At 52.7% G+C, this 54976-nt stretch carries 47 protein-coding genes, 1 tRNA gene, 1 pseudogene and 1 CRISPR repeat array (1 of these 50 running past the window's edge); of the genes and pseudogenes, 20 read left to right on the plus strand and 29 right to left on the minus strand.

The window, feature by feature from the left end; genetic code table 11:
* Window positions 1-882 carry the 3' portion of a copper resistance protein B gene (locus FKW19_RS04580; RefSeq protein ID WP_089179353.1) on the plus strand. Its footprint begins 114 nt before the window's first position, so the window shows 882 of its 996 coding nt (coding positions 115-996); its start codon lies off the left edge, out of view; it ends in the stop codon at window positions 880-882.
* An 83-nt stretch (window positions 883-965) separates the two neighbouring features.
* On the opposite strand, the gene ilvC is transcribed toward FKW19_RS04580, so the two are convergent.
* The 4 genes from ilvC to miaA form a co-directional block, all read right to left on the minus strand.
* Entirely contained in the window at window positions 966-1985 is a 1020-nt protein-coding gene (gene ilvC / locus FKW19_RS04585) for a ketol-acid reductoisomerase (protein WP_035351970.1), read from the minus strand.
* Window positions 1986-2044: 59 nt separating this feature from the next.
* The gene (gene ilvN, locus FKW19_RS04590) at window positions 2045-2563 is read right to left on the minus strand and encodes an acetolactate synthase small subunit (protein ID WP_003628530.1); all 519 of its coding nucleotides are present in this window, start codon (window positions 2561-2563) and stop codon (window positions 2045-2047) included.
* A gap of 66 nt (window positions 2564-2629) precedes the next feature.
* Complete coding sequence (gene ilvB / locus FKW19_RS04595; RefSeq protein WP_006117449.1) at window positions 2630-4480, minus strand: biosynthetic-type acetolactate synthase large subunit; 1851 nt, start codon at window positions 4478-4480, stop codon at window positions 2630-2632.
* A 14-nt stretch (window positions 4481-4494) separates the two neighbouring features.
* Entirely contained in the window at window positions 4495-5487 is a 993-nt protein-coding gene (miaA, locus tag FKW19_RS04600) for a tRNA (adenosine(37)-N6)-dimethylallyltransferase MiaA (protein ID WP_304466177.1), read from the minus strand.
* A 51-nt stretch (window positions 5488-5538) separates the two neighbouring features.
* On the opposite strand from miaA, the gene serB reads away from it, so the two are divergent.
* Window positions 5539-6429, plus strand: a complete 891-nt coding sequence (gene serB, locus FKW19_RS04605) for a phosphoserine phosphatase SerB (protein ID WP_089179354.1) — start codon at window positions 5539-5541, stop codon at window positions 6427-6429.
* Window positions 6430-6691: 262 nt separating this feature from the next.
* Here the strand turns inward: serB and FKW19_RS04615 are convergent, their stop codons facing one another.
* Entirely contained in the window at window positions 6692-7723 is a 1032-nt protein-coding gene (locus FKW19_RS04615) for a mitochondrial fission ELM1 family protein (protein WP_089179355.1), read from the minus strand.
* Window positions 7724-7852: 129 nt separating this feature from the next.
* Between FKW19_RS04615 and FKW19_RS04620 the strand changes: the two genes are divergently transcribed.
* Window positions 7853-9055, plus strand: coding sequence for a DEAD/DEAH box helicase (locus FKW19_RS04620; RefSeq protein WP_089179356.1), 1203 nt, complete (start codon window positions 7853-7855; stop codon window positions 9053-9055).
* Here the strand turns inward: FKW19_RS04620 and FKW19_RS04625 are convergent.
* Both FKW19_RS04625 and FKW19_RS04630 read right to left on the minus strand, forming a co-directional pair.
* On the minus strand, window positions 9006-10115 hold the full coding sequence (locus FKW19_RS04625; RefSeq protein ID WP_116100266.1) for a glycosyltransferase: 1110 nt from the start codon (window positions 10113-10115) through the stop codon (window positions 9006-9008). The two genes, FKW19_RS04620 and FKW19_RS04625, sit on opposite strands and share 50 nt — an antisense overlap.
* 15 nt (window positions 10116-10130) lie before the next feature.
* Window positions 10131-11339: a glycosyltransferase family 4 protein gene (locus FKW19_RS04630; protein ID WP_089179358.1), complete on the minus strand. Its 1209-nt coding sequence runs from the start codon at window positions 11337-11339 to the stop codon at window positions 10131-10133.
* A 164-nt stretch (window positions 11340-11503) separates the two neighbouring features.
* Here FKW19_RS04630 and FKW19_RS04635 point away from each other — a divergent pair, with 164 nt between their 5' ends.
* Window positions 11504-12562, plus strand: coding sequence for a succinylglutamate desuccinylase/aspartoacylase family protein (locus FKW19_RS04635; RefSeq protein ID WP_238331320.1), 1059 nt, complete (start codon window positions 11504-11506; stop codon window positions 12560-12562).
* A gap of 39 nt (window positions 12563-12601) precedes the next feature.
* Here the strand turns inward: FKW19_RS04635 and glyA are convergent, their stop codons facing one another.
* Window positions 12602-13894 carry a serine hydroxymethyltransferase gene (glyA, locus tag FKW19_RS04640; RefSeq protein WP_006117459.1) on the minus strand — a complete coding sequence of 431 codons (1293 nt, stop codon included), beginning with the start codon at window positions 13892-13894 and terminating at the stop codon, window positions 12602-12604.
* Between the two features lie 180 nt (window positions 13895-14074).
* Between glyA and FKW19_RS04645 the strand changes: the two genes are divergently transcribed.
* The 3 genes from FKW19_RS04645 to FKW19_RS04655 all read left to right on the plus strand — a co-directional run bounded on the left by FKW19_RS04645 (window position 14075) and on the right by FKW19_RS04655 (window position 17525).
* Entirely contained in the window at window positions 14075-15556 is a 1482-nt protein-coding gene (locus tag FKW19_RS04645) for an amino acid permease (protein WP_006117460.1), read from the plus strand.
* 116 nt (window positions 15557-15672) lie between these two features.
* Entirely contained in the window at window positions 15673-16677 is a 1005-nt protein-coding gene (hemB, locus tag FKW19_RS04650) for a porphobilinogen synthase (RefSeq protein WP_006117461.1), read from the plus strand.
* Window positions 16678-16751: 74 nt separating this feature from the next.
* Window positions 16752-17525, plus strand: coding sequence for an arginyltransferase (locus FKW19_RS04655; protein WP_063354952.1), 774 nt, complete (start codon window positions 16752-16754; stop codon window positions 17523-17525).
* A 10-nt stretch (window positions 17526-17535) separates the two neighbouring features.
* Here the strand turns inward: FKW19_RS04655 and parC are convergent, their stop codons facing one another.
* From parC to dnaE, 9 genes are all read right to left on the minus strand, one after another.
* On the minus strand, window positions 17536-19743 hold the full coding sequence (gene parC / locus FKW19_RS04660) for a DNA topoisomerase IV subunit A (RefSeq protein WP_089179359.1): 2208 nt from the start codon (window positions 19741-19743) through the stop codon (window positions 17536-17538).
* A 78-nt stretch (window positions 19744-19821) separates the two neighbouring features.
* A complete protein-coding gene (gene recO / locus FKW19_RS04665) occupies window positions 19822-20610 on the minus strand; it encodes a DNA repair protein RecO (RefSeq protein ID WP_193561089.1) in 789 nt (262 codons plus the stop codon).
* Window positions 20611-20628: 18 nt separating this feature from the next.
* Window positions 20629-21534, minus strand: coding sequence for a translation elongation factor Ts (tsf, locus tag FKW19_RS04670; protein ID WP_035351905.1), 906 nt, complete (start codon window positions 21532-21534; stop codon window positions 20629-20631).
* A 134-nt stretch (window positions 21535-21668) separates the two neighbouring features.
* Window positions 21669-22466 carry a 30S ribosomal protein S2 gene (gene rpsB / locus FKW19_RS04675; RefSeq protein ID WP_089179361.1) on the minus strand — a complete coding sequence of 266 codons (798 nt, stop codon included), beginning with the start codon at window positions 22464-22466 and terminating at the stop codon, window positions 21669-21671.
* Window positions 22467-22631: 165 nt separating this feature from the next.
* On the minus strand, window positions 22632-23759 hold the full coding sequence (locus tag FKW19_RS04680) for an aromatic ring-hydroxylating dioxygenase subunit alpha (RefSeq protein WP_063354443.1): 1128 nt from the start codon (window positions 23757-23759) through the stop codon (window positions 22632-22634).
* 311 nt (window positions 23760-24070) lie between these two features.
* Window positions 24071-24466, minus strand: a complete 396-nt coding sequence (locus FKW19_RS04690) for a hypothetical protein (RefSeq protein WP_063354444.1) — start codon at window positions 24464-24466, stop codon at window positions 24071-24073.
* Between the two features lie 69 nt (window positions 24467-24535).
* Complete coding sequence (locus tag FKW19_RS04695) at window positions 24536-25336, minus strand: aminotransferase class IV (protein ID WP_089179362.1); 801 nt, start codon at window positions 25334-25336, stop codon at window positions 24536-24538.
* Window positions 25333-26718, minus strand: a complete 1386-nt coding sequence (locus FKW19_RS04700; protein ID WP_089179363.1) for an anthranilate synthase component I family protein — start codon at window positions 26716-26718, stop codon at window positions 25333-25335. The genes FKW19_RS04695 and FKW19_RS04700 overlap by 4 nt, the downstream gene beginning before the upstream one ends.
* A gap of 2 nt (window positions 26719-26720) precedes the next feature.
* Complete coding sequence (gene dnaE / locus FKW19_RS04705; protein WP_006117471.1) at window positions 26721-30140, minus strand: DNA polymerase III subunit alpha; 3420 nt, start codon at window positions 30138-30140, stop codon at window positions 26721-26723.
* A 115-nt stretch (window positions 30141-30255) separates the two neighbouring features.
* Window positions 30256-30954: direct repeats of the CRISPR family, unit length 28 nt; unit sequence GGTTCATCCCCGCGTGTGCGGGGAACAC.
* A gap of 172 nt (window positions 30955-31126) precedes the next feature.
* Between dnaE and panC the strand changes: the two genes are divergently transcribed.
* Both panC and FKW19_RS04715 read left to right on the plus strand, forming a co-directional pair.
* Window positions 31127-31966, plus strand: coding sequence for a pantoate--beta-alanine ligase (gene panC / locus FKW19_RS04710; RefSeq protein WP_089179364.1), 840 nt, complete (start codon window positions 31127-31129; stop codon window positions 31964-31966).
* Window positions 31967-32015: 49 nt separating this feature from the next.
* Window positions 32016-32372 (plus strand): RidA family protein, encoded by a 357-nt coding sequence (locus tag FKW19_RS04715; RefSeq protein WP_006117473.1) that lies wholly within the window; start codon window positions 32016-32018, stop codon window positions 32370-32372.
* A 111-nt stretch (window positions 32373-32483) separates the two neighbouring features.
* Here FKW19_RS04715 and FKW19_RS04720 read toward each other — a convergent pair.
* Window positions 32484-32559 (minus strand) — tRNA-Asn (locus FKW19_RS04720).
* Window positions 32560-32680: 121 nt separating this feature from the next.
* Between FKW19_RS04720 and FKW19_RS04725 the strand changes: the two genes are divergently transcribed.
* On the plus strand, window positions 32681-33715 hold the full coding sequence (locus FKW19_RS04725; RefSeq protein WP_063354449.1) for an ABC transporter substrate-binding protein: 1035 nt from the start codon (window positions 32681-32683) through the stop codon (window positions 33713-33715).
* 50 nt (window positions 33716-33765) lie between these two features.
* Here the strand turns inward: FKW19_RS04725 and FKW19_RS04730 are convergent, their stop codons facing one another.
* From FKW19_RS04730 to gluQRS, 3 genes are all read right to left on the minus strand, one after another.
* Window positions 33766-34971 carry a pyridoxal phosphate-dependent aminotransferase gene (locus tag FKW19_RS04730; protein ID WP_089179365.1) on the minus strand — a complete coding sequence of 402 codons (1206 nt, stop codon included), beginning with the start codon at window positions 34969-34971 and terminating at the stop codon, window positions 33766-33768.
* 3 nt (window positions 34972-34974) lie between these two features.
* Window positions 34975-36177 (minus strand): pyridoxal phosphate-dependent aminotransferase, encoded by a 1203-nt coding sequence (locus FKW19_RS04735; protein ID WP_089179366.1) that lies wholly within the window; start codon window positions 36175-36177, stop codon window positions 34975-34977.
* Window positions 36178-36341: 164 nt separating this feature from the next.
* Window positions 36342-37253, minus strand: a complete 912-nt coding sequence (gene gluQRS, locus FKW19_RS04740; RefSeq protein ID WP_089179367.1) for a tRNA glutamyl-Q(34) synthetase GluQRS — start codon at window positions 37251-37253, stop codon at window positions 36342-36344.
* A 192-nt stretch (window positions 37254-37445) separates the two neighbouring features.
* On the opposite strand from gluQRS, the gene FKW19_RS04745 reads away from it, so the two are divergent.
* On the plus strand, window positions 37446-38009 hold the full coding sequence (locus tag FKW19_RS04745) for an HNH endonuclease (protein ID WP_006117478.1): 564 nt from the start codon (window positions 37446-37448) through the stop codon (window positions 38007-38009).
* A gap of 15 nt (window positions 38010-38024) precedes the next feature.
* Here the strand turns inward: FKW19_RS04745 and FKW19_RS04750 are convergent, their stop codons facing one another.
* Together FKW19_RS04750 and FKW19_RS04755 are read right to left on the minus strand one after the other, a co-directional pair.
* The gene (locus tag FKW19_RS04750) at window positions 38025-38324 is read right to left on the minus strand and encodes a hypothetical protein (RefSeq protein WP_089179368.1); all 300 of its coding nucleotides are present in this window, start codon (window positions 38322-38324) and stop codon (window positions 38025-38027) included.
* 173 nt (window positions 38325-38497) lie between these two features.
* Complete coding sequence (locus tag FKW19_RS04755; protein WP_006117480.1) at window positions 38498-38710, minus strand: heavy-metal-associated domain-containing protein; 213 nt, start codon at window positions 38708-38710, stop codon at window positions 38498-38500.
* A gap of 121 nt (window positions 38711-38831) precedes the next feature.
* On the opposite strand from FKW19_RS04755, the gene FKW19_RS04760 reads away from it, so the two are divergent.
* Window positions 38832-39494 carry a hypothetical protein gene (locus FKW19_RS04760; protein WP_089179369.1) on the plus strand — a complete coding sequence of 221 codons (663 nt, stop codon included), beginning with the start codon at window positions 38832-38834 and terminating at the stop codon, window positions 39492-39494.
* Between the two features lie 23 nt (window positions 39495-39517).
* Here the strand turns inward: FKW19_RS04760 and hpnR are convergent, their stop codons facing one another.
* Both hpnR and ndk read right to left on the minus strand, forming a co-directional pair.
* Window positions 39518-41077 carry a hopanoid C-3 methylase HpnR gene (hpnR, locus tag FKW19_RS04765; protein WP_035351893.1) on the minus strand — a complete coding sequence of 520 codons (1560 nt, stop codon included), beginning with the start codon at window positions 41075-41077 and terminating at the stop codon, window positions 39518-39520.
* A gap of 262 nt (window positions 41078-41339) precedes the next feature.
* Window positions 41340-41762, minus strand: a complete 423-nt coding sequence (ndk, locus tag FKW19_RS04770) for a nucleoside-diphosphate kinase (RefSeq protein WP_026019373.1) — start codon at window positions 41760-41762, stop codon at window positions 41340-41342.
* Window positions 41763-41897: 135 nt separating this feature from the next.
* Between ndk and FKW19_RS04775 the strand changes: the two genes are divergently transcribed.
* From FKW19_RS04775 to FKW19_RS04795, 5 genes are all read left to right on the plus strand, one after another.
* Window positions 41898-43787, plus strand: a complete 1890-nt coding sequence (locus FKW19_RS04775) for an ABC-F family ATP-binding cassette domain-containing protein (RefSeq protein ID WP_089179370.1) — start codon at window positions 41898-41900, stop codon at window positions 43785-43787.
* 184 nt (window positions 43788-43971) lie between these two features.
* Window positions 43972-45096: an AI-2E family transporter gene (locus FKW19_RS04780; protein ID WP_089179371.1), complete on the plus strand. Its 1125-nt coding sequence runs from the start codon at window positions 43972-43974 to the stop codon at window positions 45094-45096.
* A gap of 75 nt (window positions 45097-45171) precedes the next feature.
* Window positions 45172-45849, plus strand: coding sequence for a response regulator transcription factor (locus FKW19_RS04785; RefSeq protein WP_089179372.1), 678 nt, complete (start codon window positions 45172-45174; stop codon window positions 45847-45849).
* Window positions 45850-45943: 94 nt separating this feature from the next.
* Window positions 45944-46825, plus strand: a complete 882-nt coding sequence (locus FKW19_RS04790; protein WP_089179373.1) for a HAMP domain-containing sensor histidine kinase — start codon at window positions 45944-45946, stop codon at window positions 46823-46825.
* A 210-nt stretch (window positions 46826-47035) separates the two neighbouring features.
* On the plus strand, window positions 47036-47749 hold the full coding sequence (locus FKW19_RS04795) for an SIMPL domain-containing protein (protein WP_035351887.1): 714 nt from the start codon (window positions 47036-47038) through the stop codon (window positions 47747-47749).
* Window positions 47750-47818: 69 nt separating this feature from the next.
* Here FKW19_RS04795 and infC read toward each other — a convergent pair whose 3' ends face one another.
* The 4 genes from infC to FKW19_RS04815 all read right to left on the minus strand — a co-directional run bounded on the left by infC (window position 47819) and on the right by FKW19_RS04815 (window position 52304).
* Complete coding sequence (infC, locus tag FKW19_RS04800; protein WP_035351884.1) at window positions 47819-48355, minus strand: translation initiation factor IF-3; 537 nt, start codon at window positions 48353-48355, stop codon at window positions 47819-47821.
* A gap of 155 nt (window positions 48356-48510) precedes the next feature.
* Window positions 48511-50442 (minus strand): threonine--tRNA ligase, encoded by a 1932-nt coding sequence (gene thrS / locus FKW19_RS04805; RefSeq protein WP_063354455.1) that lies wholly within the window; start codon window positions 50440-50442, stop codon window positions 48511-48513.
* Window positions 50443-50487: 45 nt separating this feature from the next.
* Window positions 50488-51444 (minus strand): glycosyltransferase family 9 protein, encoded by a 957-nt coding sequence (locus FKW19_RS04810; RefSeq protein ID WP_089179374.1) that lies wholly within the window; start codon window positions 51442-51444, stop codon window positions 50488-50490.
* On the minus strand, window positions 51441-52304 hold the full coding sequence (locus tag FKW19_RS04815) for a hypothetical protein (RefSeq protein WP_089179375.1): 864 nt from the start codon (window positions 52302-52304) through the stop codon (window positions 51441-51443). Before FKW19_RS04815 ends, FKW19_RS04810 begins: the two co-directional genes overlap by 4 nt.
* Before the next feature lie 88 nt (window positions 52305-52392).
* Here FKW19_RS04815 and FKW19_RS04820 point away from each other — a divergent pair, with 88 nt between their 5' ends.
* From FKW19_RS04820 to FKW19_RS04830, 3 genes and pseudogenes are all read left to right on the plus strand, one after another.
* Window positions 52393-53622 carry a glycosyltransferase family 4 protein gene (locus tag FKW19_RS04820; RefSeq protein WP_089179376.1) on the plus strand — a complete coding sequence of 410 codons (1230 nt, stop codon included), beginning with the start codon at window positions 52393-52395 and terminating at the stop codon, window positions 53620-53622.
* A gap of 49 nt (window positions 53623-53671) precedes the next feature.
* A complete protein-coding gene (locus FKW19_RS04825; protein ID WP_089179377.1) occupies window positions 53672-54487 on the plus strand; it encodes an NAD kinase in 816 nt (271 codons plus the stop codon).
* 83 nt (window positions 54488-54570) lie between these two features.
* Window positions 54571-54976, plus strand: a pseudogene (locus FKW19_RS04830) (hypothetical protein); the annotation flags it as partial.

The following is a 54976-nucleotide window of genomic DNA, read 5'->3' on the forward strand; positions in this document are numbered from 1 at the left end:
GCAGGTATGGAAGGCATGGATGATATGGATATGGGCGACATGGACATGCCAGCCCAAAAACCTGCGCATCCGCAAAGCTCGACACCCGCGCATCATTCTACGCAAAGCGTAGCACCCAACAAAAACGACAAACCGGGCACTTCCGCCTATCCGCCCGTTACACCCAGCGCACAATGGCCAGCCACACCGCCACTTGTGCCCAAAGTGCATTACGTGCAGCATATCCACCCGGTTATGGACCACAACACGTATTTCCATGCGCTTCTGGAACAGTTCGAGGGCCGATATACTCCGGGCAACAGCCTGTTCCGCTATTCTGGCCAGGCGTGGTTTGGCACAGATTACAACAAGTTCTGGGTAAAGTCCGAAGGCTTACTAGATGGCCACCATCGTTTTTCAGACGGCGATCATGAATTCTTTTACGACCGCGCCATTTCCACTTATTTTGATGTGCAGGCAGGTATCCGGTTAGATGTAGATAGCGGCCCTACCCGCGCATGGGGTGCCGTAGGTGTACAAGGGCTGGCACTTTACTTTTTTGATGTATCTGCCACGGCATATTTCAACAACACAGGAGTGGCAGGCAAACTGGAAGGTTCTTATGACTTCCTGATAACCAACCGCCTGATCTTACAGCCACAAGCCGAGCTGAACTTTTATTCTCATGCAGACCCAGAGCGTGGTGTCAGCCGGGGTTTTTCTGACATAGATGCAGGTTTACGCCTACGCTACGAGTTCAAACGCCAGATTGCGCCATATATTGCCGTTACCTATGCCGGGCATTATGGCAACACCGCCAGCGTAGCCAGAAACAACACCCGCATGGCGGAAAATGGGCCAGAGGATTTACGTTTTACCTTTGGCATCCGCTCATGGTTTTAACAGCAAGATAGCCCCAAAACAGAAAAAGCCCTGCCACCTCATGTGTGGCAGGGCTTTTTGCTAAGGCTAACGCCAGAACTGAATTAGTTCTTGGTTTTGTCAACCAGACGGGATTTTGCAATCCACGGCATCATGCCACGCAGTTTTTCACCAACGGCTTCAATCTGGTGCGCATCGTTACGAGCACGTGTAGCTTTGAAGAACACGTTGCCAGACTGGTTTTCCAGCACAAAGTTACGCACGAACGTACCGTTCTGGATGTCTGTCAGAATACCCTTCATGGCTTTTTTGGTTTCTGGCGTAATCACACGCGGGCCAGACACGTATTCACCATACTCAGCAGTGTTGGAGATGGAGTAGTTCATGTTGGCAATGCCGCCTTCATAGATCAGGTCCACGATCAGCTTCATTTCGTGCAGGCATTCAAAGTATGCCATTTCCGGTGCGTAACCACCTTCAACCAGCGTTTCAAAGCCAGCGCGGATCAGTTCAACCAGACCGCCGCACAGAACTGCCTGTTCACCAAACAGATCGGTTTCAACTTCTTCCTTGAAGGAAGTTTCGATCGTACCTGCCCGGCCACCACCGATAGCGGAAGCATAGGACAGAGCAATGTCCAGAGCCTTGCCAGACTTATCCTGCGCAATAGCAACCAGGCAGGGCACACCGCCGCCACGCTGATATTCGGAACGCACGGTGTGGCCAGGGCCTTTTGGTGCGATCAGGAACACGTCCAGATCCGGGCGTGCTTCGATCAGACGGAAGTGGATGGACAGACCATGAGCAAATGCCAAAGCGGCACCCTGCTTCAGGTTCTTTTCCAGAGATTCTTTGTACAGAGCACCCTGGCCTTCATCCGGCGTCAGCACCATAACAACATCTGCCCATGCAGCAGCTTTGTCTGGGGTCATCACGGTGAAGCCAGCAGCCTTGGCTTTTTCAACTGCTGAGGAGCTTTCACGCAAGCCGATCACGACGTCTTTTACGCCGCTGTCCTTCAGGTTGTTTGCGTGGGCATGGCCCTGGCTACCATAACCAATAATGGCAACCTTTTTGGATTTAATCAGATTCACATCGGCGTCACGGTCGTAATACACGCGCATTGCCATGATTTTTGCTCCTTTTAGCAAGCCGGAATAGCTTTTCCGGCTTTTCTCATACTTCAGATGCTCTGAATTGTCTGCGGTCCGCGGCAAATGGAGGCCACGCCTGTGCGTGAAACCTCAGCCAGCCCAAGCGGACGCATCAGCTCGATAAAACTGTCCAGCTTTTCTGTAGAGCCAGTCAGTTCAAACACAAAAGAACTTGCCGTGGTGTCCACTGCCCGTGCACGAAATGCCTGTGCAATCCGCAGGGCTTCCGTACGCGGCTCGCCAGAGGAAACCACTTTCACCAGCGCCATTTCCCGCGCCACATATGGGCCTTCTGCCGTAAGATCCACAACACGGGATACGGGCACCACACGCGCAATTTGGGCACGTATCTGGCGGATAGCGGAGGGGGTGCCAGTTGTCACCACATTCACGCGGGATGTGGTCTGATTTTCATCAACCGGGGCAACTGTCAGGCTCTGGATGTTGTATCCGCGGCCAGAAAACAGCTCCACAATACGAGCCAGCGCACCACTTTCGTTGTCCACCAGAAGAGAGATAACGGCAGAACCTGAAATTTCCTGCTGCATTGTCAGTGTATCCTGAAATCAGACTGGAAGAAGAAAGAAACTCTTGAGGGCAACCCCCAACTGGTCTCAGACCAGCATCTGCCCTTCCTTGGTGATCTTGGCTCCGCTTTCTTCCTGCTCTGGCCCCAAAATCATTTCATTATGGGCAGCGCCAGAAGGAATCATGGGGAAGCAGTTTTCACCTTCCGCCACGCAGATATCCACAATCACCGGCCCATCATGCGCAAGCGCCTGCCGGATGGTATCATCTAACTGACTAAGCTGCGTGACACGCAGGCCCGTGCCATGAAAGCTTTCTGCCAGCTTTACAAAATCTGGCAGCGCATCGCTGTAGCTTTCAGAATAGCGAGAGCCATGCAGCAACTCCTGCCACTGGCGCACCATGCCCATGTAATGGTTGTTGATGATGAAGATTTTTACCGGCAGACGATACTGCGCAATAGTGCCCAGTTCCTGAATATTCATCAGGGTAGAAGCCTCACCAGCAATATCCATTACCAATGCATCCGGGTGCGCAATCTGCGCGCCAACGGCTGCGGGCAAGCCATAACCCATAGTGCCAAGGCCACCAGATGTTAGCCAACGGTTGGGATGATCGAACTGGAAGAACTGCGCAGCCCACATCTGATGCTGCCCAACTTCGGTTGAAACATAGGTATCGCGCCCGGTTTCGCGCGCCAGTTCATAAATGCGGCGGATCGCCTGCTGGGGCTTGATAACCGCATCCGGAGCCTGATCCTGCGTAAAGCGCAAGCAATCCAGCGCACGCCATGCATCAATCCGGTTCCACCATTCAGCCAGTTCTTTCTGATGCGTGAAGGCGGGTTCTTTTTCCCATTCCTCAAGCATCATGGCGATGGTTTCACCCACATCGCCAATAATGGCTTCATCTACGTGGATAATCTTGTTGATCTGTGCCGGATCAATATCCGCATGGATTTTAAAGGATGTGGGAGAAAACGCATCCACACGCCCGGTCACGCGGTCATCAAACCGGCTGCCCAGCGCAATCAGCACATCGCAATCATGCGTCGCCAGATTGGCTTCGTAAGTACCGTGCATTCCCAACATACCCAGAAACTGGGAATCGGTGCCCGGATAAGCCCCAAGGCCCATCAGCGTAGAGGTGATGGGAAAGCCCGTCATCTTAACTAGTTTACGCAGGGCTTCACTCGCTTGCGGGCCAGAATTGATAATGCCGCCACCCGTATAAAACAGAGGGCGCTTGGCATTTTTCATGGCCTTTACGGCGCGGGCCACAGCATCTTTATCCGGCTTGGCCTGCGTTCTTTCCGTACGTGGTGCAATTTCCTTTGCATCCATGTATGGCGCATCACCCACAGTAATGTTTTTGGGCAGATCAATCAGCACCGGGCCAGGGCGGCCAGAACGTGCAATGGCAAAAGCCTCATGCACCGTTGGCGCCAGATCTTCGGGCTTGCGCACCAGATAATTGTATTTGGTAACAGGCCGCGTAATACCTGTGGTATCTGCTTCCTGAAAAGCATCATTCCCGATCAGGCTTGTGGGCACCTGGCCAGACAGGCACACCAGCGGGATAGAATCCATCATGGCATCCAGCAAGCCGGTAACGGCATTTGTAGCACCCGGACCACTGGTAACCAGCACAACACCCACCTTACCGGTAGAGCGTGCATAGGCTTCTGCCGCATGAACAGCCGCTTGCTCGTGCCTTACCAGCACGTGGCGAATCTGGTTTTGCTTAAACAGGGCATCATAAATAGGCAGAACCGCCCCGCCCGGGTACCCGAAAATAACTTCCACACCCTGCTCAGCCAGCGCGCGCATAAGGACTTCCGCACCAGAAAGGGCTGGTGTGTTCCGTGCGTCTGATGGTGCCGAAGCAGTTTTGAGTGTCATGTTATCCTCTCTTCCCGGAAATGGGACAGGCGGCATCTTTAGGCCTCGAATCAGGTAGCGTCAATCCCACGGAGAACGAAAGATACAATTTCTTCGTATTTTCTTTCCGAAAATTGCGCAAAATCAGAAAAAGATGCATCAACTGTGCATTCCAAGCCCTTTTTTGCCAAACTGTGGTGCGCAAACCACGTTGCTTGCCGCTTTGTGTAACGCCCTGTAGCCTGCACAGCCCGTTGCGTGGCTTCTTGCTCGGTTATTTCTCCACGCAGCATGGCAGAAAGTTCTGGCACGCCGTGCGCACGCATGGCTGGCAGGCTGGTATCCAACTTTCGGGCCAGTAATGTCCGCACCTCTGCCACAGCACCATTGCGCAGCATGTTCTCAAACCTTGCAGCAATGCGCGCCCGCAGTTCCGCACGCTCCGGATTGAGGCGAACAGCTACAAACCGGCAAGCAGCAGGCGGCAAGCCCGGCTGTTTGTGCCACCATGTCAGCCCGTGCCCAGTGCCACGCCACACCTCCCATGCGCGCGAAACACGCTGGGAATCTACAGGCCGCAGGCGGCAGGCTGTTTCAGGGTCCACTTCCATCAGGCGGGCATGCAAGGCTGGAGCACCATACTGCGCCACACTTTGGCGGGCCTCCTGCCGGGCCTCATCCCCTGTATCTGGGATAATGGCCAAGCCATGTGTCAGGGCATGCAAGTACATCCCTGTACCACCACATAAAATGGGCAAACGGTTTTGCGCCCATGCCTGCTGCATGCAGGCCAAAGCTTGCTCTCGCCACCATGCCACACTGCCTTTTTCTTCCGCTGGCAGCACACCGTAAAGCCGGTGCGGCACAAGCTGCTCATCTTCTGCACTGGGGCGGGCCGTTAAAACATCGAGATCCTTATAAACCTGCATAGAATCGGCATTAATAATCTCGCCGTTCAATCTGCGGGCCAATGCCAACGCCAGAGCGGATTTGCCAGAGCATGTGGGCCCGGCCACAATAAGTGCTGCGGGCAGATTGGCGGAAGGCTCCGCAAGTCTGCCCATATGGTGTTCTGCTTGCCTCATGCCTGCATTCCTGCCACACACCCCTTTGCCATGACGAGCCTTGTTCTGACCCTTGTTGCCCAGCGTGAGGCAACACCCCTTGATACCGCCACCATTGCACTGGTGCGCGACATTCTGGCCACCACTGCAGAAGCCACTGTGCTTTCAGCAGGGGAAGCGGTTGATATTCCCTGCACGGAAAGTGCAGCCAGCAAGCTGCCAGCCGTGCGGGAAGCGCTGAATACCCTGCCCATAGATTCGGTGCTGACCCATACAGCCACGCGCCGCAAAAAGCTGCTGGTTTCCGATATGGACAGCACCATAGTGGCCAATGAAACATTGGATGACGTGGCAGCACATGCCGGTATTGGTGAAAAAATAGCTGCCATTACTGCACGCTCCATGAATGGTGAGCTGGATTTTGCAGCCTCCCTGCGTGAGCGCGTGGCCCTGCTAAAGGGACTCCCCGCCTCCTTGCTGGAAAAAGCGTGGAAGGACGTCAAACTCAACTCCGGCGCGCGTGAACTGGTGCAAACCATGCACGCACACAGCGCTTACACTGCACTGGTTTCTGGCGGCTTTACCTTTTTTACCTCCAAGGTTGCCGCCCTGTGCGGGTTTGATGAAAACCACGCCAACACGTTGCTTTTTGATGCAGAAGATTGCCTGACAGGCGCAACCGGCCAACCTGTTCTGGGGCCAGATACAAAACTGAGCCTATTGGAAAAGCTAACAGCCACCCATCATCTGCCCGCAGAAGCCACGCTGGCTATTGGCGATGGTGCAAATGATCTGCCCATGTTGCGCAAGGCCGGGCTTGGTATGGCATTTTACGCCAAACCGGTTGTGCGCAAGGAGATTACAGCCCAGATCAATCATACATCCCTACGCACGGTTCTGTTTGCGCAAGGGTATCCTGCTTCTGCATTTATCAAGGACTAATCAGTTCACTACATTTGGCATGACGGCATAAGGAAAAGATTATGCAGTTTGATCCGCGTGATATTTCAACTTATCCCATCGTCCGTGCAATCTGCGTGATTGTTGGGTGTGGGCTGATGGTTTACTGCTTTTGTTTTTTACCTGAACTTGCCGCCAGACACGCCAGAGCACGTTATGCGCCATGTGGCCGCACTTATTGTGGGCACACTTATTCTACTTGGGTCTATCTGGATCTAGAACACAGCACACAATAACGGCTTGATTAAAAACCAAGCCGTTTATGCAGTTCCCTAATAATATAAGGTGTATCATCCAGCGGTAACGCCAACCACGGGGCAGGAAGGCGCGTTTCTGTTTCTTCCAGCACATGCACCCGCCCGGCAAGTTCCAGCTCTTCTATAAAATCGGTAATCCGGCGAGAACGGCCCGGCAAAGGGTAGATTGTTACTGGCGCACACCCAGCAACAGCCTCTGATATCATTGATACACTATCAATTGTGACAATCAGGTTATCTGCACAGGCAATCAGGCCCTCATAGGGATTTTCCCCTTCCCCATTCCAAACATGTCCACCCGCGCCTTCTACAATGGTTTTCAGCACCTTCATGGCTGCCGGGCTTGTGCGCCGAGAAGGAGTAACAACCAAACTGCCCCCCTCCGCCTTAAGGGTTTCGACCAGAACCTGCCCAAGACGATGGGCTTCTGCCTCTCCAAAATGGAAGCGACCATTTGAGCCCCCAACCAAGGCTGCAATAAGAGGGCGTGGCAATTCTGCAAACTGTGGCTGCCATTTTGCACGCGCCTGTTCCAGCGCTTCTGGCGTAAGGCCGTGCAGCGCTGTGCGCCCCAGCAAAACATTGGGGCCTGCAATATCATCGTGCCGACAGGCAATAACCAGATCAAACCGTGACAGATTTTTGCGCGGATTTTGAATTTGCACCACAGGCCGGTGTGAGCCACGCAAACCAGCGCCAACTTCTCCACCCTTACCGCCAACACTCACCACAACAGAGGATTGCGCAAACGCAGGATTTTCTTCCAGTTCCGCCCCATCGCTGCCGCGCAAAAAAGGCTTACCAATCCAGCGCGGCCCACGCAGCATAACACGGGCCAGCTTACTGGGGCATATCGGATGGAAAGTGCCATTCCACCCTGCACGTGCCACAAGCCCCAAAGCCTGCGACCGCATGCCAGCAAAATCTTCCCCCACCACAAAGGCAGCAACGCCCGCCTGCGTTCCGCAAGACGACATATTTGAACCCTCTGGGGTTCCGGCGTAATCTGCACGCGCCATGATGCGTTATTCCTCTGTTGCGCAAGGGAGAGTGCTGAAAAGCGCTCCCGTGTCTTTCTCTCCTTGCCGCTGGAACGGAAAGCGTGCAAGGCGTGTTTGCGCATTCCAGATAAGGAGAAAGGCAACACAATGTCCGGCAGTTTCCATGATCTGGGCCTAGATCCAGCATTATGCGCACATGCGCAGCAGGCGGGCATGGCTGCCCCTACTCCAGTGCAACAGGCTGCTATTCCTGCCATTCTGGATGGCAAAGATGTATTGGTGCGTGCCCCCACGGGCACGGGCAAAACGGCTGCCTATGCTTTGCCGCTTAGCCAGAAGCTGCTGAAATCTCGCAAGCCACGCTTTGTACTGGTGCTTGTGCCCACGCGTGAACTGGTTTTGCAGGTAGAAAAAGTTTTTCGCACCTGTTTGGGAGAAAGCAAAAAAGGCCAGAAGCAAACTGCGGTGACCCTTGTGCCGCTGTTTGGCGGATCTGACCGGGCTGAGCAGGAGCATTTTCTTGCGCAAGCAACTGGCCGACGCATTCTGATTGCAACACCGGGCCGCTTGCTGGATTTTGTTTCCAACCGGATTTGCGATCTTTCAGAATGCGGATATCTGGTTCTGGATGAAGGCGACCGCCTGTTCTCTCCCGAATTTCAGGAAGATACAGAAACCCTGCTCTCCTATCTGCCATCCATGCGGCAAACGTTGGTGCTTTCCGCTACCCAACCCGAAAGTCTTAAAAGCACGCTTTTGAATCTGCTGCACAAGCCGGTTGAAATCAGCATTGAACAAGCCCCCCAAAAGCGCGGGCCCATTCGTCAGGCCGCATTGTTTTTAGATCCCTCTCAGAAGCCGGGCTTTATAAAAGAATTTTTTAGCCGTGCGCCTAAAATGCGCAGTATTATTTTTGTACGCACAAAGGCAGAAGCAGATCAGCTCGCCGCTATTCTTAAAAAAGCACGCCTTGCTGCGGCTCCTTTACATGGGGACATTGCGCAGGATAAACGCACCAGCACAGTTGCCAGCTTTGAATCCGGACGGCTCTTTATTCTTGTTGCCACAGATGTTGCGGCACGTGGGCTGGATGTGCCTTCTGTAAAACAGGTCATCAATTACGATGTGCCAGATCAGCCAGAAACCTATCTGCACCGTATTGGCCGCACAGGGCGCGGCGGAGAAAAAGGGTCTGCTCTTACGTTATGCACAATGGATGATCGCAAAAGCCTACGGCAGATTGAGGTTGGCGCACAGGTGAAATTACGGATTATCAGCGCCGACCAAGCCCTGCCTGTGGCTAAGCCTCCTCAACCTGTTTCACGCCGTTCAAAATCTGTTCGGCCATAATCTGCCATGCCTGCTCTGCCTTTTGCTTACCTTGTGCGTTTGGGGTAGCGGCAGGCTTATCTTTTATAAATTCCGTAAGCGTTACCGCAATGCTCTGGGCTTCTGGCTTGCAGAACAGCACATTAGGTTGTCCTGCAAACTGTTCTACCAGACCACTAACATCTGTTGAAATCACCCAACGTCCGGCGGCAAGGGCTGCGGCACCTACACCACTTTGCGTTGCCTCTCTATAAGGCAACACCAGCGCATCTGCCCATGCCAGAAGCTGGCTGACTTTTGTTTCCGGCACCCATCTATTTTCAATCTGCACATTAGGTAAAGATGCCAACTGCTCCAGCTCCGCACTATGTGGCCCTTTGCCTGCAACACGGCAGATATAATGGGCTTGTGCATCCATGGCTGTAAGAGCTTGAGCCAGCAGATCCAAACCTTTGTAAGACAGTAATCTGCCAAAAAAGAGCAGCCGAACAGGCCCTTTATGCGCAAAAGGCGCACTTTGCTGCCCCTGCGGCGCAACAAACGCAAACGGTGGATGAAAAGCCACCAGCGCACGCCGCCCACGCATATACCATTGCCGTTCAAGCTGGGCAGCCACATGCCGACTTAATGTAACCGGAACATCAGCAAACAAAATAAGCAGACGCTGCAAAAACATCTGCCCAACAAAACCATCTCCGGGATGTGCTGCCGCATCATGCACCAGCACTACAACGGGCACGCCAGCTTTACGCAAAGCTGCAACCATAATCAGATCAAGCGGCCCCGGCATGGCACATATAGCAATATCAGGCTGAACAGTGCGTAACATACGGCCCAATGCGTGCAGCATATATGGAGCTTGCAACAAACGCATAAAAAAGCTGGAAAGGCTTTTATATGTACGCACTGGTACATCGTTATGCAAATCAGGCTCAGCCTGCAGCACTTCCGCCCCGCAGGAAAGAGAAAGAACAGCAGACGTGTTGGGTAACGTGTTCAGGGCTTTGGCAAGTTCCGCAGCAATGCGCGGGCCCGCCCCTTTGCGCCCCCACTGCCAGATAAATACCCGTATGCCACTCAAAACACTTTTCCTAATCTACTTCTGCAACGCAGCTACGGCGTTCAGTAAAGGGGTGGGGCCAAAAGCCCGCAATGCTGCCTTACCAGCGGCCTGCCCAAGCTGGCGGCGCTTATTGGCATCATTTGCAAGAGTTTGTAATGCTTCCACTGCACACCCAATATCTGCCTCTGCCCACACAGCTTGAGGCACCTGATACACGCCCCGCGTATCTGTAGCTGTTACAAGTTTGTAAGAAATTGGCCAACCACAGTCTGATGTCAGAAATTCTGCTGTGGCAGACCAATCTGTGGCTATAACAGGACGTTCCAACAGCATGGCTTCTGCGGGCACCAGCCCAAATCCTTCGCTCCGGTGCAGGGAAAGCACAATATCAACTTGCTGTGTCATGGCGTACACATCTGGCATTGGCAGCATACGGTTTTCAAAACGGATATTCTGTGCGCCACCCGTAGCGTCCTTCAGGCGTTGCATATCTGCTGCATAATGATCTGCACCAGATATTTTCATGACCAACAGGCGGTCTTTTCTGTCTCCAAATGCCTGTCGAAATGCCGCTATAGCAGCCAAAGGGTTCTTACGTTCAAAGCTGGACGCAAGACTAAAAGAAACCAGTACCACCACAGCATCCTCGGGCCACCCAAAAGCCTGACGGTCTAGTTTAGAAGGCTGCGGAGGCACACACGCCAATGGGTAAGGCACAACCTTGACCCGGCCGGGCATAAGAGGTTCCAGCGCCCGTGCGCTAAAGTGGGAAGGAGTCCAGATTTCATGCACACAAGGTACACCTGCATGCCATTCTGGGGAGGCAACCGGCAGTTCCCACACCCAATAACCCACAATGCGCCGCCCTAGCACATGTTTGCGGCCCAGACGCAAAAGAGCTGTGGGCGTTTGTGGCGCATTTACATGCAGCACCAAAGCCGCTTTTGGATCTGCAAAAACAGAATCCAGCCCTGCCTTCCCCTGCGATTGTAGAAGACCTGCTTCTACACCTTCTGCCTTTACCCCTTGAGAAAGCAGACCACGCAGAAGTAATCTGGCCCCTTCACCTAAGCCAGAACCCCGGCCAAGCTCTCCTCCAATAATCACGTTTGCATCAGCAATAGGCGTGGGGCTAACCGCTTTAGGGGCAAGCAAAGCAGTAGCCTTGGCCAATAAACGCCGCCTTTGGGCTACAGGAAACAGACGCCACAAGTGATGGAGAGGATGAAGAGAAGATGTCACTCGTACTGTCCGTCACCTGAAAATAAGAAGAAAGTTGAGACAAAGCAGGGATTGCAGCCCCGCACAACCCACCGCATACTTTTGCACATGCGGTGCTGTTCCTTTTTTCATTCCCCCATACACGCCGAAATACCTTCTCCCCCTAGATATCTGGAGAGCGGGGTATGAGTTGTGCATCCAAGCGGCATGTGCGACCCGATAGCGCATTTCGTTTTCGGGCTGTTTCTGCCTTACTGCCGCCTTCTCCCCCCGCTTTGCCTGCTGTGTGTATTGAATATCCACCGCCAGACATCAGCCCGTGGATTGCGGGAAACTGCGGTATTCAAGGTGTGCATCATTTTGAAAGCCGCCGCCCCGGCCCCCATGTGGCTGTTACAGCCCTGATGCATGGCAACGAATACGCTGGGGCCTATGCCCTGCAACAGCTTCTTAGGCTGCCATTACGCCCGTTACATGGGCGATTAAGCCTGATTTTTCTTAATCTGGCTGCTTATAAAACCTTTAACCCCGCACGCCCCACCTTATCCCGCTTTGTAGAAGAAGACATGAACCGGTTATGGCAGCCGGAGTTAATTGCCTCGGCGCACACATCTGTCGAAATGCAACGCGTACGCGAAGTGCTGCCTGTGCTGGAAACGGTAGATATTCTTTTAGATATCCACACCATGCTCTGGCCAGCACAACCCCTTTTCCTGTGCAGCATGGCGGAAAACAGCCGAGACCTTGCCTGTTGCGTATCTGGCGCGCAACCCAACCCACCTGCTGTTGTTCAGGATGGTGGACATGAGGATGGATTAAGGCTGATTGATTACACCCACTTTAATACGCCACATTCATATACGCGTGCTTGCCTATTGGAAGCGGGGCAACACTGGCAAAAAGATGCCGCACAGCAAGCGTTGCTCAGCACCCGCCTGTTTCTGGCACAAACCGGCACTCTCCCTTCCGCTCCTACATTCGCACCACCTTCAGAACCTGTATGGCAAGCTGTGGTGACAGACTGCGTACGGGCGCTGACATCTCGCTTTGTTTTTGTGCAGCCGTTTGTAAGTGGCAGCGTTATCCGTAAGGCGGGCACTGTTATTGCTTTTGATGGGCAAGATGAAATTCGTACGCCCTATAATAACTGTATCTTGGTTATGCCCAATTTACGCCCACGCCGGGGGCATACAGCCGTAAGGCTTGCCAAGCGCCTTAATAACAAAACGGACATGCAAGCCTAAGCCTACATGCCCGTTCTGATACCCTAAAAGGCGAAGTTATTATGCGCGGCTATAGATAGGAAATTTAGCGCACAGAGCCTTAACGCGTTCATGCACAGCGTTTTCAACTTCGCTGTTACCCTCACCGCCAGAAGCAGCCAGAGCTGTCAGAACCTCGTCAATCATTTCACCAATCTGGCGGAACTCTTCCTCACGGAAGCCGCGAGCCGTTGCTGCCGGGCTGCCCAAACGCACACCGGAAGTGATGGCGGGCTTTTCCGGATCAAACGGAATGGCGTTTTTGTTGGCTGTAATACCAGCGCGTTCCAGAGCCTGTTCCGCAGCTTTACCAGTTACCTTTTTGGGGCGCAGATCAACCAGAAGCAGGTGTGAATCCGTGCCACCTGTTACGATATCAAACCCACGTTCCACCAGAACTTCGGCCAGAACGGCTGCGTTTTTCTGCACCGCTTTCTGGTATTCCTTAAATTCCGGACGGAGGGCTTCACCAAACGCCACGGCCTTACCGGCAATAACGTGCATCAGCGGGCCGCCCTGCAAACCGGGGAACACAGCAGAGTTGATCTTTTTAGCCAATGCTTCGTCATTGGTCAGGATCAGACCGCCACGTGGGCCACGCAGGGTTTTATGAGTGGTGGAGGTTACAATATGCGCGTATTCCAACGGGTTCGGATACAGGCCAGCAGCCACCAAACCAGCAAAATGCGCCATATCCACCATAAGAAGTGCACCAACTTCATCCGCAATGCGGCGGAAGCGGGCAAAATCAATAATACGCGGATATGCAGAGCCACCAGCCACAATGATGGATGGTTTATGCTCACGCGCCAGCCGTTCCATTTCCTCATAGTCCAGCATGCCGTCCTGCTGACGCACGCCGTACTGCACGGAATTAAACCATTTGCCGGAATAGTTGGGGGCTGCACCGTGGGTAAGGTGGCCACCAGCGGCAAGGCTCATACCCAGCACCGTGTCACCCGGTTTGCCCATAGCCATAAAGGCCGCTTGGTTGGCGTTGGCGCCAGAATGCGGCTGCACGTTGGCAAATGCGGCACCAAACAGGGTTTTCACGCGGTCGATGGCAAGGTTTTCAACCTTATCCACTTCCACACAGCCCCCGTAATAGCGGCGGCCGGGATAACCTTCGGCATATTTGTTGGTTAGCACGCTGCCCTGAGCCTGAAGCACAGCTTCAGACGCCATGTTCTCACTGGCTATCAGTTCAATGCCTTCCTGCTGACGCTTCAGCTCGCCTTCAATGGCGGCTGCAACATCCGGATCAGTCTGGGCTAGAGACGCATGGAAAAAGCGATCCAGATCCGTGTGGCTCATTCAGGTGTTCCCTCAAAATCAGACAATATGTTCACCAGCATATTTGCCGGGCGGCAGGCGGTGTCCGTTTGTTACGTTAGAAACACATCTTGCCAGGATGTGCTGCTGGCCTGTTTATAGAAAAAAGACCGTTGGAGGCTTCTTACCGCTTTCCGTGCGGCCCGGACAGGAGAAAAATATATGGAGCAGAAGTCTGCCCCCTCTGTAACATCGGCATTTACGCGATGTTTACCGCTAGACAAGCTACAGGCAGCACCGGGGCTTAAGCGTGTTCTGGGGCCGGGAAGCCTTGTAGCGTTGGGTGTTGGCGCCACAATTGGGGCTGGCCTATTTTCTCTTACCGGCATTGCCGCTTCTGAAAATGCTGGACCTGCTGTGGTTCTTTCCTTTTTTATTGCAGCCATTGCCTGTGGCTTTGCCGGGCTCTGTTACAGCGAACTGGCCAGCATGATCCCCATTGCGGGAAGTGCCTATACCTATGCGTATGTCACGCTAGGCGAAATGATGGCATGGATTATTGGTTGGGATCTGGTGCTGGAATACGCCGTGGGCGCGGCTACTGTTGCGGTTAGTTGGTCTCGGTATGTGGTGTCCTTATTGGATTCGTGGGGGATCGTGCTGCCCCCACGGCTTACGACCTCCCCCTTTGAAACCGTGCAGATGCCTGATGGCAGCATGGTTTCGGGGCTGATGAACTTGCCCGCAGTTTTTATTACCTGCCTGGTTTCATGGATCCTTATTCGCGGGATCTCGCAATCCGCTATGGTGAATGCCGTTGTGGTAGTCATCAAACTATTAGTGATTACGGCGTTCATTGGCTTTGGCATCCACTACATCAACCCGGCCAACTATCACCCCTTTATCCCACAAAATACAGGCACCTTTGGGCAGTATGGCTGGTCTGGCATCATGCGCGCTGCGGGCACCATCTTTTTTGCCTATGTGGGGTTTGATGCCGTTTCCACCACAGCGCAGGAAACCAAAAACCCGGCGCGTGATATGCCCATTGGTATTTTGGGCAGCTTGCTCATTTGCGCGTTGGCTTATGTTTGCTTCTCTTTTGTGATGACCGGTCTGGTCAATTACAAAGACATGCTGGGAGATGCCGCCCCGGTAGCCACAGCTATTAACCGCACGCCCTATACATGGCTGCAACTTGCTATCAAAATTGGCATTATTTGTGGGTTTACATCCGTGCTCATGGGTATGCTTTTAGGCCAGAGCCGCGTGTTTTTTGCCATGTCCCGCGATGGTCTGCTGCCCCCCATGTTTAGCGCCACACATCCAAAATATCAGACACCTTGGATGTCCAACGTCTTTTTCATGCTTATCATCTGCCTGCTAAGCGCGTTTTTGCCCATTTCTGAGCTGGGGCACATGACATCCATCGGCACGCTTCTGGCTTTTATTCTGGTATGCGCTGGCGTAATGATCCTACGCCGCAAGGCACCTGATCATCCACGTGCCTTTCGGGTTCCCGGCGGAGACATTATTCCCATTTTAGGTATTCTCTCCTGCGGCACGGTCATGGTCTCGCTGGATGGACTGACATGGATCCGGCTGGTCGTATGGCTGGCCATCGGGATGGTGATTTACCTTACCTATGGCCGTTACCATAGCGCATTAGCGCGACCCAGCATTCCGCCAGACAGGGTTGCATAAAGCGCACAGGCGCGCATACTTCTAGGCAGCATTCACCCGTCTGTCCCGCCCGCCGTGGTTGGGGTTCTTTTAAGCACCCCGCCACGCCCGCAGGCAGCAGCAAGGAGATCCTGCCCATGATGGCTGGCCGTTTTCCTCTGGCTCGCCCCCGGCGCAACCGGATTGATGATTTCACGCGCCGCTTGGTTGCTGAAAATACGTTGGGCATCAACAACCTCATCTGGCCTATCTTTTTTATGGAAGGCACCAACACGGTTACCGAGGTGTCCTCCATGCCCGGCGTACACCGTGTAACGCTGGATAAACTGGCCGCACATGTTGAGCCCGCTGCAAAGCTGGGCATTCCGGCTTTGGCCCTTTTCCCCATTACGCCCACAGAAGCGCGGGATGAAAAAGGCACGGAAGCCACAAACCCGGATAACCTGATGTGCCGGGCCGCCCGCCTGCTTAAAAAAGAATTTCCAAACGTCGGGCTGATTGGTGACGTAGCACTGGACCCCTATACCAGCCACGGCCACGATGGTCTGATTGAAAATGGCTACGTGGTGAATGATCCATCCGTAACCATTCTTTCCCAGCAAGCAGTAAATCAGGCTGCTGCCGGTGTAGACATTATTGCCCCATCAGACATGATGGATGGCCGTATTGAGGCTATTCGGCGTGATTTGGACGGCAACGGGCTGATTAACACCCGGATTATGTCCTACGCAGCCAAATACGCCAGCGCATTTTACGGCCCGTTCCGTGATGCTCTGGGGTCTGGCGGTATGCTGAAAGGTGATAAAAAAACCTATCAGATGGATCCTGCCAACAGCGATGAAGCCCTGCGTGAAGTAGAAATGGACATTGCTGAAGGCGCAGATATGGTGATGGTCAAACCCGGCCTGCCGTATCTGGATATCATCCGCCGTGTGAAAGATGAATTCCACGTGCCCACCTTTGCCTATCAGGTATCTGGTGAATATGCGATGCTGATGGCTGCCATCCGCAATGGCTGGCTGGATCATGAACGTGCCGTTATGGAAAGCCTGCTAGCCTTCCGCCGCGCGGGTGCCAATGGCATTTTAACGTATTTTGCTATTGAAGCTGCAGAACGTATCCGGGCATCTTTCGGCCAATAAGTTGCCAGTCAATATCACGACATATGGGCCAGAGCTTTCTGGCCCATAATTTTGTTGCGGGATCATTTCTCCCCATGACGTCATCGCAAGACAGGCCGCATTTTTTCTACACCGCGCCACCCGGTGCCTGTCCGTATCTGCCCAATCGCATTGAGCGTAAAATACTGGTGGATCTTGCAACCCCGGATGCCAACTTCCTACACAGCCGCCTTTCCCATGCCGGTTTCAGGCGGAGCCATACCTTGGCTTACGCACCTATTTGCGATGGTTGCTCTGCCTGCATTCCTATTCGTTTGCCTGTCAGAAACCTGACGCCTCATCGCACACAAAAACGCGCAGTCCGGCGGAATGCTGATCTTATGCGCAGCCTCCTGCCCCCTACCGCTACAGACGAACAATACACACTCTTCCGCAGATATCTGGATAGCCGCCATTCCGATGGTGAAATGGCGGGCATGTCCATGCATGATTACCGGATTATGGTGGAAGAAACGCCTGTAGATACGCGACTTGTCGAATTTCGTGCGCCAGACGCCACCTTAATGGCCGCCAGCCTAATTGATGTTCTGGAAGATGGGCTTTCTGCTGTTTACAGCTTTTATGAGCCTAACTGCCCTCAGCGTTCTCTCGGCAGTTTTGCCATTCTTTCCTTGGCAGAATTAGCCATGCAGATGGAGTTACCATACCTGTATCTGGGGTATTGGGTGCCGGGCAGCCCTAAAATGGCTTACAAAGAACGCTTTCAGCCCGCAGAAATTTTGCGCAATGGCACATGGCAGAAGTTGGATCTAAACTATCCCCCCAAAACAGAAAGGGCCCATCCGTTTCCGGAAGGCCCTCTGTTCTAAGTGGCAGTGCTTAAGGCTTTTTACCCGCCCAAGGTGGCGCAACTTTGCCAACAGCCGCGCGGCGGCTAACCCAATCTTGCAGATCAGCAAACTGGCGCACACGCGCAGTGCCCGGCCAGTGCAGCCCATCTGCGGCGGTAAACACCACAGCTTGGCGCAACCCTCCTCCATCCGAGTATTTCTGCAAAGCCACACCAAGGCCGCGCGCCATGACGGGCAACTGCTCCAATGGAAAAATCAGGAATCGCCGGTTATCCCCCACAACGGCAACATGGTCTCCTTCTGCGGGTACACATATGCGGGCAAACTCGCCTTCCTTCAGGTTCAGCACCTGTCGGCCCGATCGTTTTTCCGCCACCAAGGCTTCTTCTTCCACCAGCATGCCACGCCCAGCGCTTGAAGCCACCAAGCGGCGTTTGCCATCTTCTATCGGGAAAACAGCCAGAAGGTCTTCATCGTTGGAAAGGTCAATCAACAGGCGAATAGGCTGCCCATCCCCGCGGCCTCGCGGTAAATCGGCCCCTTTTACGGTATAGGCTCGCCCATCTGTTGCAAAGAAGCAGAGCCTATCTGATGTCTGGCAAGGAATAGCCAGCTTGAGAGCATCCCCTTCCTTAAACTTCTGATTTTCCAGATCAACATTATGGCCTTTAACCGCACGCACCCATCCTTTTTGAGAAAGGATCATGGTGAGTGGTTCGCGCTCAACTTCTTCCACCACAGAAATATCAACAGGCTTGGGTGCAGAAAGGATAGTGCTTCTACGCTCACCCAAACGACCTTTCCCGAAAGCTTTGATCATGGTCGTTAATTCGCGCTCGATCGTTTTCCAGCGCTGTTTTTCACTATCAAGCAATGCCATTAATGCTGCTTGCTCGGCAGAAAGCGCATCATGCTCCTTGCGGATTTCCATTTCCTCAAGGCGCCGCAAACTCCGCAGGCGCATGTTGAGCACGGATTCTGCTTGCAAATCTGTTAGCTTGAACGTGGCTATCAGGCTGGCCTTGGCATCATCCTCTTCCCGAATAATGCGAATAACCTCATCCAGGTTAAGATAAACAGCAAGAAAACCCGAAAGAATTTCCAGCCGCCGTTCCACCGCTGTCAATCTATGGCGGCTTCGGCGTTCCAGCACTTCATGCCGATGGTTCAACCATGCCTGAATAACCTGCTTAAGCCCCATTACACCGGGTGAACGATCCGCCCCCAGCACATTCATATTCAGGCCAAAGCGACTTTCCAGCGGTGTGGCGCGAAACAATGTTTCCATCAGCACTTCTGGTTCTATACCGCGTGTTTTGGGCTCCAGAATCAGACGAATTTCATCCGTACTTTCATCACGGATATCCCCTAGCAAAGGCAGTTTTTTCTGATCCAGCAAATCAGCAATCTGCTCAATCAGGCGAGATTTCTGCACCTGATACGGAATTTGCGTAACCACAATATGCCACGTACTAAAACGGCCCTGTTCAACCTCCCACCGCGCACGCATTCTAAAGCTGCCACGGCCTGTTTCGTACGCCTGCAAAATAGCATCCGAATCTTCCACAATCAGGCCACCGGTGGGAAAATCCGGCCCCGGCATAAGCTCTAGCAGCTCCTGCGTAGTGGCAGAGGGTTTACGCACCAACAAAGCAGCCGCAGCGCAAACTTCTGCTGCATTATGAGGGGGAATACTGGTGGCCATACCCACAGCAATACCTGCCGCACCATTGGCAAGCAGATTGGGGAAAGCCGATGGAAGCACAACGGGTTCCTGCTCCTCACCATCATAGGTGGGGCGAAAATCTACGGCATCATCTTCAATGCCGTCCAACAGGGCCACAGCAACTTCTGTCAGGCGAGCTTCCGTGTACCGCATGGCGGCCGGGTTATCACCATCAACAGAACCAAAATTCCCCTGCCCTTCTACCAGCGGGTAACGTGCAGCAAAATCCTGCGCCAGCCGCACCAGCGCTTCGTAAACAGAAGCATCACCATGAGGGTGGAACTTACCGATAACATCACCCACTACACGGGCGCATTTTTTAAAACCAGAAGCCGGATCTAGCCGGAGCTGATGCATGGCATAAACCAAGCGCCGATGCACCGGCTTAAGCCCATCCCGCACATCCGGCAAAGAGCGGGACATGATGGTGGAAAGCGCATAGGCCAGATAACGCTCACTCAGCGCCTCTGCCAGTTTTGTTTCCTCAATATGTCCTGCGGTTTCGCTCATCTGCCATCCCTGGAAAGCTGTGCATGATCCATTAAAAACAAGACATACAGCCCTCGTATCGGTTGTGCCAGTCTTGCGCTACTCGGTTATAGGTGTTTGGTCTGCCAGAACACGCATTTCCAGCCGATCATAGAGCCGTTGGCGTGCTGCGGGTAAGGGTAAATGGCGCTGGCCAAAGGCGTCGCGCGCCAGAAAATGGCCTGTTAGGCGTAAACCTGCCAACCAATCTGCCGCATGACCGGTTTGTTCTGTATCTCGCAAAAAAGACGGAAGTGGCAAAAGCCGATCTTTCCACTCTCCTGCACCTTCCTCACTAACTGCGCGCCCTGTACGTGGTGAGACACAATGCAGATTTTCTGTGCTGCCGGTAACCGCACAAGCGGAAAGATCCAGCCCAAAACCTAAAGTTGCCAGCAGTGCCATTTCCCACCGCACTACGTGTGGCATACCTTCCCGTTCTGCAACAACAGGATCATACCCCAAAAAGGTAAGTAAACGCACAGTTTCTGCAAAAAGGAATGGGCAAGGATCAGCTTCTGGCAACGTAACATCCGCCAACACACAAACAGATTGCACCATGCCCAGCGCTAACGGAGCATCCAGCAATCGTGCAGCACAGGCGTAAAGTAGCTCGCCAGAAATTTGTAATGGTGCTGCGGCGCTGCGTTTATGAAAGCTGGTTTTAACCACATTGCCCGGTTGCCATAGGGCGCGGCCCGCTTTACTGGCACCGCCATAGGCTATACCCCGCAGAGGGCCGTAATCTTCTGTTAGAACGTGTATGCGTGCGCTGGTTTCGCCCTGCACACCTGCAAAAAGCACAAGGGCGGGAGCCTCCTTTTCATAGGAAGTCCCGCCCTTGTCCATCACTCGGAAAGCTCGACCTTAGACGCCAGCAACCTTGGCGACTTCAGCGGCAAAGTCATCTTCTTCTTTTTCGATGCCTTCACCCAACTGGAAGCGATCAAAGCCAACCAGCTTAACGCCAGCTTTCTTCAGCACGTCTTTCACGCGGGTTTCGCCATCATGCACCCATACCTGCTCCAGAAGCACAACTTCTTCGTAGAACTTACGGATGCGGCCTTCGACCATCTTTTCGATGATAGCTTCTGGCTTGCCGGAAGCGCGGGACTGTTCAATCAGCACTGCGCGTTCACGTTCAACTTCTGCCGGATCAAGGCTGGTAACATCCAGGGCGGAAGGACGTGTGGCAGCAACGTGCATGCCAACCTGACGGCCAAGCTGTTCGATAGCTTCATCAGCGGTCGGGGCTTCAATAGCAGCCAGAACGCCAATCTTGCCCAGACCGGGCCGCAGGGCACCGTGAACATAGGTAGCAACCACGCCAGACGGCACAGTAAACACACGTGCCCGACGCAGGGTCATGTTTTCACCGATGGTTGCAACCAGATGCGTCAGTTCATCAGCAACGGTACGACCGGTTTCCAACGTGGCAGCCTTAATGGCTTCCAGATCTTCACCAACCTTAAGCGCAACTTTAGCAACGGATTCCACAAAGTTCTGGAAGGATTCGTTACGGGCCACAAAGTCGGTTTCAGCGTTTACTTCAACCATGGCAGCCACTTTGTCTGCAGAGGCAACGCCTACCAGACCTTCAGCAGCAACACGGCCAGATTTTTTTGCCGCAGCAGCAAGGCCCTTAGTACGCAGCCAATCAATAGCGGCTTCGATATCACCGTTGGCTTCGTTCAGTGCTTTTTTGCAGTCCATCATGCCTGCGCCAGTTTTTTCGCGCAGTTCCTTGACCAGTGCAGCCGTAATTGCCGCCATAATTCTATACTCCTTGAAAAACCCGAACGCGCCCACTTAGGGGCGCGAACCGGAATATTCCATGGCCTGCCAATGCAGGCATTCATGCAGGAAAAAACAGCCCGGCATGATAACCGGGCTGTTTGTGTATTCCGTTAGCTTGCAGCCGGTGCTGGTGCCGGTGTTTCTGTTGCCGGAGCGGCTTCCAGAGCAGGCTCAACAGGCAGTTCTTCAGCAGCGCCGATATCCTGACCGGAAGCGCCCAGTTCTGCGGAAATACCGTCCAGAACAGCGGAAGAAACCAGATCGCAATACAGGCCGATAGCGCGGATGGCATCATCGTTACCCGGAATCGGGAAGGTAACACCACGCGGATCGGAGTTGCTGTCCAGAATAGCCACAACCGGGATACCCAGCTTGTTGGCTTCTTCAATAGCCAGCTTTTCCTTGTTGGTGTCGATCACGAACAGGATGTCCGGCAGGCCACCCATTTCCTTGATCCCGCCCAAGGAGCGTTCCAGCTTGTCGCGCTGGCGGGTCATGTCCAGAATTTCTTTCTTGGTCAGACCAGCGGTTGCGCCGTCCAGCGTTTCTTCAATGCCACGCAGGCGCTTGATGGAACCCTGAATGGTCTTCCAGTTTGTCAGCATACCGCCGAGCCAGCGGTGGTTGACGTAGTACTGACCGCAACGACGAGCTGCTTCTGCAATCGGATCCTGCGCAGCACGCTTGGTGCCAACAAACAGAACGCGGCCACCACCAGCAACAGTGTTGCGGATAGCCTGCAGAGCACGATCAAGCAGGCCAACGGTCTGCTGCAGATCAATAATATGAACCTGGTTGCGCACACCGAACAGATACGGCGCCATGCGCGGGTTCCAGCGACGGGTGTGGTGACCAAAGTGAACACCAGCTTCCAGAAGCTGACGAAGGGTAAAATCAGGCATCGCCATAAGCGTATTCCTACCTTTCTGGTTATTCCTCCGCGAGGCGTTACCCTGCCGGATAGGCAGAGCACCAGATGGTGTTTTCCTCGCGTGCGTTATGCTCCCGGCCTTGACCGAGCGCGGCCCTTATGGCCGTTTTTTTGCGCTCGGACAAGATAAAAAACGCTCTTTTCAGGCTGCGTCTTCTGCCTTGGAGACTGTTTCTACTGGATGGGCGTATTTGTTAGGCACACCACTACGCGCCAGCAGAGCACGAAGCGACTTTACAACAGGGAACACTTCAACGTTGTGATCTCCGCCCAGTTCACGCCATGCGTTCTGTTCCATTTCCACAATTTCGCGGTCTTCTTCAAAGATGCGATGTGTGAAAATACCCAGCGCAGGCCATGCCAGATTGAGCAGGAAGTTCCATTTGGGTTTTTTAACAGAAAGCAGACCAAACGCCTGCGTAACCTGCTGTGTTTCACCCAGCGGCACATAGGATGTCCACAAATCCATGATCAGATCGCCATCCTTATCATGAATCTGGAGTGTCTGATATGGATAGGTGGTACGGATGGACACAACTTCTTCAACCGGCTGCTCCCGGTCTTCGTAGTCATGATGCTTGCCAAAAATCAGGGCTTCAGCCAGCGGCTGATTACCACCTTTACGGGCAAAGCTATAGCGTGCTTCCAGGAAATCATCACCCTTATCCTGCCCCAAAAAACGCGCTGTGATGGAGCCCATCTGCCGCCGATGCAGGAACTGATGGTTCATGTCCATCAGGTTTTCATGCATAAAGGTGTAGTGGCATTTCAGCCGCGGGCTGAACATACGGGTTTTGTATTCCGGGTTCCCCACCTGCGCCACATCAGGCACGGGCACTTTATCAGCCAAAGCCGGATCACCGGGGAAGATAAAGATCAGGCCGCTTTTTTCACGGCAAGGGTAAGACTTAACCGGACGGCCCACCCCTTCCTTGTTCAGATAAGGCACGGTTACACATTTACCTGCGCGGTCAAATGCCCAGCCGTGGTAGCAGCATTTTACACACCCCTTATCATCCACAACGCCCTTGCTCAGCGGCACCTGCCGATGTGCGCAACGGTCTTCTAGCGCATAAACAGGCCCATATTCAGGGCGAATAAGTGCGATGGGGTGGCCAGCATAACGCGCGGCAAATGTTTTGCCGGGGCGCACCTTGTGCGACCACGCCACAGGGTACCAGAAATTAGGATCACAATCGATCTGCCGAAGATCATAATGCGGCGTATTAGAACCGTCCGCCTGTTTTCCCTTGGCCTCTTCCACCAGCATGACGTCACCCTTTCAGAATCCAACAAGGCTGATGCAGCAGGAACAACATCACCTTAAAAACATGCCTATGCCCACGTGCCCTACAATTCCGCATCACGAAACTGCCTGAACAAACATGGGCGGGGATGACGCCTTCAAGATATTGAAGCTGCTTTTTGCTCAAGCCCTGCCGCGCCATCACATGGGTGGGAAGGTTAGCCGATTTTGTATGCTGCGCCCAGATGCAAACAACCAACCAAGCTGTGCACTGGCCGCAACGGTCCTATCCTGCCAGACCACATACCTCATAGAAACAGGCACTCTTCATTGCATTATTGCGGGGCGTGATTTTCCAGAAGATGCGTAGAAGACGGCTGATTGTTACCGGGGATTGTCTCACTTGGGCTTTCCACCACCCCGGACTTCTTGCCATGCGGGGTATGGTGAGGATGGTATTCCTTAACCGGATGAGCCGGGTTCTTGCCATCGTTAGAAGGCGGTTGCGTGCCGGGTTGCTCATCTACCGTGCGTGGGTTGCTCCATAGCTTTTTAGATGGATCAACATGCTCACCATTCGGCCCTTCGGCCGCTTTTGAGGGAGCCTTCCCCTGCTGGGAAGCAGCGCCCTCGGCTGTAGGCGGCGTACCACTATTATCCTGCGCCATAGCCAATGCTGGCATCACACTTAAAGACGCGCCAAGCAGCATAGAAGTTAAGATTTTCTGCATGGGATATTCCTTTTAATAAAATGAGGTATCCCGTTTTCCAACGCCAGTAATTTGGAAGAGTTGCAAATTTTATTTTTTCAGAATTTCCCTTATTTTTCCATAAGATTCTGGATGGCATGAGAGCGCTTTTCCATCCAAATGCGTAACAGTACGCAAGGAAAGGCTGTTTGTTAAATACACCCCTTGCGCTTTTACAATATCTTCGTAACAGACAGGCCGCTCTTGCATTACGCCCACATCTAATAGCAGCCTACGGGCAATGCCCGGTAAAGCGCCTTCTGTAACAGGAGGTGTTATCAACCCTGCCTCTGTTTGCATAACAATATTACTAATTGTGCTTTCCGCTATATACCCTTGCATATTTAGTAAAAGGGCATCATCGCAGCCTTTTCGCTCTGCTTCCTGCCTTGCTACAATACCGGGCAAATAACTGAGCGATTTAATACGAGAAAGTGGGGAAAGCTCATCTCTGCGCACCAGCTCACTCACACACACACGAACAGACTGCTCCCTAAAAACACCGGCAGCACCTGTTATAAAAACTGTTGGCTTGCAGTGTTCTGGCGGCAGCAGGCCGCGTGGCGCCACCCCGCGCGTTACAGTCAACCGGACAGAGCCATTCTCAAAACCAGCACATGCCAAAAACTCCCGGATCGCCTGCAAAGTATTCTCTTGCTCTGGAACAGGTAACCCCAGAACTTGAGCACCATTACAAAGACGCTGATAATGCCATAAAAAATGCGGTACTGTGCCGTTCTTTATACGCAAAGTTTCAAACAACCCGTCTCCCAATGTCACGCCACGATCTAGCGGGCTGATAGCAGCTTGGTCTACGGGATATATTTTGCCGTTTAACCAGATAATACTCACGCCTGCCCCCAGAACTTCTGAAATGGTGCAAATTTCAGGCGCATTTCTTCATATTCCTTTTCTGGGTCAGATAGAATGGTTACACCACCCCCAACACCAATACTCAGATGATTTTTGGAATGCTCCAAACTGCGAATAATTACGGAACTGTCCATACTGCCATCTATTCCAATACGAAACACAGTGCCGCAATACGCACCTCTGGCAGAGGCTTCCAGCTCATCTATAATCTGCATGGCCCGATATTTGGGGGCTCCTGTTACCGATCCTGGGGGCAACGTTACTTTCAAAAGATCAAAAATATCTTTATCAGGCAGCAACTTTCCACGAATTTCTGAAACCAAATGATGCACATGCGGAAACTGCTCTACCACCAGCAGGTCTGGCACATATACGCTGCCTATTTGTGCCATACGGCCAATATCATGCCGCATGAGGTCAACAATCATCAGGTTTTCGGCACGCTCTTTTTCATCATGTAGAAGTGCATTATGCCAAAAAGCATCTTCTTCTGGCGTTTGCCCTCGTGGTGCCGTGCCTTTGATTGGCCGTGATGAAACACAACCATTCGCATCCACTTTCAAAAATCTTTCTGGGGAAGAAGATAGCAGCGCAAAATCTGAACCGCATGACAAATACGCACCAAAAGGTGCTGGTATTTGCTGCCGTAACGCACGGTAGACCTCAGCACTCAGCACATTTTTGGCTATTTCCGTTGTATATCGACACGTTATATTCGCCTGAAAAATATCTCCTGCAGCAATATAATTCCGTGTTTGCGTAACGCTCTGACAATAAGCTGCATGATTTTGGTCTGGAACAAACAGCTTGGTTACATGTAGCTTATATGGTGGAACACGCTCAGGAAGCATGTTCCATTCCCTTATAGACTGCGCCACATTGGGTTCATTCACAAAAAAACTTGAAATTCCTGCAAGAAACACACGTTTTTCAAAACGATCCCAAATAAAGGCATGATCATACATACCTGCCGCCAATGCGGGTGTATTCCGGTCTTTATGGCGAGATAAAACGCCTTCCAGAATCATTCCCATTTGATAACTGGCAAACCCAATAAGACCACCCCAGAATGGAATACCTTGCTGGCATGATCCTCCCGCATATTCCTTTAATTCATCATGAAAAATACGTAGAATTTCAAAAATATTATCAGAAGAAATTATCGGTTTTTTTGTGCCATCCACCTCTATTTCATGAGGCCAGGCCACCACTGTATGACATGGGTTGTGGCAAAAAATCTGCCATCGGCTTCGATTATCTATCTTGCCGCCACTATCCAGAAAAGCACACCATGGCTGTTGCCCCCATGCCGATAAAACAACATCGGGCTCCCTCCATTGTAGCTCCTTTACCTGAACCAATGTTAGACCTGTTCTACCCGAGAAACGCCAGAAAGTGTGCGCAACCTTTGCCCTAAAACGGGTGTAACCTTGTAACGGCCTCGTAGGCGCACCTCTACATCGCAACTATCTGCAACACCCGGCAACAAAACAACCCGCCCTGCTCCGCCCTTTTGTGGTTCCAGAATAGCTTGCAAATCTGGCAAGGCATCGGGCTTTTCTAACCATACCCGCATTTCGCTTTGTCCTTGTGCCGCAGCGGCTTCCAAATCCACAATATCTGTAGCGGTAAGCCGCAGAGCTTCGCCTTCCAGCTTTAAATCGGCTGTTACGAGTATAGCGGTACCAGCTACCAGAATATCACGCACACGCGTCAGCACTTCCGAAAAAACAGTTACTTCGCAACCACCAGATGCATCGGAAAGGCGTACCCATGCCATTTTATTACCTGTGCGGGTTGGGCGTTCCTTTTTATCCACCACACAGCCAGCAATTTTAACCCGGCCACCACCCAGTTCCGCCGCCGTTAACAACTGAGATGTGCGCGTCACACCCAAACGGCGCAGTACCGAACCATAAGCATCCAACGGGTGGGCTGTCATATGGAAGCCAATAGCTTCTGCCTCCATCGCCAGACGTTCAAATTCTGGCCAATCGTGCCCTTCCACCAACCGCAGAGGCTCCACTTCACCTGGGCCACCAAACAACCCAATCTGGCCAGAAGCTGCCTCCTGCGCCTGGCTATGTGCCCGCCTTAAAATAACATCTGCTGATCTGAAAACACGGGCCCGGTTTTTATCAATACATTCAAACGCACCAGCTTTTGCCAGATTTTCCAACTGCATCCGGTTGATGTGCTTGGGATCAATACGGATTGCAAAATCTGCTAGATTTTTGAAAGGTTTTTCTCCCCTCACCTCCACCAGAGATTCCATTGCGCCATAGCCCACCTTTTTGATGGCAGCTAGCGCATAACGGATTGCGTATGTTCCATCTGGCTGTTTTTCGACCGAAAAATCAGCTTCTGATTTATTGATATTTGGCGGCAACACTGCAATATGCATCCGCTCTGCTTCCTGACGCAAAGCAGCAAGTTTTTCTGTACGTTCCCGCGCCAAAGACATACAAGCAGCCAAAAAGGCCACTGGATGGTTAGCCTTCATCCATGCTGTTTGGTACGAAACAAAAGCATAAGCAGCGGCATGAGATTTATTAAAGCCGTAATCTGCAAACTTAGCCATAAGGTCAAAAACCTCAACGGCTTTATCACGGTCAATCCCGCGCTTGGTGGCGCCTTCTGTGAAAATTTCGCGCTGGTGATCCATTTCCGAACGGATCTTTTTACCCATGGCACGACGCAGCAAATCTGCGCCACCCAGGCTGTAGCCAGCCATTTTTTGGGCAATCTGCATAACCTGTTCCTGATAGACCATGATGCCATAGGTCTCTTCAAGAATATCGCGAATTTCCTCGTGCGGGGGCTCCCATACCTCTCCATGTTTTCTACGGCAATAATCGGGAATATTCGCCATTGGCCCTGGGCGATACAGCGCCACAGCTGCAATCAGGTCTTCTATGCGGGTTGGGCGCATTTGTTTAAGAACATCGCGCATGCCCGCGCCTTCAAACTGGAAGACGCCAGCGGTATCACCCCGCCCCAACATTTCATACGTTTTGGGGTCATCCAGCGGAATGTGGCTGAGATCTACATCCTTGCCCATACGGCGGATGAAATCGACACCCCGTTTGAGAATAGTGAGTGTTGTTAAACCAAGAAAGTCGAACTTAACGAGCCCCGCCTGCTCAACAAACTTCATGTTATATTGAGTGACGAGCGTATCACTTTTCGGGTCTCGGTACAGCGGCACAAGCTGCACAAGCGGCCTATCGCCTATCACCACCCCAGCCGCATGCGTACTGGCATGGCGGAAGAGCCCTTCCAACTGCTGGGCTATTTCCAGCAGCCTGCGCAGGGCCTCATCATTATCACGCATTTCCTGCAGCTTGGGTTCACCTGCAATGGCTTCTTTCAGGGTGACCGGTTTGGCAGGATTGTTAGGGATAAGCTCTGCCACACGGTTAACCATACCATACGGCAAACCCAGCACACGCCCAACATCCCGCACAGCAGCACGCGCTTGCAGCTTACCGAAGGTAATAATCTGCGCAACACGGTCTGATCCATATTCATGCCGCACATAGGAAATCACTTCGTCTCGCCGATCCTGACAGAAATCGATATCAAAGTCAGGCATGGAAACGCGTTCTGGATTTAGAAAACGTTCGAACAGCAAATTAAACGGAATAGGGTCAATATCCGTAATGGTAAGCGCCCATGCAGCTAAAGACCCCGCACCAGAACCACGGCCCGGCCCAACCGGTATGCCATGCGCCTTAGCCCACTGGATAAAGTCCGCCACGATCATGAAGTAACCGGGGAACCCCATTTTGGAGATAATATCCAGCTCGAAACGTAAACGTTCCTTATATTTCTCTACTGTTTCTGCATCCAGCTTCATGCCGGACATACGGTGTTCCAACCCTTCCCACGCCATAGCACGCAGGGTTTCATCTTCTGTCGCGCCTTCTCTTACCTTAGGGCAAACTGGCAAAAGCGGCTTGCGGGTTTCCACCTTAATGGCGCAGCGGCGGGCTATTTCCAAAGTGTTGTCACACGCATCTGGCAAATCGGCAAAAAGTGCGCGCATCATTTCCGGCGGCTTGAACCAATGCTCCGGCGTTACACGAAAGCGGTCTTTTTCTGCCATCGTGCGCCCTTGAGCGATGCACAACAGGGCATCCTGTGCTTCGTACATTTTTGGTGTAGGAAAAAAGCACTCATTCGTTGCCACTAATGGCAAACCAAACCGATCGGCCAACGTCAGCACGCCCGGTTCCACAGCTTTTTCAACGCCTAATCCATGCCGGTGCAGTTCTACAATCAGCCTGTCACCAAAGGCTTCATGCACACGGGCCAGCCATTTTTCGGCATCTTCCGTTTGCCCTTCTGCTAGCATCTGAAAAAGTGGCCCACGTGTGCCACCTGTCAGCAGCAACAGCCCCTCTGCTTTCTCACATAGCAAATCCAGAGAAACAAAAGGGTCTGCCGGATCTGAATTTTGGAACCCGGCTGAAGAAAGAAACTGGAGATTCGCCAACCCTGCTTCATTCTGTGCCAGAAGCACTACAGGCTCGGCGGGGGCGCCGGGTTTGTCATTACGCGCAGGCAGGCCGATCTGGCTGCCAATAATAGGCTGAATACCGCTTTTGGTACAATACTGAGAAAATTCCAACGCCCCGAACAGATTGCCTGAATCTGCAATACCCACAGCAGGCATGTGCATTTCCTTCGCCAGCCCCACAATATCGGGCACACGAATGGCCCCCTGGCTAAGCGAATAGGCAGAATGAACACGAAGATGAACAAAATCAGCGTAAGACATGCGTCTTTATAGCACAGACTGGAAGCTTTTCACTCTACCTAAAGTTTTGTTTCAAGCTAGTCACCACGCGTGTGGGGAACACCCAACGAGCACGACCTTATTTACGGAGTCAGCCGGTTCATCCCCGCGTGTGCAGGGAACACCGTGGCGTGCGCCGTTTCGTGTTCCTGCCTATCGGTTCATCCCCGCGTGTGCGGGGAACACAGTTGCAGCGCGTCTCCGTTGGTGTAGATTTTCGGTTCATCCCCGCGTGTGCGGGGAACACATAGATAAATTCAGATCATATAAGGTATTTGAAGGTTCATCCCCGCGTGTGCGGGGAACACGTGATGATGACAGCGTTGCCACGCGCCTCAGCCGGTTCATCCCCGCGTGTGCGGGGAACACCAGCAATGCGGATTTGTTCCCAGCGCGTTCCTCGGTTCATCCCCGCGTGTGCGGGGAACACCAATTTGTGCTGTGGTGCGATCTGGCTGCCAGCGGTTCATCCCCGCGTGTGCGGGGAACACGTGCCACCATCCAGAGTTGAAAGCGCCTTGGCCGGTTCATCCCCGCGTGTGCGGGGAACACTTTGCCTGCACGCCTGCTTTGATGGCGCATTCCGGTTCATCCCCGCGTGTGCGGGGAACACTGTGCCTGGTCAACTTCCTGCGCCACGCTGACCGGTTCATCCCCGCGTGTGCGGGGAACACTCCTGAAATCCGGCTGCCATTTGCGGGATACCCGGTTCATCCCCGCGTGTGCGGGGAACACCACCAAGGCCTCTCTCGCCAACCTACGAGATCCGGTTCATCCCCGCGTGTGCGGGGAACACTCTTTGTGGAACCATTTGATTCCATAGCATTATTTTACTGTCAAAGAATCCACCAACCATAAAAGGGCCCAGCCACTTCTGGAATAGTGGCACATTCATGGATACATTGCAGCACTTTGCAGTTTGGAACACTTATTCCGGCTGACTAAATTACTGGCGTTCAGGATTCATCATGCAGATTGTAAAAACCAAAGCAGAACTGGCAGCACTCAGCACCAGTTGGCGGAAAGATGGCCAGACTATTGGCTTTGTGCCGACCATGGGCGCACTTCATGCAGGCCATATCTCACTCATAAATGCGCTGGATGGCAAAGCCTCCCGTCGAATTGTGTCCATTTTTGTAAATCCTATCCAATTCAACAACACCAATGATTTCCAGCATTACCCGCGCGGGCTGGAAGATGATGCTGGCCTGCTACGCAATACCGGCAAAGTGGACGTGCTTTACGCCCCAGATGAAAGCCAAATGTACCCTCCCGGCTTTGCAACTCGTATAAGTGTTTCCGGGCTGGATACTATGCTGTGTGGCGGAGACAGACCCGGCCATTTTGATGGCGTTGCCACTGTGGTTACCAAACTGTTTTTACAAACACGCGCCAATATCGCGGCCTTTGGTGAAAAAGATTACCAGCAACTCTGCCTCATCAAACGCATGGTGCAGGATTTGGATCTACCTGTAGATATTTTACCCGTGCCCACTTTGCGAGAAGCAGACGGGCTTGCCCTTTCATCTCGCAACCGCAGGCTTACGCCACAACAACGCCAACAAGCCACGTTCCTGCCCCAAGCCCTAAAGGCATGCCTTGCAGCCATGCGGAACGGCACAAATGTAGAAAGCAGCTTGGCCACATGCCGTGAAGCATTGAAGAATGCAGGCTTTCACGTTCATTATCTGGAACTCCGCCATGCGGAAAATCTGGCGCCGGCCCCTATTACCAGCAAAGATACACGTTTGTTTGTGGCTGCCAGCTTAGGAGACATCCGACTTATTGATAATATGCCGCTTGCCTAACTTTGGTTTTCCATAAAATTTTTTCCACGATAGCAAAGAACCCAAAATCATGAGCATCAAACGTCTTGCTCCCGAAGAACGCTTAACAGGCGCTGTTATCCATAATGGTCTTGTTTATCTGGCTGGCCAGATTGCCGATGATTCCACATTGGATGCAGAAGGCCAGATGGCTGATATTCTACGGCAGGTAGATGCCTTATTGGCTGAAGCTGGCACGGACAAAAGCCGCCTTATTTCCGCACAGATCTTTCTGGCCGACATGAATGATATGGCTGGCATGAATCGTGCATGGGATGCATGGCTGGACAAAAACAATAAACCCGCCCGCGCAACGGTAGAAGCCAAACTGGCAGACCCCACATGGAAGGTGGAACTCACCGGAATTGCCGCGTTGCCTCAACCATAGTTGCTTTAATAGTGGACGGCTGTTTTGCCAGCCGTTCACTACAAAAAACGAGGCATAAGCAAATGCTTTAATGCATTGATACAATTTATAAATTTTAAAGGGAAATAAGGCTGGCTCCCGAAGTAGGACTCGAACCTACGACCCAGCGATTAACAGTCGCTTGCTCTACCAACTGAGCTATTCGGGACCAGCGAGGGAGCATATAGCTAACCTAAATCGCGCCGTAAACCCCCTTTTTTATTTTTTTTCATATCTCCTCCATCACTCATAAAGCGACAGACACAGCAAGACATAGTAAACCTACAAAAATGAACGCCCAAGGTCCTTCCCAAACACGTCGTAATCTCCTGCTAGCCGGTATGGGCGGTATTGCCGCCATTGGCGGAGGAACCTTTTTGGCAACACGAGGCAAGCATCACACACACAAACAGCCCGATGGTGCTTATCGGCAGATCAAAATAGGTTGGCCAAATTCTGGATCGGCACCAGTTTTGGCTGTGGCTGCACAAAAAGATTTTTTTGCGCATTACAGCTTGGATGTAGATCTGCCCTTCGCCACCATAAATGGGGAAGACACCATTAATGCACTGGCCAGAGGGGATATTTCCTACGCCGTAGCCCCTGCCCTTACGTGGCTCAGGCACCTTTATGCAGGGCTAAATGCGCAGTTGCTTATTGGGGTGCAGCCGGGCAATTTTCGGCTGTTAGTACGCCGCAGCAGCCATATTACACGGCTAGACCAGCTTATGGGCCACACTGTAGCCGTTATGGATCAGAACGCCGCAGATAAGCTGTTTTTTGCCATTATGATGCGCCGCAAAGGGCTAGACGCCATGAACCGCATCAACTGGCTGGATCTACCTCTCCCACAAATTGATGATGCCGCACGCAGCCAAAGAATTGATGCCGTTGTCGCGCATGATTATCAGGCATGGTGGCTGCTTCAATCCTTCCCTGATATGTTTATTGAGCTAGCAGGCAGCAATACTGGCCACTATGCTGAGCGCACAAGTATGGTGCTTGGCGCCTCCAGTTCTGCCCTACAAGATGACCCAGATGCCGCCATTGCCCTTGTGCTGGCCCTACGTGATGCAGCACGCTGGACAGATACCCACCGCGATGATGCTGCAACCCTGATTGCGCCAGATATTACGGATCTTTCTGCAGCCAGCATACGCGCCATGCTACACAGTGAACCTGCTATCCGGCCCGTTATTGGCAAATCATTGCGCGAACAACTGGCGCAGTATTGTGATGAACTGCAACTGGTCAGCCTACTGCCCGACACAGAAGACAGCACAGCACTTGCTCATCATTATGCGCGGAATGTTTTGAAAGAATAAAGTAAAGTGCAGGCACATTTTTAATTGCGCCTGTACTTTACTTGAAAGCTTTACTGCAAGCCTTCTACAAACTGAGCAATACGCTGGCAGGCCTCGCGCAGTGTTTCATCTGCCGTTGCGCAGGACAAACGCAAATAAGGTGAATGCCCAAAGGCGCTTCCTGGCACAGTGGCTACAAAAGCCTCTTCCAGCAAAGCTAATGCAAAGTCATGGTCTGTTTCTAACCGCTTACCGGCAGCAGTTGTTCGGCCAAGACACCCGGCAACACCCGGATACGCATAAAACGCACCATCGGGCATAGCGCAGGTAAACCCCGGAATGGCCCGCAATGCTTCCACAACCATCCGGCGGCGGCGGCCATATGTTGCCACCATTTCCTGCACCAAATCTGCCGGGCCATCCAACGCAGCCGCTGCCGCCGCCTGCGCTATGGAGCACACGCCAGATGTGGCATTGCCCTGAACACCCCGCATGGTAGCGATAAGATCTGCTGGACCGCCCGCAAAACCTACGCGCCAGCCTGTCATGGCATAAGCTTTAGAAACGCCGTTAAGGGTAATGGTGCGTTCTTTCAGATCAGGCGCTACAGCGGCAATAGATGCTGATTTTGCACCATCAAACACCAGATGTTCGTAAATCTCATCTGAAAGTATCCAGATATCTGGATACTGCCGCAAAACTTCCGCAATAGCCCGCAGATCATCCGCTGAGCACACACCACCTGTTGGATTATTAGGAAAGTTCAATACCACCCAACGTGTGCGCGGTGTCAGCACTTTTGCCAGTTCATCCGCCTTCAGGCGGAAACCATCTTCCTCCCGGCAAGGTACAAAAACAGGTGTTGCACCAAACATACGGGCAATAAGCGGATAGCTGACCCAATAAGGCGTGGGCACCACCACTTCATCACCCGCATTCAGCGTGGCCATAAAAGCGTTGAAGATAACCTGCTTGCCACCGTTGGAGACCATAATCTCCTCCGGCTTATAATCCAGCCCGTTTTCACGCGTGAACTTGCGGGCAATGGCCGCCTTAAGGGCTGGCGTACCATCTACGGGTGGATATTTGGTCTGCCCAGCCAAGGCGGCCTGATGGGCGGCCTCTACCACGGCAGGCGGTGTGGCAAAATCCGGTTCCCCCAAAGCAAGGGAGATAACGGGCTTGCCTTCCGCCTTAAGTGCGCGTGCACGGCGTGCCATTTCAATAGTAGCCGGTGCAGGCAAACCTTTTAGTCTATTCGCAAAAGACCGCGCCATATTTTACAGCAGCCCTTTGCAAAAGCGCTGAATACGTGCGCAAGCTTCGCGCAAGCTATCTGTATCCGTAGCATAGGAAATACGGATATGACCGGGGAACATGAAGGCCGAACCATGCACAGCGGCAACGCCTTCTTCTTCCAACAGAGCTGTTACGAAATCTTCATCCGTTTCCAGCTTTTTGCCACCCGGAGACGTTTTGCCCAAGCATTTTTCAACTGTAGGGAACACATAGAACGCACCCTGCGGTACATCACATTCCAGCCCTTCGGCTTCATTCAGCATGGAAACAACCATGTCACGCCGCCCCTGATAGGTGGCAACCATTTCCTGAATGAACTCCTGCGGGCCGGTAAGTGCTTCCACAGCCGCGGCCTGTGCGATGGAACAAGTGTTGGAGGTGGACTGCCCCTGAAGTTTGTTCATGGCTTTTGTTAGCTCTACCGGAGCACCAGAAAAACCAATGCGCCAGCCTGTCATGGCATACGCCTTGGAAACACCATTCATGGTAACGGTGCGGCTACGCAGCAGAGGTTCCACTTCCACAAATGTAGCAGGGCGAAAGCCATCGTAAACCAGCTTGGCATAGATATCGTCTGTAAAGATCCATACATGCGGGTGGCGGAGCAGAACATCACACAGCGGGCGTAGGTCTTCGGCAGAATAGGCCACACCCGTGGGGTTACAGGGTGAGTTCAGAAAAAACCATTTTGTGCGCGGCGTAATGGCGGCTTCCAACTGTTCTGCTGTAATCCGAAAACCATTTTCACGCTTGCAGGGTACAATAACGGGCTTGCCTTCTGCCAACGTAACAATATCGGGGTAGGAAACCCAGCATGGTGCCGGAATAATTGCCTCGTCACCCGGATTAAGGGTGGACATCATGGCATTGTAGATAACCTGTTTGCCACCTGTGGAAACAATAATTTCCTCCGGCGTGTAATCCAGACCACTATCCAGCTTAAAACGCTCTGCCACAGCCTTACGCAGCTCTGGCGTGCCAGCAACATCGGTATAACGGGTTTGGCCGTCTTCAATCGCCTTGGCTGCTGCGCGGGAGATGTTTTCGGGCGTGCGAAAATCTGGCTCACCAGCAGAAAGGCTGATGATGTTCCGGCCTTCAGCTTTAAGTGCACGCGCCCGTGTCGAAATGACAATCGTCTGGCTCGGGCTGATCCTGTTCATGCGGTCAGCAACAATGCTCATGGTTCTCTTACTTTCCGACACTATGTTTTTCATGCCAGTTACCAGGACACCCTACATGCCCCTGAAACAGACATTCGGTTCTGGGGCGGCACAGTAATCCTGTTCGGCCTCCGGCGGAACCGGAGATTTCTCATACGCCGCGTTTTTTGTACGCAATTCAGCGTTTATCTCTCAAAAATGTGTGGGAAACCTGCCTTGCAGCGCACATCTTCCGCTGAAAGGCCTGCCTTGCGCATAGCCCGCACAGCCAATGCACCATCCCGCTTGGCCAGCCTGCGGCCTTCTGCATTACATAATAATGGATGAAAGCTGTAGTCTGGCACGTTCCAGCCCATAAGGGCTTGCAATACGCGATGCAGGTCTGTTGCTGGGCGCAGATCTTCGCCGCGTGTTACCAGTGTAACGCCTTGGGCGGCATCATCATGCGTGACGCAAAGATGGTAAGATGCGGGAATGTCTTTGCGTGCAAGCACCACATCACCGAACAATTCAGGGTAGCATAAAACTGTTCCGCGTTCTTGATCCTGATACGTCAGTGGTGCGCCACGTGTGCATTGGTTTATCCATTGCAAGGCTTTGCTCATATTCAGCCGTAACATATGGGGTTGCCCTTGGCTGATGCGCTCCTGCCGTTCCTGATCTGAGAGATGGCGACACGTTCCGGGGTAGCACAAACTGCCATCTGGAGCCGTATGTGGGGCTGAGAATATGGCGGCACTTTCACGCAGGATATCAGAGCGCGTGCAAAAACAGGGGTATAGCACCCCCATTGCATCCAACCTCGCCAACGTTGCCTGATAGGCAGGCATATTGACCGATTGCCTTAAAACAGGCCGAGCGGAACACAAGCCCAACCATTCCAGATCTTGCAAAATGGCGGGAATAAATTCCGGCTTGCAGCGTTGGGTATCAATATCCTCCAGCCGTACAAACCATTCCCCATCCGGCTGGGCCTTTTGCCACCCATACAAAGCCGAAGCCACATGCCCCAGATGCAGAAAACCAGTGGGGCTAGGTGCAAAACGCGTTACCCACCCGGCATGCTTTGTTTGACTATTATGTAATAAATTGTTCATGTTTTTCATGAAACTATTACTAAACTCTCAAAAGACGCATCAAACAGACAGTCGTTTTGTTGCCTCACTCCCGAACCTCTGCAATACTACATGTAGTAATTACCTCGACGACGCACCTTTTGCAGGCAATCGGCTCCGAGTTTTACGATCGCAGAAAGATGCGCCCTCGAAGATAAGCCGAGGAGACAAGTCTTGCCTGACGGTAGTGCCCTCAACTTTCCTGCATTGGTTCTAAATGCAGATTTCCGGCCACTCTCCTACTATCCCCTTTCCCTATGGGCATGGCAGGATGCCATTAAAGCTGTCTGGCTGGATCGGGTTTCTGTGCTGAGCGAGTACGAGACAGAAGTACATTCTCCGCACCATACCATCCGCCTGCCCAGTGTAATTGCCTTAAAAGACTACATTCCCGCAGCCCGCAAACCTGCTTTTACCCGTTTTAATGTTTTCCTGCGTGACAACTTTTCCTGCCAGTATTGTGGGGAACGCCATCCTACGCAGGAACTAACGTTTGACCATGTTATTCCGCGCTGCAAAGGCGGCAAAACAAGCTGGGAAAATATTGTAACCGCATGCGGGTGCTGCAATCTGCGCAAAGGCTCTCATCTTCCACATGTTATCGGCATGTTGCCACGGCATCGGCCAGAACGTCCATCTTCGTGGCAGCTACAGGAAAATGGGCGCGCCTTTCCCCCCAACTATCTGCACGAAAGCTGGCGCGATTACCTGTATTGGGACACAGAACTAGAAAACTAATCAGGCAGCCACTTTTTAGCGCGTATAGCTGTACCCGTATTCATCTGCCTGTTTCTGAAGATCCGGAGCATCTTTCAGGTTCAGCGGAATCGGTTTTGCGTTTTTCTCACCAAACATAAAGTTATGGTTGGTCATGCGCTGGCATGTATTGGCGGCCAGCGGAAAGCTAAGATACATCGGCCCGGCCATTTGCTTGCGCAGGCAGGTAATATCCGTATCAACCAATGGCAGACGCCCCACCTCGGAAGAGCAACCACCCAGCAGGGTTAGGCCTACCGCTACAAACCCAAGGCATAATGTATTTTTCATCTGCATAACGGATCAGCCACCTTGCTTCAGCATATTTGACAGCGGCTGGAGGCCGCGCTGGCGTATTATTCGGAAACATTCATACTGCCAGCTTCTGCCTACCTCAGCTAGACAGGGAACATCACGCCCCCTGTCTGCCTGCCGCATGGCAGAACTGGCTAAAATGAAAAATGCCGCTTTTAGCTTACTTCGTAACCTGCGCCACGGATTGCATTCTGCAAGGAAGAAACGCCAGCCCGTGTTGGATCATACGTTACTTTCACTTCGCGCGTTGCCAGATTAACATCTGTGGCTTCTACACCATCAATAGCAGCAAGAGCGCGCTTGATAGCAGACACGCAGCCATCGCACGTCATACCATCCACCATAAAGCTTGCTGTGGTTTGGGTCATTTATCTTTCCCTTTATAAAATAACATATTTAACGTGGCCCGCCTTATAGCGCAGCTCTGGCCCAGACGGAATAAGCAGATAGGCAGTCTGCCATCCTGCATTCTCATGATATGCTGCCCGGATGAGCAGCCTTTCCATGTATTCCGGCCCCGACAAGATGCACACCACCCTATCTCAGTGGCAGGATATACCCCTCCACCGCCTGATGTTAGCGACTCTTATAGAAAAACTGGAAAACAGGCTGCTTGCCAACCCCAGCGCCACACGTGTTCTGAAACAATGGATAAGCACTTACAATCTGGCCCCAGACAACAACCTGCATGCTCATCGCCAAACAGAAGGCACGGCACCCTGCCCGCCGTTCTTGTTGCAAACGCTATTAGGTGCCTGTGATACGCAAGCAGAAGATGTGCATTACAGGAAGGTACAACTTACCGCACATGGGAAGGTTTTTTCAGAAGCAGAAAACTGGTACATTCCGGCCAGATTATCCCCGGAAATGGCCACCCAACTAGACACAACAGATAAGCCCTTTGGGCTTGTTGTGGCGGCGCTTAACTTCTCTCGCCAACTTATCAAACGGGAGAGCCTGTGGTTCCCTCTTCCAGATCAATGGGAACAACATGGAATACCGGTTGGTTCAGGCAAGCCTATTGGCCTGCCGCCCTATCTTTTCCGCCATATGGCGGTACTACGCACGCAAACAGGGCAAGCTTTTTGCGTGGTAATTGAAACCTATACCGCAGAAGCATTAGGGGTTCCGCCGCCAGCCATGCCAGCATAAACGAAAACCCCTTTGCTTATATCTTAGGCTTCGGCGTCAGCCTCTGCGCATTCACCCATACGCGTTGTATCTACAAACTTTTCAGTATCATCATCCAGCGCACGTGTTTTACGCCCACCGGGACCATGCACGTACAGGTCTTTCTTATTCAGCTTAGAAACAGCATCAGGCTGCACAGGCATCAGATACCGAGCTGGGCGCTGATGATCCGCCAACTGAAGTTTGGGGTTAAAGACCGAATTGAACTTCCAGAGCATTTTTACAAAGTTGGTCTGGCCATTACGCAGCAGACGCGCCGCAATACCTGCGGTGTCTTTTAGTGCTTCCCAACCCATGTGCTTGGTGTTGAGCACCTGCTGGGTTTTCACCAGTTCTTCGTAAAACTCAGGCAGCGGCAAGGTAGTGGGCAGCACCGCATGCTGAATATCGAACAGACGATAATCCCGCGTTGTCAGACGGCGTGCTTCCTTGTGCCAGATTTCTGTGCCCGGATACGGCGTGGTGACAGAGATATTCACAATATCCGGAATTTCCAAGCACCACTGACGCACTGTTTCAAAGCGCTTCCGATCCCATGAAGGATCAGCAATGATGTTAATGGCAACAATCAGCCCCAGAGAACGTGCGTATTCCAGCGCTTCAAAGTTTTTATCCAGAGAAACACGCTTACGGAACTGCTTCAGACCTTCTTCATCCACAGCTTCCATGCCGATGAAGATGTAGGAAAGCCCAATTTCACTCCAGACCTTGAACACTTCCTTATTACGCAGCAGCACGTCTGCACGCGTTTCAAGGTAGTATTCCTTTTTAATGCCGCGCTTCTTGATTTCGTTGGCAATGGCCATGCCGTGCTCTTCATGCACGAAAGCCACGTCATCCACGATAAAGATGCCGGGTTCCTTAATTTCCTCTAACTCATCCGCAATCACCTGCGGGCTGGCTGTACGGTAGGAACGGCCATAGAATGTCCATGCAGAACAGAACGTGCAATCCCACGGGCAACCACGCGCAAATTCGATAGAGGCCGCCGGGTCCAGCGTGCCAATAAAGTATTTGTTGCGGTGCCGCAGAAGATCACGCGCTGGGCGCACTTTATCCAGCGATTCTACAAAAATGGGGGGCGGCCCTTCACCATCTTTGGTGATAACACCGGGCACTTCTAGAATATCCTTACCATTCTGCACGGCTTCCAGCAGCAGCCCAACCGTGGCATCGCCTTCACCTTTAAGAATGCAGTTAATAGTACCTTCAGAAAGTTCCAGAACATCCTTTGCAATAAAGGATACAGAGTGCCCGCCTACAAACTGGAAGATATTGGGATTGCGGTAGCGAGTTTCTCGGCACAGATCCAGAATTTCTGGCACGTTTGCCAGATAGTTACCGGAGTAACACACCACATCGGGCTGAAACTCATCGAGCATTTTCCAGTAATCTTCATGCGTTTCGGCCTGAAGATCCAAAATCTGCACATCATGGCCGGCACTCCGAGCTGCGCCAGCAACCAGCTCCATGCCAAGAGGCTCCAGACGGAGAAAGACCCGCGTGTACATCAGGGCGCTGGGGTGAACCGCCAGAACTTTCATGTCATTCCTTTTCGCTCGCAAAGCCAACAGCGCGCGGAGGTTTCCTCAACACGCAGCCGGAAAAATTCTCTGGACGCTTACATATTAGAGGAATGCTTATAGAGCAAATGTTAGGCGTGACCCCATCTTTGCAGCCACACCTCCCATGCAAAAGGTGATTACCTCTTGCAGACTGCGCCTCATTAGAGGGCCACAGCAACATATTTATATCGCTCTGGCTGGCAGCAAATCCACCAGCCAGAGTGAATCCGAAAAAAACGGATCAGGGCAGGATTTCGGTTTCCGCGAAGAAGAAGCGGATTTCGTTCGCTGCGTTTTCTGCACTGTCAGAACCATGCACGGAGTTTGCTTCAATGCTTTCAGCAAACTGAGCGCGAATGGTGTTGGGTTCTGCCTTTTTGGGGTCTGTCGCACCCATTACTTCGCGGTTCTTGGCAACTGCGTTGTCACCTTCCAAAACCTGCACCACAACCGGGCCGGAGATCATGAAGGACACCAGATCATTATAGAACGGGCGTTCTTTATGCACTTCATAGAATGCGCCAGCCTGAGCTGGGGACAGCTGAATGCGCTTCTGGGCGACAATGCTCAGACCTGCGTCTTCAAACACGGCATTGATCTTGCCGGTCAGGTTGCGACGGGTTGCGTCCGGCTTGATAATGGATAGCGTACGTTCTTTAGCCATTGGGTTTCTCCTTTTTTCTGGCATACCAGCACCATAAGGGTGGCAGCCGTAGCGCTCCATCTAGAGCATATCGGCGCGGGCTGGTAGGTACCATGCCGGATGTAATGCACGATTCATAAAGAAACGAGAGTTGCGTTGAGCCTTCTTGTCATATCCGATCTTACCCTGCGTATGGCAGGCCGCACCCTTCTGGACCAAGCAAACCTGTCTATAGAGCCCGGCCGTAAGGTGGGCCTTATCGGGCGCAACGGAGCCGGAAAATCTACCCTGTTGGCCGCCATTGCGGGTGATATTTCCCCAGATGGTGGGGAAATTCGCCTGTCTGCCCGCGCCCGTATGGCACGCGTAAAGCAGGAAGCTCCAGCGGATGGCGCATCGCTTCTTGATACCGTGCTGGCTGGTGATACCGAACGCAGCGCCCTTCTGGCAGAAGCCGAAACGGCGACTGACCCTGTGCGCATTACAGAAATACATGAACGCCTGCGCGCCATACGTGCAGATAGCGCCCCGGCACGCGCGGCTTCTGTTCTGGCAGGGTTAGGGTTTAATGCCGCTGCACAGGCCCGCCCTGTTTCAGACTTTTCTGGCGGCTGGCGTATGCGCGTTTCCTTGGCAACTGCGCTGTTTCTGGAACCAGATTTGCTGCTGCTGGATGAACCCACCAACCATTTGGATCTGGAAGCCACCCTGTGGCTGGAAGATTGGCTCCGCCGATTCGCAGGGGCTGCGCTGATTGTCAGCCATGATAGAGGGCTACTGGATTCCTGCGTGGATGCCATTGCGCATCTAGACCATGGCAAGCTCAGCCTAACGCCGGGTGGATACGAAAATTTTGTGCGCATTCGCACAGAGCAAGCCTTACAGCAGGCCCGGCAAGTTGAAAAAATTGCGGCCCAGCGCGCGCATATGCAATCCTTTGTTGATAGATTCCGGGCCAAGGCTACCAAAGCCAAGCAGGCACAAGCGCGCCTAAAGGCGTTGGAAAAACTGCCCGTTATCGAATCCGTGGTGGAAGAAACGCCCGCTCACTTCTCATTCCCAGAACCCGAGCAACTTCCTCCACCTATTTTGAGCATGAACCGTGCCAGCGTGGGGTATGAGGGCAAGCCTGTGCTCAGCAATCTTTCCCTCCGGTTAGATATGGATGATCGCATTGCCCTGCTTGGTGCCAACGGGAACGGCAAATCCACCTTTGCCAAACTTCTTGCAGGCAGGTTGGAACCACTCTCTGGCACAGTAGAGCGTAACCCCCGCCTTAAAATTGGGTATTTTGCTCAGCATCAGGCGGAAGAACTACGCCTGAACGAAACACCCATAGACCACATGGCACGCGCTCTGCCAAAAGCCACACCCCCGGTTGTGCGCGCCCAGCTTGCACGCTTTGGGCTAGATGCAGAACGGGCAGAAACAGCAGTTAAAGACCTTTCGGGCGGAGAAAAAGCACGCCTGCTGTTAGCCTTGGCAACGCGTGATGCCCCGCAACTCCTGCTGTTGGATGAACCAACCAACCATTTGGACCTGGATGCCCGCGATGCGCTTATTCGTGCGCTGGCAGACTATGAAGGTGCTGTAGTTCTGATCAGCCATGATCCACATCTGGTTGAACTGGTGGCTGACCGGCTGTGGTTGGTAGGTGATGGTAAGATTACCCCATTTGAAGGCGATATGGCGGAATATCGCGCGTGGCTGATCGAACACAACCGCGCTGCAAACCGTCCAAAACAGGATAATGCCGCCCAGCCCAGCCGCAAGGATGACCGGCGTGAACGTGCAGAAGCCCGCAAAGCCTTGGCCCCTTTGCGCAAAATTATAAAAGACGCAGAAGCGCGTCTTGCCAAACTGGCGCAGGAACAGAAGAAAATTGAAGCCAGTTTGGCTGATCCTGCACTGTATAGCGAAGGAAAAACACAGGATCTCACGCGCCTGAACACACGCCTTGCCGCCCTAAAAAAAGAGCAGGAAGAAGTGGAAGAACGTTGGCTAACTGCCGAAGCTGAAATGGAAGAAGCCGCCAACGAGGCATGATGCCTTTGCTGGCGTGAGGCATTTTTGCCAATGCGCCAGCTTTTTGTGTCTGACTTTTCAGAATTTCCTTCTCAGATCGCAAGACACATGGATAAGAATACATCTTAAACGCAGCAACACTGCTTCCACGCCTTCCCCTTCCCAATATTCCAGCTTCAAGCAGCCTTCCGAAAGACACTTGCGCATGCCTTCAGACACCCCTTCTTCTCCTGCCCCCCCTCTTGCTGGCGGGCCGTATGAAGGCAAGCCACACTCTGCTGAGTGGCTGCAATCCATCTCCAGAATCCTGCGTATGACCTTCAGCGGTGCCGTTATTGCCCTGGTAGTCTGGTTGATGGGCGATGTGTTGATGGTTGTGTTTGCATCCGTGCTTTGTGCTGTGGTGCTGCATGGGCTGTCTAAAATTCTGGTGCGCCATCTGCGGCTGCCATATGGGTGGGCTCTCAGTGCCGTTATCTGCGGGTTGATTGGCAGTGCTGTCTTTTTGGTCTGGAACAGCGGCCCAGCCATGATTAGCGAAGCTTTGCGCCTGCAAGATGCCTTGCGCCAGCAGGAAACCGCACTGCGTAGCACTTTGCAAAGCACGCCCACCGGCCAGATGATCCTGAACTACCTGCCTGCTTCCTTGGGGGGACATCAGGCTGGCGGTGGAGATACCAGCAGCCTTGCCTCTCTTGGCTCTCGCATTGCCGGATCCATGACAGGCATTCTGGGATCTGCTTTTGGGGCTATCGGCACATTGTTGGTTGTGCTGATAGCCGGGCTGTATTTTGCCATGTCCCCTGCAGTTTACGCCAACGGCTTTCTACGGTTGGTGCCTGTTTCCAAACGCCCCAAAGTGCGTGATCTTCTGCTTAGGGCTGGACAGACACTTTGGGCATGGGTTGCCGGGCAATCTTTGGACATGCTGGTAGTTGGCACGCTTTCTGGCCTTGGCCTGTGGTTTATTGGCGTGCCTTTGGCGTTGGCGCTGGGTGTGCTTGCTGGGTTGTGTAACTTTATCCCCTATATTGGCGCCATTATGGGAGCCGTTCCTGCGTTGCTGCTGGCACTTTCTCTTGGCACGCGGGAAACCATTATGGTGGCTGTACTTTATAGCGTGATCCAGTTTCTAGAAGGTAATGTGCTAGCCCCGGTTATTCAGCGCCACGCCGTACAAATGCCCCCTGCTCTTACAGTTTTGTCACAGACACTTTTTGGCGCCATCTTGGGTTTTCCGGGCCTGATTTTTGCCTCTCCGCTGACGGCTGTGTTGATGGCAACATTGGATGGCCTTACCCCCAAGCTGGATGAAAAAGACCAGATTTAAACGCGGACCGTGACATGAATGTATATTTATCGTAAGGTTTTGGTAATACGCTCTGGATAATGTAAGGTCTGGATCATGCGCGTTCTTCTTGTTGAAGACGATCAAACAGTTCGCAATTTTATAGCCAAGGGTCTTGCGGAAGCTGGACACTTGGTTGAACAGGCTGAAGATGGCAAAAGCGGGTTATCTCTTGCTGCCAGCGAAAAGTTTGATGTGATCATTCTAGATCGCATGCTGCCGGGGGGTGTTGAAGGCCTTCATATCCTACAAACATTGCGCAACCAAAATAATTTAACCCCTGTACTTCTTCTTTCCGCCTTAGCTGATGTGGATGAAAAAGTGACCGGACTGAAAGCCGGAGGGGATGATTACGTTACAAAACCCTTCTCATTTTCCGAGCTTCAGGCACGTCTGGAAGCACTGGTGCGCCGTAACAGAAACGAGGCCCAACCGCAGACACGCCTTACTATTGGAGATTTGGAAATAGATCTGCTCTCGCGCAATGTGCGGCGTGCAGGCCAGAAGATTGAATTGCAACCGCGTGAATTCCGCCTATTGGAATTTTTGATGCGCCATGCCGGTCAGGTTGTTACGCGCACCATGCTGCTAGAAGGCGTGTGGGATTACCATTTTGACCCCCAGACAAACGTCATTGACGTGCATATTTCCCGCCTTCGCCAAAAAATAGACAGACCGTTTCATCACCCGCTGGTTCATACTATCCGTAATGCAGGATACATGCTGCAAGAATGAACATTTTTGCGGCCAGAGGATCAGATAAAAAACCTTTTTGCATGGGTTAAATTGGCAAGCCTATCTTTACCGTTTTGATTGAGTAATCTGCGAAATGTTCCAACGCATTATTCATCTCATTCACAAAACTACGGCTGCCATCACTCATGGCAATCTCTCCCAGCGCATCCCACTCACCGGAAACGGAAATGGAGGGGATGAGGTTACCACCGCCATAAATACCATGCTGGATAGTATCAGCCAGCAGATGGATAACGTGCGACAAACTTCCAACGCCATTGCGCATGATCTGCGTGCCCCTATTGCCCGTGCACGTTCCCAACTGGAAGATGGAGCCTTACACGCACACACTGAGGCTGAACTCCGCACAGCCATTGAGCATGCTATTGAGCAGCTTGACCATGTGACCAGTATTTGTGACGCACTGTTACGTATTGCGCAGATAGAAGCTGGCAGCCGCCATTCGGCCTTTAGCCAGTTTGATCTGGTGCCTGCCCTACGGGATATTCTGGAACTTTACTCCGCTGTTGCAGAAGATCGTGGAATAACGATCAAGACCATTTTCCCCGAAAAACTTCCGTTTTATGGTGATCGCACCATGTTCCAGCAGGCCATTGCCAATGTGTTGGACAACGCCATTAAATTTTCTCCGCCCAAAGGCGTCATTGCCTGCTCCGCCCAGCTTATTCTACCCTCACCTCATTCAGAAAATGATGGCATCGTAGAAATCACCATAACTGACCACGGCATAGGCATGACGCCACGAGACATAGCGCATGCCACACAACGTTTCTTTCGGGCCAAGCAGACACACCATATTTCAGGCTCTGGTCTTGGGCTTTCTCTTGTGCAGGCGATTGTGCAACGTCATGGTGGCCAACTTCATCTAGCCCACAACAATCCGGGGTTAATCGTGCGTATTGAGGTACCCTTGCCTCGCACTAAAATCAGTAAGACTATGGAAATTAATCGCTAATCTAACGTTTTCGAATACAATCATCCCTTTGCCGCAGATACATTGCCTTTCTGCCTTGAACTTGCCCTACTGATAGATTGTTATCGCAGCAGTAAGTATTCACCTGTGGTGGACAGCCTCAGAAAAAGCGCTGCTCTTTGCCAACAGGGAAACATCTAACCTCATTCATTTTTACCCAACAACTCTGACATCAAAAGGAAACACCCGCTGATGCGTTTTTATTCTCGCTCCATGTTGTTCCTGCTTTCCGCAAGTTCCTGCGCATTCATGGCAATGCTCCCCCCAGCTCATGCGGAAGATACAAATACTTTTACCAAGCTTGAGCTTTCTGCTTCTGGCACAACAGATTCCGCCCCAGACCAGCTTACCGCCACATTCCGGGCAGAAGCACGTAACAAAAATGCAGCAACAGCCCAGCAGGCTGTAAATGCGCTGGTGCAAAAAATTACCGAACAAACCAGCAAAAATGATGCCGTGCAGTTAGCGATAACAGGGTACGATGTTTCTGAAACGCGCCCAGACAAAGAGCCCGCTTTTTGGACAGCGACCCAGAGATTGAGCCTGAAAGCCCAAAATGGTAACGCGCTCCTGCCCTTAGCCGGACAGTTTCAGGCAAATGGCCTTATTCTGGAAAGTCTGGATTGGTCTATTTCTGATGACAAGCGTGAAGATCTGCTACTGGATGCTGAAAAGAACGCCATTGCCGAGCTAAAAAAGCAGGCAGACACGGTGGCTGCGTCTCTGGGCTTGCATGTCGTGCGCTTTTCAAATGTCACTATATCTGAAAACCCCATCATCCGCCCCATGCCTATGATGATGTCTATGGCGCGCAGTGCAGATGCCTCGGCAGCAGCACCATCCAGCACCGCACAAACCCAGCATGTTCACGCAAACGCGCGTGCAACTATCCTGCTTGGCCCGTAAAACAAAAAAACCCCTGCTTCCTTAATAAGAAAGCAGGGGTTTTACTGGCAATCAGACTAAAAACACGGTTTAGCGCGGGGCCAGAACCATGATCATCTGGCGGTTTTCAAGGCGCGGCATCTGCTCCACCTTGGCAACCTCATCCATTTCGCCACGAATGCGTTCCAGAACCTTAATACCCAGTTCCTGATGCGCCATTTCACGACCACGGAAACGCAGCGTAACCTTTACCTTGTCACCTTCACCAATAAAGGTTTTCACAGCACGCATTTTAACCTGGTAGTCATTTTCGTCGATATTCGGACGAACCTTGACTTCCTTGATTTCAATGACCTTCTGCTTCTTTTTGGCTTCGTTGCGCTTTTTCTGCTGTTCGTATTTGAACTTGCCGTAATCAAGAATCTTCGCAACAGGCGGCTCGGCATTTGGGCTTATTTCTAGAAGATCCAACCCAACACTATACGCTTTTGCCAAAGCATCACGCACAGTCATAATACCGGCCATTTCGCCATTTTCATCAATAAGGCGAACCTGCGGCACACGGATTTCTTCATTCACTCGCGGCCCTTCTCGGCTGGGCGGCGCGGGATACGGTGATCTGGCTATGGTCGGCTCCTGTAGTACATTTCAATAATTTGCAGAGGCACCTTTTGGGCGCTTCTACCTGTTGTTAGTATGTGCGCAATTATCTGCGCTTTATCAAGCAGGGCAAGCACAAAAACATCTTCATTGCTGCCCTGCTGTGACAAGAAAACTCTGCTTCACCCTTTTTTGCGTAAATCTGGCGGCGTTGCCTCATTTTTCAAGCGTGCAACCGCATCATTCAAGCTCAGAGTCTCCTGCGCCTGCGTGCCAAGGCGGCGCATGGCAACGGTGTGCTCTTCTGCTTCACGTCGGCCAACTACCAGAATCACCGGAACACGCGCCACGCTGTGTTCGCGCACTTTGGCGTTGATCTTGTCATTCCGCACATCGGCTTCTACAGCCAGCCCGGCTTCACGCAAAGCGGCAGCCACTTCCTCTGCATAAGGTGCGGCGTCACTTACAATAGAGGCCACCACCACCTGCACTGGCGCCAACCAGAGCGGGAAACGCCCTGCGTGCTGTTCGATCAGAATACCAAGGAACCGTTCAAAAGATCCCAGAATGGCACGATGCAGCATAACGGGACGATGCCGCCCAGAGTCTTCGCCAATATAACTGGCATCGAGTCGTTCAGGCAGAACCAGATCAACCTGCAAAGTGCCGCACTGCCAATCACGCCCAATGGCATCACGCAGCACAAATTCCAGTTTGGGGCCGTAGAATGCGCCCTCACCGGGGTTGTGTTCGTATTCCACACCAGCCACGGTGCAAGCTTCCTTCAGTGCGTTTTCAGCCTTGTCCCATACCTCATCGCTGCCAGCACGCTGTTCTGGGCGATCTGCAAACTTTACGCGCACATGCTCAAAGCCCAGATCCTGATACACATCATGCAGCATTTTCACGAAACGCACTGTTTCATCTGCAATCTGATCTTCGGTGCAGAAAATATGCGCATCATCCTGCGTAAAGCCACGCACACGCATCAGGCCATGCAATGCACCAGAAGGCTCATACCGGTGGCATGCGCCAAATTCCGCCATACGCAGCGGCAGTTCACGATAAGAGCGCAGGCCATGACGGAAAATCTGTACGTGGCAAGGACAGTTCATAGGCTTGAGGGCGAGGGTTTTGTTTTCGTCCTCAACCGTCGCAATGAACATGTGATGGCGGTATTTGTCCCAGTGGCCAGAAGCCTCCCACAGTGCCCGGTCAACAAGCTGTGGTGTGCGCACTTCCTGATAACCATGGCGTGTCTGGGCACGGCGCATGTAATCCTGCAACGCCGTATAAAGCCGCCAACCTTTGGCGTGCCAGAACACCTGTCCCACGGCTTCTTCCTGAAAATGGAACAGGCCCATTTCCTTACCGATCCGGCGATGATCGCGCTTTTCTGCTTCTTCCAGTTGGTGCAGGTGCGCGTCCAGCTCCTTCTGATCACGCCATGCCGTGCCGTACACACGGGTTAGCATGGGGTTACGATGGTCCCCACGCCAATAGGCGCCAGCCACCTTCATCAACTTGAAAGCGTTACCAACATCCTTGGTGGTGCGCAGATGCGGGCCACGGCACAAATCCAGCCATTCACCCTGCCGATAGATAGAAATTTCTTCATCTTCCGGCAGATCGCGAATCAGCTCGGCTTTGAATTTTTCACCGCGATCTTCAAAAAACTGAATCGCATCATCGCGCTTCCAGACTTCGCGCACAAACGGTTCAGCCTTGGCGACAATTTCCCGCATTTTAGCTTCAATGGCCGCGAAATCTTCCGGGGAGAACGGTTCGGAACGATAGAAATCGTAATAGAAGCCGTTTTCAATGGACGGACCGATTGTAACCTGAGTGCCCGGGTACAGCGCCTGCACGGCTTCGGCCAGCACATGCGCGGCATCGTGCCGGATAAGCTCCAGAGATTCCGGATCTTTGCGGGTAATAAAGCGAAGGGCAGCATCTTTCTGGATGGTCTGGCGGATATCGCACAGCTTTCCATCCACTTCCATGGCCAGTGCGGCTTTAGCAAGACCGGGGCCGATAGCTTCCGCCACCGTCGTGCCTGTTACCGGCCCGTCAAAACTACGAACAGAACCGTCAGGCAAGGTAATGGCGGGCATGGTCAAAGGCTCCAGAAAAGAAAATCAGAAACTGATAGAAGATGCTTAATGACGCCACCAGAGCGCGGCTGCAACCCTTTGCACACAAAGCAATGCAAGATCACGCACACGAAGTACGCGCACCTGCCCTGCCTGCCACCCTAACGGAGCCGTAAGTGCGGGGTTACTATCAGCAGAAAACAGCACAACGCAGCGGCAGCCCATAACGGCAGCCAAATGCATTGGGCCTGTATCATTCCCCACAGCGCATTGCGCCCGCGCAGCCAGCCCTGCAAGTTCTGGCAGAGTGGTCTGGCCCATTAAATTTAGGGCTTGTGGGCAATAAGACAGAATATCCTTTGCCAAGGGCTGTTCAGTTTCATGCCCCACCAATACTGGGCACAAACCACGCCGGGCAATTTCTGCCGCCAGCTCACCATACCGTCTGGCAGGCCAGCGTTTGGCAGGCCGATGCACGGCTGCCCCCGGCACAATCAGCACATAGGGGGTATCAAGCTTTGGCCCTTTATCACGCAGCCATGAAACATCTGGTTGTGACACATTTTCTATGCCAGCCATACGCAACTGATCACGCTGGCGGGCGCGCGTGTGCATCTCATCCCGCCATGGGTTTAAATGGGCAAGTCTGCCCTCTCCTACATGCCCGCACCATGAAGCGGGCCGTCCTGCCAACGCAAAATAACGCGCTGTACGGGCGGATGTCTGTAGATCATAAACCCTGTCATACCCGCGCAACATCTTACGCAGTGCGTATATTTGCGGCACATTTGCCCAATGTGGGCGCATATCCGTAAGGACTTCATTAAACCAGGGTGAAAGCCGGGCCAGTTCAACAAACGGCGCTGTTGTAAGCAAAGTGATATGTGCAGCAGGATATGCCTGCCGGATAGCCTGAAATGGGCCAAAACTTTGCACGAAATCTCCCAACGCACCCAAACGGATAACAAGAATACGTTGCGGTGAAGCCCCTTGGGGTTTTTCAGAATATATTAAATGGCTCATGGTGTATCCGGATCTGCGGCCATAACAGCAAGATCCTGCCGAGCCAGATCTGCTTCATGACTATCTGGTGCCAGATCAAGCACGCGCTGCCAGTCTGCCTGTGCGCCGGTGGCATCCCCTTTACGTTCACGCACAATGCCGCGCTCCAGCAAAGCTGCCGGGTTTTCCGGCTCTATTTCCAAAGCATGTGCTACGTGCATGGCCGCAGCATCAAGCTGCCCTGCGCGACGTTCCGCCGATGCTAGCAAAACATACCCCTCGGCTCCAATATCTGGCTTTTTAGCCACCAGCGCAGAGAGTTCTTTCACCACCACATCAGCCTGATCCTGCGCCAGCAAAGCGCGAGCACGCAACAGGTGCAGGCGGGTGTCATCCTCAAACGCCAGCCCGTAATCTACGCTGCGCAAAGCTTTTTCTGGTTGCCCGGCAGAAAGCCATGCATCCGCGGCATCTTCCTCCAGCCCGGCCCGAAAGCTGGAAGGCGCGCGCTCTGCGTGCTCTATAGGCTGGTGGGCAAGTTCATCCAGTTCCGCTGCTGCACTTTCTTCATCCCCGGCTTCCAGCAATGCCAAAGCATGACAATGCTTGGCTTCCTGCCCTCCGTTACCGTGGCGCTCCCAGTCCAGTGCGTAATCTCTTGCGCCAAATGGATCATCCCCCACCATGGCCATACAAGCTTCTACAGACCATTTCTGCCCGCTTACTGGCCCGGATGTATCCGCAGCATGGCCGCGTGCTGTAGCCGCCGTAACTGGGGCGGAAACAAGCAACGCTGTACCTGCAACCACGCAGGGAAGATGCCGCCGTGTAGGCACAAAAGAAAACTTCATCCTGCCTCCATAACAAACAGGTTCATTCACGCACAGGCCGGGAACCTGAAAAGGAAGAACAGTTCTGCCCTACTGATCTTATGGCACAAAATGTGCAAATTATGATAACACCCTGTTCATGAGCAGTTTTCTGGCCTCTGCCTCCATCCTGCAAATCCTGCCCGCTCTGGAGCAGGGCGGAGTGGAAAGAGGCACCATAGAAATGGCACAGGCCATTACACAAGCTGGGGGCAAGGCGCTTGTCATCAGCGCTGGTGGGCGTATGGAACCTCTGCTGCGGCATAGTGGCGCAGAGCACATTACCCTTCCCGATTGTGGCAGCCGAAACCCCTTGAAGATTGCCAAAAACAGTCATTTCCTCAGCAACATTATTCGCCAGCACAATGTGCAACTTGTTCATGCCCGATCCCGCGCGCCTGCATGGGTGGCCAAAATGGCCTGCAAGCGCACACAAACACCTTTTGTAACAACATGGCATGGCGTGCACGCCAACACCTTTCCCGGCAAGCGGCACTACAACGCTGTTTTAGCATCTGGGGACCGCGTTATTGCCATTAGCAACCACATCGCCCAGCGCCTTACGGAAGAATATCATGTCGGGCCAGATCGGCTACGTACTATCCCGCGCGGGGCAGATACCGATCAGTTTTCGCCACAAATGGTATCCGGCCAGCGTGTGCACCGTCTGGTAGAAGCATGGGCGCTTCCGGCTGATGCCCCGGTTATTCTTATGCCCGGCAGACTAACGGCATGGAAAGGCCAAAGCCTTGTGCTGGATGCGTTGGCCCAGCTTCTAGACCTTTTGCCAGATATAAACTGGCATTGCGTGTTTGCTGGCGGGTGCTCGCCCGAAGATAAATATGCGCAGGAACTCAGCACAAAAGCGGCGCAATTAGGCCTGACTGACCGCGTGCGCTTTGCAGGCCATTGCGATGATATGCCCGCCGCCATGATGCTTGCCAACATGGTGGTTGTGCCCTCTCTCCGCCCAGAACCTTTTGGCCGTGTGGTGGTGGAGGCACAGGCCATGTGTTGCCCGGTTATTGTGGCGCATCATGGTGCAGCAGTAGAAACCGTTGCCCATGGCCAGACGGGCTTTAGCTTTACCCCAGAAAACGCCAACGAACTGGCACAGACCATTTATGACGTGCTGGTTGCGCCACCAGAAATTCTGGAAGCTATCGGATATGCCGCACGCCAGATGGTACTGAGCCATTACAGCACCTTTGCCATGCAACATGCCACACTGGCTGTGTATGATGAACTGCTTGATACCACTCTGGCAGAACACTTTGCTGGCATTAAAAATGATCCTGCCCTCTTTCAGGAACCAACATTTGCAGGATAAGGAAGAAAGACTTTAATTTTCCTGACCTGGAAGGAAGCAGGACACAGACATGACTGCTACTTCTCTTACAACTCCGCCCTCCATTTTTATGCGACCTCCGCAACATCTGGCTTTTATGGCGGCCCCTACAGAAACCGCCCGTGATGAGCTTGATCGGCTGGTGACCCGTTATGGCAACTGCCACCCCGGTGAGGCAGACGTAGTGATCTGTTTGGGCGGTGATGGTTTTATGCTGGAAACCCTACGCGTTATTCTGGAAGCCGGGCTGACAACCCCAGTTTATGGCATGAACTGTGGTTCCGTGGGTTTTTTGATGAACCCTACGAATGAAGAAGACCTTCCTTACAGATTGGCGCATGCACAGGCTGCAATCATTCACCCTTTACGCATGAAAGCCGTAACGGCACATGGCGAAGCACATGAAGCATTGGCGCTGAATGACGTGTATCTGTTCCGCCAGACACGACAGGCAGCCAAATTACGCATTGATGTGGATAGGCTGGTGCGCATTCCCGAGTTGATTTGTGATGGCGCTTTATTGGCCACCCCAGCCGGTTCCACCGCTTATAACCTTTCTGCCCACGGGCCTATTGTGCCACTTTCTGGCAACCTGCTTCCACTTACCCCTATCTGCCCCTTTCGCCCACGCCGCTGGCGCGGAGCACTTCTGCCCTCATCGGCCCATGTCGGTTTTAGTGTTCTGGAACACGACAAGCGCCCGGTTGCAGCCGTTGCCGATTCGATAGAAATTCGGGATGTTGTTTCTGTGCAAGCGTGGGAAGACCGCGAATTGGCCGTAACCTTGTTGTTTGACCCTGGGCAAACCCTTTCTGAACGTATTGCGGCGGAACAGTTTTCTGCATGATGCCGCAGTGTGGCCGCTTTCAGGCGCCAAAAGCAGCTTCCCTCTGGTCTTCTTCCTCTTTTTCTGGATTAGTCTTCCATTTAATGCAGAACATGTTTCCTTTCTCTCGCCGCCTTGCCCTTTTGTGTGCCGCAAGCTTGCTTGCCACCAGCGCGGTCTCACATGCTCAGATTGTTACCAACAGTCAGGCTCTGGACAGTTTGGGCGGGGCAGCACCCATAACCGCGCCCACAACACCTGCGGCACCTGTGCATGAAGCAGCACCTCGCCGGGCAACAACGCCTGCGCATACTGAAACGCGCCGCCGCGTAGCAGAAAAGCCGCAAGCTTCCACAGCACAGAAAAAAGAAACATCCAGCGTAAAAAACACGCAGCCAGCCGCAGCAGCGCCTAAAAGTGCACCTGCCCCCAAGCCGGTTACCAAGCACCCGGTTGAAGCCAAAGCACCCGCACCCGCACCCGCACCCGCACCCGCACCCGCACCCGCAC

The organism is Acetobacter sp. DmW_125128 (genome assembly GCF_008704325.1).
Classification (GTDB): domain Bacteria; phylum Pseudomonadota; class Alphaproteobacteria; order Acetobacterales; family Acetobacteraceae; genus Acetobacter; species Acetobacter oryzifermentans.

Coding starts and splice junctions, on each gene's coding strand:
- FKW19_RS04780 (WP_089179371.1), top strand. CDS start 43,972: ATGCCTTCAGACACCCCTTCTTCTCCTGCCCCCCCTCTTGCTGGCGGG.
- ilvN (WP_003628530.1), bottom strand. CDS start 2,563: ATGCAGCAGGAAATTTCAGGTTCTGCCGTTATCTCTCTTCTGGTGGAC.
- FKW19_RS04735 (WP_089179366.1), bottom strand. CDS start 36,177: ATGAGCATTGTTGCTGACCGCATGAACAGGATCAGCCCGAGCCAGACG.
- glyA (WP_006117459.1), bottom strand. CDS start 13,894: ATGAGCCACACGGATCTGGATCGCTTTTTCCATGCGTCTCTAGCCCAG.
- ndk (WP_026019373.1), bottom strand. CDS start 41,762: ATGGCTAAAGAACGTACGCTATCCATTATCAAGCCGGACGCAACCCGT.
- FKW19_RS04725 (WP_063354449.1), top strand. CDS start 32,681: ATGAACGCCCAAGGTCCTTCCCAAACACGTCGTAATCTCCTGCTAGCC.
- FKW19_RS04760 (WP_089179369.1), top strand. CDS start 38,832: ATGAGCAGCCTTTCCATGTATTCCGGCCCCGACAAGATGCACACCACC.
- ilvC (WP_035351970.1), bottom strand. CDS start 1,985: ATGCGCGTGTATTACGACCGTGACGCCGATGTGAATCTGATTAAATCC.
- panC (WP_089179364.1), top strand. CDS start 31,127: ATGCAGATTGTAAAAACCAAAGCAGAACTGGCAGCACTCAGCACCAGT.
- FKW19_RS04730 (WP_089179365.1), bottom strand. CDS start 34,971: ATGGCGCGGTCTTTTGCGAATAGACTAAAAGGTTTGCCTGCACCGGCT.
- FKW19_RS04750 (WP_089179368.1), bottom strand. CDS start 38,324: ATGCAGATGAAAAATACATTATGCCTTGGGTTTGTAGCGGTAGGCCTA.
- serB (WP_089179354.1), top strand. CDS start 5,539: ATGACGAGCCTTGTTCTGACCCTTGTTGCCCAGCGTGAGGCAACACCC.
- FKW19_RS04785 (WP_089179372.1), top strand. CDS start 45,172: ATGCGCGTTCTTCTTGTTGAAGACGATCAAACAGTTCGCAATTTTATA.
- hpnR (WP_035351893.1), bottom strand. CDS start 41,077: ATGAAAGTTCTGGCGGTTCACCCCAGCGCCCTGATGTACACGCGGGTC.
- FKW19_RS04655 (WP_063354952.1), top strand. CDS start 16,752: ATGACGTCATCGCAAGACAGGCCGCATTTTTTCTACACCGCGCCACCC.
- FKW19_RS04620 (WP_089179356.1), top strand. CDS start 7,853: ATGTCCGGCAGTTTCCATGATCTGGGCCTAGATCCAGCATTATGCGCA.
- FKW19_RS04825 (WP_089179377.1), top strand. CDS start 53,672: ATGACTGCTACTTCTCTTACAACTCCGCCCTCCATTTTTATGCGACCT.
- FKW19_RS04635 (WP_238331320.1), top strand. CDS start 11,504: ATGAGTTGTGCATCCAAGCGGCATGTGCGACCCGATAGCGCATTTCGT.
- parC (WP_089179359.1), bottom strand. CDS start 19,743: ATGAGCGAAACCGCAGGACATATTGAGGAAACAAAACTGGCAGAGGCG.
- FKW19_RS04615 (WP_089179355.1), bottom strand. CDS start 7,723: ATGGCGCGTGCAGATTACGCCGGAACCCCAGAGGGTTCAAATATGTCG.
- FKW19_RS04810 (WP_089179374.1), bottom strand. CDS start 51,444: ATGAGCCATTTAATATATTCTGAAAAACCCCAAGGGGCTTCACCGCAA.
- FKW19_RS04795 (WP_035351887.1), top strand. CDS start 47,036: ATGCGTTTTTATTCTCGCTCCATGTTGTTCCTGCTTTCCGCAAGTTCC.
- tsf (WP_035351905.1), bottom strand. CDS start 21,534: ATGGCGGCAATTACGGCTGCACTGGTCAAGGAACTGCGCGAAAAAACT.
- miaA (WP_304466177.1), bottom strand. CDS start 5,487: ATGGGCAGACTTGCGGAGCCTTCCGCCAATCTGCCCGCAGCACTTATT.
- FKW19_RS04820 (WP_089179376.1), top strand. CDS start 52,393: ATGAGCAGTTTTCTGGCCTCTGCCTCCATCCTGCAAATCCTGCCCGCT.
- dnaE (WP_006117471.1), bottom strand. CDS start 30,140: ATGTCTTACGCTGATTTTGTTCATCTTCGTGTTCATTCTGCCTATTCG.
- FKW19_RS04755 (WP_006117480.1), bottom strand. CDS start 38,710: ATGACCCAAACCACAGCAAGCTTTATGGTGGATGGTATGACGTGCGAT.
- FKW19_RS04790 (WP_089179373.1), top strand. CDS start 45,944: ATGTTCCAACGCATTATTCATCTCATTCACAAAACTACGGCTGCCATC.
- rpsB (WP_089179361.1), bottom strand. CDS start 22,466: ATGGCGATGCCTGATTTTACCCTTCGTCAGCTTCTGGAAGCTGGTGTT.
- hemB (WP_006117461.1), top strand. CDS start 15,673: ATGATGGCTGGCCGTTTTCCTCTGGCTCGCCCCCGGCGCAACCGGATT.
- FKW19_RS04715 (WP_006117473.1), top strand. CDS start 32,016: ATGAGCATCAAACGTCTTGCTCCCGAAGAACGCTTAACAGGCGCTGTT.
- FKW19_RS04680 (WP_063354443.1), bottom strand. CDS start 23,759: ATGCTGGTGGAAGAGGCCAAGGGAAAACAGGCGGACGGTTCTAATACG.
- FKW19_RS04690 (WP_063354444.1), bottom strand. CDS start 24,466: ATGCAGAAAATCTTAACTTCTATGCTGCTTGGCGCGTCTTTAAGTGTG.
- FKW19_RS04645 (WP_006117460.1), top strand. CDS start 14,075: ATGGAGCAGAAGTCTGCCCCCTCTGTAACATCGGCATTTACGCGATGT.
- gluQRS (WP_089179367.1), bottom strand. CDS start 37,253: ATGAACAATTTATTACATAATAGTCAAACAAAGCATGCCGGGTGGGTA.
- ilvB (WP_006117449.1), bottom strand. CDS start 4,480: ATGCCGCCTGTCCCATTTCCGGGAAGAGAGGATAACATGACACTCAAA.
- thrS (WP_063354455.1), bottom strand. CDS start 50,442: ATGCCCGCCATTACCTTGCCTGACGGTTCTGTTCGTAGTTTTGACGGG.
- recO (WP_193561089.1), bottom strand. CDS start 20,610: ATGGACAAGGGCGGGACTTCCTATGAAAAGGAGGCTCCCGCCCTTGTG.